This window comes from Streptomyces sp. NPDC055506, assembly GCF_053643595.1.
The window spans coordinates 1-43,927 of sequence record NZ_JBSHKH010000067.1; the positions used below are offsets into that span (position 1 = coordinate 1).

The following is a 43,927-nucleotide window of genomic DNA, read 5'->3' on the forward strand; positions in this document are numbered from 1 at the left end:
ACCCCGTCAGGCCGTACGCATCGCACTCACCCACCCCCCGGCCGCACCCGGCCGCTTCTCTTACTCCAACACCAACTACGTCCTGCTCGGCCTGGTCATCCAGCAGGTCACCGGCGACTCGTACGCCACCGAGGCCGAGCGCCGCATCATCGCTCCCCTGCGTCTGACGGGCACCTCCTTTCCGGGCTCCCGCTCCTCGCTGCCCTCTCCGCACGGCCGCGCCTACGCCGCCGACGGAACCGACGTCACCGATCTCGACCCGCGGGTGGCCGGCGCCGCGGGCGAGCTGGTGACCACGCTCGCCGATCTGGACCGCTTCTACGCGGCCCTGCTCGACGGCCGGCTGCTGCCCCCGCACTGGCTGCGCGAGATGCGTGACACCCGTGCCGCACATGGCGCGTACGGCATGGGGCTGTTCCCCGAGAAGCTTCCGTGCGGCATCACGGTGTGGGGACACAACGGGCACATCTCCGGCAGCTACGTGCGCACCGCGGCCACCGGCGACGGCCGGCGTGTCCTCACCTTCCGCGTGAACACGGACGAGATCGCCGATCCCGACCTCGAACCCGCGGTGCTCGCGGCCGAGTTCTGCCCCCGCACCTCGTAGAACGAGCGGGCCCCGAACGGATATCCCGGCTCACGACACTCGTTCGAGTGATGGCGGGGCCGGGTTCCCGGGCACGGCATACGCCTACCGGGGCACGATGTCCGGCGCCCCCAACCGCGCCGCGTCCGCCGTGAGGTCGTCGGGCTGCCGCTGTGACTCCCGCTCGGCCTCCACCCGCTTCTGGTAGTGCTCGATCTCGCGCTCGATCTGGTCCTTGTCCCAGCCGAGCACGGGCGCCATCAGCCCGGCGGCGTCGCGTGCGCTGCGACTGCCCCGGTCGAAGGTCTCGATCGAGATGCGCGTCCGCCGGGTCAGCACGTCGTCCAGATGCCGCGCCCCCTCGTGCGAGGCCGCGTACACGATCTCGGCGCGCAGATAGTCGTCGGCCGCCGCCAGGGGCTCGCCCAGCGACGGGTCCTCGGCGATCAGCTCCAGGAGCTCCTCGGTCATCGCCCCGTACCGGTTCAGCAGGTGCTCCACCCGCACCACGTGCAGTCCGGTCCGGGCGGCGATCCGCGCCCGCGCGTTCCACAGCGCCCGGTAGCCCTCGGCGCCCAGCAACGGCACGTCCTCGGTGACGCACTCGGCGACGCGCATGTCGAGCCCGTGCACCGCCGCGTCCACCGCGTCCTTGGCCATGACCCGGTACGTCGTGTACTTGCCGCCCGCCACGACGACGAGCCCGGGCACCGGGTGCGCCACGGTGTGCTCGCGCGACAGCTTGCTGGTGGCGTCCGACTCGCCCGCGAGCAGCGGCCGCAGGCCCGCGTACACGCCCTGGACGTCGTCCCTGGTGAGCGGCACCGCGAGCACCGAGTTCACATGCTCCAGCAGGTAGTCGATGTCCGCGCTGGAAGCGGCCGGGTGGGCCTTGTCGAGGTCCCAGTCGGTGTCCGTGGTCCCGACGATCCAGTGCCGGCCCCAGGGGATGACGAACAGCACGGACTTCTCCGTGCGCAGGATCAGCCCGGTCGTGGAGTGGATCCGGTCGCGCGGCACGACCAGGTGGATGCCCTTGGACGCCCGGACGTGGAACTGGCCGCGCTCCCCGACCATCGCCTGGGTGTCGTCCGTCCACACGCCGGTCGCGTTGACGACCTGCTTGGCGCGGATCTCGTACTCCCCGCCCCCCTCGACGTCCTGCACCCGCGCTCCGACGACCCGCTCGCCCTCGCGCAGGAAGCCCGTCACCCGCGCGCGGTTGGCGGCCTTGGCGCCGTACGCCACCGCCGTGCGCACCAGGTTGGTCACATAGCGGGCGTCGTCCATCTGGGCGTCGTAGTACTGGAGCGCCCCGACCAGGGCGTCCTTCTTCAAGCAGGGCGCCACACGCAGGGCGTGAGAGCGGGTCAGATGGCGGTGCACGGGCAGGCCCCGGCCATGGCCGCGCGCCATGGACATGGCGTCGTACATCGCGACGCCCGCCCCGGCGTACAGCCGCTCCCAGCCCTTGTGCCGCAGCGGGTACAGGAACGGCACGGGCTTCACCAGGTGCGGGGCGAGCCGCTCCAGCAGCAGGCCGCGCTCCTTCAGCGCCTCCCGGACGAGCGCGAAGTCGAGCATCTCCAGATAGCGCAGACCGCCGTGGATCAGTTTGCTGGACCTGCTGGAGGTGCCCGAGGCCCAGTCGCGGGCCTCGACCAGGCCGGTGGCGAGCCCCCGGGTCACGGCGTCGAGGGCGGTGCCCGCACCGACCACGCCCGCGCCCACGACCAGCACGTCCAGCTCTCGCTCGGCCATGGATGCAAGTGACTCGGCTCGCTGCGCCGGCCCGAGTGTCGCTGTCCTCACGCTGCCTCCCGCTCATCGGTCGCGCCGGCCGCACCCGTCGGGTGAGGCCCCGTCCGTATCCCCCATGCCCAAATTCTGACCGGGTTGCCCGACTTCAGCCACCACGGGCCCTGAGCCTGTGGACAACCAGCACGGAACACTCACCGAAACTCGGCCAGGCAATCCCACATAACGGTCATATTTACTCCTAGTCTGACATTGCACTCGCCCGTCCTGTCCACAGGGCTTGCGCACCTGTCCCACTTCGGCTATCGGGAAGGACGGCCACGCCGTGCCCGCAGATCTCGCCGTCATCGGACTCGGCCCTTACGGCCTGCCCCTGGCTCAGGCCGCCGTCGCCGCCGGCGTCCCCACCATCGGCTACCGGACCGGACCCGAGACCGGTCCCCTCAGCCCCGCAGAACTGCGCCGGATGCTCTCGGGGGGCTTCCGGCAGACCACGAACGCCGCCGAACTCGGCAGGGTGCGCACCGCGGTCATCTGCGCACCGACCCCGCCGGGTGCGGACGGCCGGCTCGACCTGAGCCAGGTGGAGACGGCCGCCCGCACCCTGGCCGCCCACCTGCGCCCGCACACCACGGTGATCCTGGAGTCACCTGTGTACCCCGGGGCGACAGAGGAATTCCTGCGTCCGCTCCTCGAAGAGGGATCGGGCCTGCGGGCGGGCCGGGACTTCCACCTCGCCCACTCCCCCAGCCGCGTCGACCCCGGCAACCGCGACCTCACCCCCGCCGGCACCCCGAAGGTCATCGGCGGCCTCACCCCGGCCTGCACCGAGTCGGCCGCCGCCTTCTACGCACGGCTCACGGACAAGGTGGTACGCGCGCGTGGACTGCGCGAGGCGGAAACCGTGCAGCTGCTGGAGACCAACTACCGGCACGTCAACATCGCCCTCGTCAACGAGATGGCCGCGCTCTGCCACGACCTGGGCGTCGACCTGTGGGACGTGATCCGCTGCGCGGAGACCAGGCCGTTCGGCTTCCAGGCCTTCCGCCCAGGCCCGGGCGTCGGCGGCCACACCCTCCCGCAGGACCTGACCGCCCACGGCGGCCGCAGCCTGCGCATGGTGGAACTGGCCCAGCAGGTCAACAGCCGGATGCCCCGCTACGTCGTCCAGCGCGGCGCCCAGCTCCTCAACGAGCACGGCAAGTCGGCGCGCGGCGCACGCGTGCTGCTCCTGGGCGTCACCTACAAGCCCGACCTCGCCGATCTCCAGGGCACCCCCGCCCGGGAGATCGCCCGGCGTCTGATGGACCTGGGCGCGTCGGTCAGCTACCACGACCCGTACATCCCCGACTGGAGCGTCCTCGACCGCCCCGTCCCCCGGGCGGACTCCCTCTACGAGGCGGCCGCCGACGCGGATCTGACCATCCTGCTCCAGCAGCACCGCACGTACGACCTCCAGGGCCTGTCGGTGAAGGCGCAGCTGCTCCTGGACACACGAGGGGCGACACCCGCGGGTGCCGCCCACCGTCTGTGACGCGTCGTCCTCGGGGCCTACCGCCGGTGCTGCGAGTCCGCCACCGTCACCTCGACGCGCTGGAACTCCTTCAGCTCGCTGTAGCCGGTGGTGGCCATGGCGCGGCGCAGGGCACCGAAGAGGTTCATCGAGCCGTCGGGGGTGTGGGACGGGCCGGTGAGGATCTCCTCGATGGTCCCGACCGTGCCGAGGTCGACCTTCTTGCCGCGCGGCAGCTCCTCGTTCACGGCCTCCATGCCCCAGTGGTGGCCCTTGCCCGGACCGTCGGTCGCGCGCGCGAGCGGGGAGCCCATCATCACCGCGTCGGCACCGCAGGCGATCGCCTTGGGCAGGTCGCCGGACCAGCCGACACCGCCGTCCGCGATCACGTGCACGTAGCGGCCGCCGGACTCGTCCATGTAGTCACGGCGCGCGGCGGCCACGTCGGCGACCGCCGTCGCCATGGGGACCTGGATGCCGAGCACATTGCGCGTGGTGTGCGCGGCGCCGCCGCCGAAGCCGACCAGCACACCGGCCGCGCCGGTGCGCATCAGGTGCAGGGCCGCGGTGTACGTGGCGCAGCCGCCGACGATCACCGGGACGTCCAGCTCGTAGATGAACTGCTTCAGGTTCAGCGGCTCGGACGCACCGGAGACGTGCTCCGCCGAGACCGTCGTACCGCGGATGACGAAGATGTCCACGCCCGCGTCGACGACGGCCTTGGAGAACTGGGCCGTGCGCTGCGGGGAGAGCGCGGCGGCCGTGACCACGCCGGAGTCGCGCACCTCCTTGATGCGGGCGCCGATCAGCTCCTCCTTGATCGGCGCGGCGTAGATCTCCTGGAGGCGCCGGGTCGCCGCCTCGGCGGGCAGCTCGGCGATCTCGTCGAGCAGCGGCTGCGGGTCCTCGTGGCGCGTCCACAGGCCCTCGAGGTTCAGCACGCCGAGGCCGCCGAGCTCCCCGATGCGGATCGCGGTGGCCGGGGAGACGACCGAGTCCATGGGGGCGGCCAGGAAGGGCAGCTCGAAGCGGTAGGCGTCGATCTGCCAGGCGATCGAGACCTCCTTCGGGTCCCGCGTACGGCGGCTGGGGACGACGGCGATGTCGTCGAAGGCGTACGCCCGGCGGCCGCGCTTGCCGCGCCCGATCTCGATCTCAGTCACGTCTGTGGCCTTTCCCTGATGCGTTGCAGCGTCTTCCAGTATCGCCGACGGGCATGACGAGGGCGGCCCCGGATGCTTCCAGGGCCGCCCCATCAGGCCTGATGCCTACTGACGGCTGTAGTTCGGCGCCTCGACCGTCATCTGGATGTCGTGCGGGTGGCTCTCCTTCAGGCCCGCCGAGGTGATGCGGACGAAGCGGCCCTTGGACTCCATCTCCTCGATGGTGGCCGCGCCCACGTAGCCCATGGTCTGGCGCAGACCGCCGACGAGCTGGTGGAGCACGTTGGCCAGAGGGCCGCGGTAGGGCACCTGGCCCTCGACGCCCTCGGGCACGAGCTTGTCGTCGGAGGCGACCTCGGCCTGGAAGTAGCGGTCCTTCGAGAACGACTTCCCCTGGCCGCGGGACTGCATGGCACCGAGCGAGCCCATGCCGCGGTAGGACTTGAACTGCTTGCCGTTGATGAAGAGCAGCTCGCCGGGCGACTCCTCACAGCCCGCGAGCAGGCTGCCCAGCATGACCGTGTCGGCACCGGCGGCGAGCGCCTTGCCGATGTCGCCGGAGTACTGCAGACCGCCGTCGCCGATCAGCGGGATGCCCGCGGGGCGGGCGGCGAGGGAGGCCTCGTAGATGGCGGTGACCTGCGGGACGCCGATGCCGGCGACCACACGCGTGGTGCAGATCGAGCCGGGGCCCACACCCACCTTGATGCCGTCGACACCGGCGTCGATCAGGGCCTGGGCGCCGTCGCGGGTGGCGACGTTGCCGCCGATCACGTCGACGGAGACGCTCGACTTGATCTTCGACATCCAGCTGAGGGCGTTGCTGTTGTGGCCGTGCGAGGTGTCGACGACCAGGAAGTCCACGCCGGCCTCGGCGAGCGCCTGGGCGCGCTCCAGGGCCTCGGGGCTGGCGCCCACCGCGGCACCGACCAGCAGCCGGCCCTCGGCGTCCTTGGCGGCGTTCGGGTACTTCTCGGCCTTGACGAAGTCCTTGACCGTGATCAGGCCCTTGAGGATGCCCCGGTCGTCGACCAGCGGCAGCTTCTCGATCTTGTGGCGGCGCAGCAGCTCCATCGCGTCGACGCCGGAGATGCCCACCTTGCCGGTGACCAGCGGCATCGGCGTCATGACGTCACGCACCTGACGGCTGCGGTCGGTCTCGAAGGCCATGTCGCGGTTGGTGACGATGCCGAGCAGCTTGCCGGCCGGGTCGGTGACCGGGACGCCGCTGATGCGGAACTTGGCGCACAGGGCGTCCGCCTCGGCGAGCGTCGCGTCCGGGTGCACCGTGATGGGGTCGGTGACCATGCCGGACTCGGACCGCTTGACCAGGTCGACCTGGTTGACCTGGTCCTCGACCGACAGGTTGCGGTGCAGCACGCCGACGCCGCCGAGGCGGGCCATGGCGATCGCCAGCCGGGACTCGGTCACCTTGTCCATCGCCGCGGAGAGCAGCGGGATGTTGACCCGGACGTTGCGGGAGATGCGGGACGAGGTGTCGACCGCGTTGGGGAGCACCTCGGATGCGCCCGGCAGCAGCAGCACGTCGTCGTAGGTCAGCCCGAGTGTCGCGAATTTTCCGGGCACTCCGTCGACGTTTGCAGTCATGACACCTTCCCCAAATGGCCTTGATCGGTGCGGATGTCCATGCTAACGGGAAGCGCGGCTGTCTCATTCCACGGTTCCGGCTCGCTCCGGGCTTCGTATGTTCGTACGGAGGCCGCGCACCGCCTGTTCAACCAAGGGCCCCTGTAAGCCCTACTGCTCCGCGAGCGCCCTCAGCCGGCTCAGCGCCCGGTGCTGCGCCACCCGGACGGCACCGGGTGACATTCCCAACATCTGGCCCGTCTCCTCGGCCGTGAGCCCCACCGCGATGCGCAGCAGCAACAGCTCCCGCTGGTTCTCGGGCAGGTTGGCCAGGAGCTTCTTGGCCCATTCCGCGTCACTGCTCAGCAGTGCGCGCTCTTCCGGTCCCAGGGAGTCGTCAGGGCGCTCGGGCATCTCGTCCGAGGGGATGGCCGTCGAGCCGGGGTGGCGCATCGCCGCGCGCTGCAGGTCGGCGACCTTGTGGGCGGCGATGGCGAAGACGAACGCCTCGAAGGGACGCCCGGTGTCCCGGTAGCGGGGCAGCGCGAGGAGCACCGCCACGCACACCTCCTGGGCGAGGTCCTCGACGAAGTGCCGGGCGTCGCCCGGGAGACGGGACAGACGGGTGCGGCAGTAGCGCAGCGCCAGCGGGTGGACATGGGCGAGCAGATCGTGCGTGGCCTGCTCGTCCCCGTCGACGGCGCGGTGGACGAGCGCTCCGATCGCCCCTTGGGCATTGACCGCCTCGTCGTCGCGCATCGGTCCATGGTGCCTTGCGGCCACCGGGTCCGCGGCACCGCGCCCGTTGTTGTGCACCGAAGCGTTATGAGCAGGTGCGCCGGCACTCATCCCCTGCGCCCTCCCCTTCCGCTCGACCGACTCGTCCCCGAGGAACTCCACACCCTCAAGGATGCGGCATCCGCGGCGAAACAAGCAGCGGGCACCCGGCGGACACCCGGTCCGGCCCCGCCCACCTGGCTCTTCGTGCCCCCACTGCGACCACCGCCACACGTGCGGCCGCCCTCAGGACCTGCCGTTCGGATCGTCCCGGGGCCGGGCGGCCCTGCAGGCACCCCGCCGGACTCTCGCACGCGTGCGCCCGGCTCGCGCGGGGGCATCCACATGCCCCCGCTCTCCGACCCGCGCCGGAGGCCGCGCCTCGAGGCCGGCCCGATCCGAACGACAGGCCCTAGCGCACCAGGCCCCACCGGAAGCCGAGCGCCACGGCGTGGGCCCGGTCCGAGGCGCCGAGCTTCTTGAACAGGCGCCGGGCGTGCGTCTTGACGGTGTCCTCGGAGAGGAACAGCTCGCGGCCGATCTCCGCGTTCGAGCGGCCGTGGCTCATGCCTTCGAGGACCTGGATCTCACGCGCCGTGAGCGTGGGCGCGGCGCCCATCTCGGCCGAGCGCAGCCGGCGCGGGGCGAGCCGCCAGGTCGGGTCGGCCAGGGCCTGCGTCACCGTCGCGCGCAGCTCGGCGCGGGAGGCGTCCTTGTGCAGATAGCCGCGGGCACCGGCGGCGACGGCGAGCGCCACACCGTCCAGGTCCTCGGCGACGGTGAGCATGATGATGCGCGCACCGGGGTCGGCGGACAGCAGCCGCCGGACCGTCTCGACGCCGCCCAGACCGGGCATGCGTACGTCCATCAGAATCAGGTCCGAGCGGTCGGCCCCCCAGCGGCGGAGGACTTCCTCGCCGTTGGCCGCCGTCGTCACGCGCTCTACGCCGGGCACGGTCGCGACCGCGCGACGGAGCGCCTCTCGGGCAAGCGGGGAGTCGTCGCAGACGAGGACGGAAGTCATGACCGCCCTCCGCAGCTGATGCGCGTCACCTTGAGCCTCCAGGCTGGTACGGAATCGTCACCTGTGCGGTCGACCGCCTCGGACGCCTGTCCGAGCGCTTGTTCCTTCAACCGCCTCGCACTCTCAACGACGGTCACTCGAAAGAGTTACGGGGTCGGCTGTCCTCTTCGGCACTCTACGTGAGGGGGCGGACACGGTGCAGACATGCGCAGCAGACCCACGAACTTTCATCACAACCTATGCCCCATTCAGACCCATTTCTTCCGCTTTGCCAGTGTCTGGAGCTAGATTCGCAATGAGTCATATTTTCATCTCCTTAGATCGTAGTTGTACGGTCGTAGACACCGGATCCGCCCAGAACGGCAACAAGGGGTCACGTAATGGCAGATTTCTCCCGCCTTCCCGGACCGAACGCGGACCTGTGGGACTGGCAGCTGCTGGCTGCCTGTCGCGGGGTGGACAGCTCGCTCTTCTTCCATCCGGAGGGCGAGCGCGGTGCGGCTCGGAGTGCTCGCGAGAACTCGGCCAAAGAGGTCTGCATGAGGTGCCCGGTACGCGCCGAGTGCGCTGCCCACGCGCTGGCGGTGCGCGAGCCGTACGGCGTGTGGGGCGGGCTGACCGAGGACGAGCGCGAAGAGCTCATGGGGCGGGCGCGCAACCGGCTGGTGTCGGCTTCGGCACCGGGCGGGCACACCGCCTCGCACCATTGAAATAACGTTTCTGCAGAAGGCACGCGCACGCGTGCCCATGGTTCTTACTAGCGGACGGCCGCCCGTGCCAGCTGGTCGAGCGTCGCCGACACCGCCGGGACCTGTGCGAGGTCGGGCAGGGTGAGCGCGACGATCTCCCGGCGCACCGCCGGTTCCAGCGTCACGGTGCGTACGCCCCGGGGCCGCACCGACTCGACAGCCAGCTGCGGCAGGACCGCCACGCCCAGCCCCGCGCCGACCAGGCCGACCACCGCCGGATAGTCGTCGGTGGCGAAATCGATGCGAGGCGTGAAGCCGGCCGCCGCGCACACCTCGACCAACTGGCCCCGACAGCGCGGGCAGCCCGCGATCCACGACTCCCGCGCGAGCTCCCCGATGGCGACGGACCCCGCACCCGCGAGCCGGTGCCGCTCCGGCACAAGGGCGACGAGCCGGTCCGACAGCAGCGGCCGTACGACGAGGTCGTCCCACTCCTCCGCGCCCGCCGCGCCCTCGTAGCGGAAGGCGAGCGCCACGTCGCAGTCGCCCTCGCGCAGCAGGCCCACGGACGCGGGCGGTTCCGCCTCCTCCAGGGAGACGCGGGTGCCCGGGTGCGCCGCGCGCAGTGCGGCGAGGGCCGTCGGCACCAGGGTGGAGCTGCCGCTGGGGAAGGAGACGAGCCGGACCCGTCCCGCGCGCAGCCCGGCGATGGCGGCGACCTCCTCCTCCGCGGCCGTGAGCCCGGCGAGGATCCCGGCGGCGTGCCGCACCAGCGCCTCACCGGCCTGGGTCAGGCGCATCTCGCGCCCGGTGCGGATGAGCAGGGGAGTGCCGACGGAGGTCTCCAGGGCCTTCATCTGCTGGCTGACGGCGGGCTGCGTGCAGCCCAGTTCACGCCCCGCGGCGGAGAAGGAACCGGTGGCGGCGACGGCGCGCAGGACACGGAGATGACGAGCTTCGATCACCCTTCGAGAATAAGCGACCCTTTGATACCGATGCGAATAATGCGTCGACGCTTTGAGCGCTGGTCGCTTACCGTGCGGGTATGAAGCTTCTGTCTGTGAATCTGGGCCGTGCCGAGGCTGTGCCGTACACGGACAACCCGGCGGGTGTGACCGGGATCGACAAGCGTCCGGTGGACGGGGCCGTGCGGGTGTCGGCGCCCGGGCCCAAGGGCATCGGCGGGAGCGGGCTGGCCGGGGACGCGGTGTGCAAGCTGGAGCACCACGGCGGCGACGACCAGGCGGTGTACGCGATGGCGCGCGAGGACCTGGACGAGTGGGAGCGCGAGCTGGGCCGGACGCTGGCCGACGGGGCGTTCGGCGAGAACCTCACGACCCAGGGGCTCGACGTGTCCGGCGCGCTGATCGGCGAGCGCTGGCGCATCGGCCCCGAGGTGGTGCTGGAGATCACCTCCGGGCGGATCCCGTGCCGCACGTTCCAGGGCCATCTGGACGAGAAGGGCTGGGTGAAGCGGTTCACCCGGCGAGGCGCGCCGGGGGCGTATCTGCGGGTGATCGAGCCCGGGGCGATCCGCGCGGGCGACGCCGTCGAGATCCTGCACCGGCCGGACCACGATGTGACGGTGGCCCTGCAGTTCCGCGCGGTGACCACCGAGCGGACACTGCTGCCGCGGCTGCTGGCGGCGGGCGAGGCCCTGCACCCGGAGGTGCTGCGCCAGGCGCGGGAGTACAAGGAGAAGTACGGGGCCTGACGGCGCCTCACCGCGACTGTCTCCACGGACCCTTCACCGGCGAAGGTCCTGTTCGGAACCGGACCCACCCAGTCCGGGTCACTAACCTTCTGCCATGACAACGGCTCTGATTACGGGATCGACGGCAGGCATCGGGGCCGCGTTCGCGCGGCGACTGGCGGCCGACGGGCACAACCTGGTGCTGGTGGCCCGCGACACCAAGCGGCTCAGGGAACAGGCGACCGAACTGCACGACGGGCACGGCATCGAGGCCGAGGTGCTGACGGCCGACCTGGCGGAGGACAAGGGCATCGAGAGGGTGGCCGCCCGGCTGGGCGACCGCAAGAACCCCGTCGACCTCCTGGTCAACAACGCCGGCTTCGGCAACAAGGGCCGCTATCTCGATGTCTCCATGGCCGATGAGCTGCGGATGCTCAAGGTGCACTGCGAGGCGGTGCTGCGGCTGACGTCGGCGGCGGCCGAGGGCATGCGGGAGCGCGGCCGGGGCGGTGTCGTCAATGTCGCGTCGGTCGCCGCGTTCGTCCCGCGCGGCACCTACGGCGCGTCCAAGGCCTGGGTCGTGCAGTTCACACAGGGCGCGGCGCGCGACCTGGCCGGCAGCGGCGTACGGCTGATGGCGCTCTGCCCCGGTTTCGTGCGCACGGAGTTCCACGACCGGGCCGGCATGGGCACGGACAACATCCCGAGCTGGATGTGGCTCGACGCGGACAAGCTGGTGGCGGCGGCGCTGCACGATCTGGCCCGGGGCAAGACGCTGTCGATCCCCGACCCGCGCTACAAGGCGCTGATGGGGGCGGCGAAGCTGGTGCCCAGAGGGATGCTCGGGGCGGTCTCGTCCAGGACGGGGCGGAAGTACGGGCCGCAGTAGCGGGTTCGGCCGCCGAGGCTCCGGGAGGCACCCGGGCGGCCCGCTTGGGAGAATGGAGCTGTCCAGCCGGACCCAGCGAGCCCGGAGGCGAGGCCATGACCTTCGTACAGCTCATCGAATGCAGGACCAGTCGGCTCGACGAGATGAACCGGCTGATGGACAGGTGGGTCGAGCAGACCAAAGGAAAGCGGACCGCGTCGCACAGTGTGGTGGCGAAGGACCGGGCCGACGCGTCGCACGTCGTCGAGATCGTGGAGTTCCCCTCGTACGAGGAGGCGATGCGGAACTCCGGGCTTCCGGAGACGGACCGGATCTTCCAGGACATGGTGGCGCTCTGCGACGAGGCACCGACGTTCACCGATCTGGACGTGGTGCGCGACGAGCAGTTGTACGCGGCCACCGCGCGCAGGTTCTTCGAGCAGGCGCCCGGGCAGGGCGCGGCGCCCCCGTTCAACGACGTGTTCATCGAGGACTACCACGATCACGATCCCGGCAATGCGCAGGACGTCATCGGGCTGGACGCGATGCGGCGCAATGTGGAGGTGTGGCGGGGCGGGTTCGACTTCTCGTTCACGATCGACGACCAGGTCGCCCAGGGTGACCGGGTGTGCACCCGGTGGACCTGGAAGGGGCACCACAAGGGCGACTTCCTCGGGATTCCGCCGACCGGAAAGGACGTCACCATGACGGGGACGACCTTCCACCGGTGCACGCCCGACGGGAAGATCGCCGAGGGCTGGTGGGAGTACGACCGGCTCGGGCTGATGCAGCAGCTCGGGGCGCTCGACCCGCTGGAGCTGTGACCCGCAGGACCCAAGCCCGCAGGACCCAAGGGAGAAGCCCCCGCTCCGCACGAGGCGGAACGGGGGCTTCGCTACGAGGTCGGTGCCTCAGTGGGCGTGGCCGTGGCCGTGGCCCGCGGCGGCCGGCTCCTCCTCTTCCTTCTTCTCGACGACCAGGGTCTCGGTCGTGAGGAGGAGGGAGGCGATGGAGGCGGCGTTCTCCAGGGCGGAGCGGGTGACCTTGACCGGGTCGATGACGCCGGCCTTGACCAGGTCGCCGTACTCGCCGGTGGCGGCGTTGAAGCCCTGGCCCTTGTCCAGCTCGGCGACCTTGGAGGTGATGACGTAGCCCTCCAGGCCGGCGTTCTCGGCGATCCAGCGCAGCGGCTCGACGGCGGCGCGGCGGACGACCGCGACACCCGTGGCCTCGTCGCCGGTCTTGCCGAGGTTGCCCTCGAGGACCTTCACGGCGTGGACCAGAGCGGAGCCACCACCGGAGACGATGCCCTCCTCGACCGCGGCGCGGGTCGCGGAGATGGCGTCCTCCAGACGGTGCTTGCGCTCCTTGAGCTCGACCTCGGTGGCGGCACCCACACGGATGACGCACACGCCGCCGGCCAGCTTCGCGAGGCGCTCCTGGAGCTTCTCGCGGTCCCAGTCGGAGTCGGTGGACTCGATCTCGGCCTTGATCTGGGCGACGCGGCCCTGCACGTCGTCCTTGTTGCCGGCGCCGTCGACGACCGTGGTGTCGTCCTTGGTGACGGTGATGCGGCGGGCGGAGCCGAGGACGTCCAGGCCGACCTGGTCGAGCTTGAGGCCGACCTCCTCGGAGACGACCGTGGCGCCGGTGAGGACCGCGAGGTCCTGCAGCATCGCCTTGCGGCGGTCGCCGAAGCCGGGGGCCTTCACCGCGACGGCGTTGAAGGTGCCGCGGATCTTGTTCACGACGAGGGTCGACAGCGCCTCGCCGTCGACGTCCTCGGCGATGATCAGCAGCGGCTTGGAGGCGTTGGCCTGGATGACCTTCTCCAGCAGCGGCAGCAGGTCCGCGATGGCGGAGATCTTGCCCTGCGTGATGAGGATGTACGGGTCGTCCAGGACGGCTTCCATGCGCTCCTGGTCCGTCACGAAGTACGGAGACAGGTAGCCCTTGTCGAAGGCCATGCCCTCGGTGAAGTCCAGCTCCAGACCGAAGGTGTTGGACTCCTCGACGGTGATGACACCGTCCTTGCCGACCTTGTCCATCGCCTCGGCGATGAGCTCGCCGACCTGCTGGTCCTGGGCGGACAGCGCGGCGACCGCGGCGATGTCGGACTTCTCGTCGATCGGGCGGGCCGTGGCGAGGAGGTCCTCGGAGACGGCGGCGACGGCGGCGTCGATGCCCTTCTTCAGGGCGGCCGGGGAGGCACCGGCGGCGACGTTCTTCAGGCCCTCGCGCACGAGCGCCTGGGCGAGCACGGTCGCGGTGGTCGTACCGTCACCCGCGATGTCGTTGGTCTTGGTCGCCACCTCCTTGACCAGCTGGGCACCGAGGTTCTCGTACGGGTCCTCGACCTCTACCTCACGGGCGATGGTCACACCGTCGTTGGTGATGGTGGGGGCACCGAACTTCTTGTCGATGACGACGTTGCGGCCCTTGGGGCCGATCGTCACCTTGACCGTGTCAGCGAGCTTGTTGACGCCGCGCTCGAGGGCGCGACGGGCGTCCTCGTCGAACTTCAGGATCTTCGCCATGGGAGCGGTTCAGCCCTCTCGGAAAATAGGGGTGAAACGAACCGCGCCCCCGACGCCCGGCTTCATAAGATCGCGGGGGCCAGGGGCGCAGTTCACTGCAATGCTGGTGATGCGGGGTGAATTACTTCTCGACGATCGCGAGCACGTCGCGAGCCGAGAGGACGAGGTACTCCTCGCCGTTGTACTTCACCTCGGTGCCGCCGTACTTGCTGTAGAGCACGACATCGCCGACGGAGACGTCGAGCGGAAGACGGTTACCGTCCTCGAAGCGGCCCGGGCCCACGGCCAGGACGACGCCCTCCTGGGGCTTCTCCTTGGCGGTGTCCGGGATGACCAGGCCAGAGGCGGTGGTCTGCTCGGCGTCGAGCGGCTGGACCACAATGCGGTCCTCGAGCGGCTTGATGGCAACCTTGGAGCTGGTGGTCGTCACGATCCGACCTCCCCCTTCGGAGATCTCACGGGGTTAACTGTCTGAGGTGGCGACCAGGTGGATCCGTCGTCGCGGGTGCCGGACCTGCCCGTCGCTGTGTTGGCACTCTCCAGGGGGGAGTGCCAGAGCCGAGACTATGACCGTGATTAGCACTCGGTCAAGCGGACTGCTAATTACCCGCGGCGCGTCGGCCGGGGACTTCGTGTCGGAGGTGGTCCTCCAGCCGTCCCACCCGCAGGCCTCTCCCCTCGATCTCCCTCAGCAGCCGCACGGTTCGTTCCGTCGTCGTCAGGGGGTTCGTCCCGGCCGACGGCACGGAGACGATGTCGCCGGGGCGAAGGCGGGGCTCGCCGTGGGTGTACGTCAGTTCGCCGTCGGCGGACAGGGAGGCCCGCCAGAGGACGATCGCCGTGATGCCGCAGTCGGCGGCGGCGCGCAGGGTCGTCGGGTCGTACGTGCCGTAGGGCGGGCGGAAGAGGTGGGGGCGGATGCCGAAGCGGGTGCGGAGTTTGTGCTGCTGGCCGCAGATCTCGGCGCGCTGCCCGGCGTAGGGCAGGCCGCGCAGGGACGGGTGGTCGAGGGTGTGGTTCTGCAGGGTCGCGCCGACCGCGCGCAGCCGGGCCAGTTGGCCGTAGCCGGGGCCCGCGACGCTGTCCGTGAGGAACAGGCTGACCGGGAGCCGCCGTTCGCGGACGAGGCCGGCGAAGGCGGGGTCGCGTTCGGCGCCGTCGTCGTAGGTCAGGAAGACGACCGGGTCGCGGGTGCGGACCCGGTCCACGACGGGCGGCAGGTGTGCCGGACGCGCGTGGAGGCCGGCCGCGTGGGTCGGGTCCTGGCCCCTGCCGTCCGCTCCCGTCCGCTCCCCCGCCGTCCCGGCGCAGCCGGCCAGCAGGAGCATGCCCGCACACAGCGCGGCGGCGGCAGGCAGCGGCCTCACAGGTAATCCTCCAGCCGCCCCACCGCGTATCCCTCGGCCGTGGCCTTGTTCAGGAAGCGGCGGATCATGTCGGGCATCGTGCCCTTCCACTGCTCGCGGCCGCGGAAGTGGGTGAGGACGATGTCGCCCGGGCGCAGTTTCCGGTCCGCCTCGCGGTACTCCCAGTGATCGGCGAAGACCTCCGCGTTCCAGAGGGGGACGTACTCGATGCCGCAGGCCTCGGCGGCGCGCAGGGTCGCCCTGTCGTAGCTGCCGAAGGGCGGGCGGAAGAGGGTGGGGCGGGTGCCGTAGCGCCTCTCGATGAAGCGCTGCATGCCGCAGATCTCGCGCCGCTGCGCGCGGTACGACAGGCCCGGCATGTAGCGGTGCCAGAGGGTGTGGTTGTTCAGGACCACTCCCCTGGCCTGCATCTGCCGGAAGTAGCGGTCGTCGTCCTTCACCAGGTAGCCGCTGAGGAAGGCGGTGTACGGCACGTCCAGGTCACTCATCATCCGCAGGAACGCCGGGTCCTTCTCGGCGCCGTCGTCGATGGTGAGGAAGACGACCTTGTCCCGGGTGGGGATGGTGGTGAAGACGGGCGGGAGGCCCAGCTCCCGGTGGCCGGCCACCTCGAAGCCCTTGCGGGTCCTGATCCTGGGCTTCTTCCCGGGAGCCGGCGGCGCCACCAGCGGGACCCTGCGCAGCCCCCAGCGGTGCGCCGCGGCGATGCGGGCGGCGTGCGCGGCGCGCAGCTCGGTGGCGTAGGAGTCGAGCGCGCGGGCCGGGGGCGCGTCGAGCGGCTGCTGGCCGCCGGCCGGGGCGACCTGGCCGCCGTCCGCCTGCGCGCAGCCCGAGGCGATGGCAGCGAGGGCGAGCACGACAAGGCCGATGCGGACGCCGCCCATTGCCCGCCTTTTGTCATTTTGTACGACTGCTCGCATGATGCCGGATCCTCGCAGCCGGCCGGTGCGAACCCTCCCCGACACCGCGGCCGACGGCCCACCGTCCACCGACTGGCCCACATCCGCCCCGGCCCGCCGCCCCCGCCGCTCCGTGGCCGACAATGATCCGGTGAACGACCTCGCCCCCCTCCTCACCCCCGAAGGCCGCGCCCTCCTCGACGAGGTCCGCGACACCGACCCGGCGAAGGAGCTGGCCGTGGCGACGCGGCTGCGCCGGGAGCACCCCGCCGAGCTGGTGTCGGCGGCGCTGGGCCAGGCGCGGCTGCGGCAGCGGGCGGCGGTGAAGTTCGGGGCCGAGGACGCGGGGCGGATGTTCTTCACGCCGAACGGGGTGGAGCAGTCGACCCGGGCGAGTGTGGCGGCGTACCGCGCCCGGCGGATGAAGGACCTGGGGATCACCTCCGTCGCCGACCTGTGCTCCGGCATCGGCGGGGACGCGATCGCGCTGGCCCGCGCCGGTATCCGGGTGCTGGCCGTGGACAGGGACCCCATGACGGCCGCGGCGGCACGGGCGAACGCCGACGCACTGGGTCTCGCCGGCCTGATCGAGGTGCGGGAGGCCGATGTCACGGAGGTGGACACAGCCGGTTACGACGCCGTCTTCGTCGACCCGGCCCGGCGCGGCGGCCGGGGCCGGATCTTCGACCCCGAGGCCTACTCACCGCCCCTGTCCTGGGCGGTCTCGGCCGCCCGCCGGGCCCCTCGGGCCGCCGCGCTGAAGATCGCCCCCGGCATCCCGCACGAGGCGGTGCCCGAGGACGCCGAGGCCGAGTGGATCTCCGACGGCGGGGACGTGAAGGAGGCGGTGCTGTGGTTCGGCACCGAGCCGGGGGCGGTCCGGGCCACCCTGCTGCCGGGCCCCCGCACCCTGCTCTCGCGCGGCCTGCCCGACCCGGAGGTCCGCCCGCCCGGCCGCTACCTGTACGAGCCCGACGGCGCCGTCATCCGGGCCCACCTGGTCTCCGAGGTGGCCGACCAGGTCGACGGCGGCCTGCTCGACGCGACCATCGCGTACGTGACGGCCGACACCCTGCGCCCGACCCCGTACGCCACCGCCTACGAGATCACCGACCATCTCCCCTTCAACGTCAAGAAGCTGAAGGCCCTGCTGAGGGAACGCCGGGTCGGCACCCTCACCGTCAAGAAGCGGGGCTCGGCGGTCGAGCCGGAGGAACTCCGCAAGAAGGTCAAGCCGCAGGGCCCGCACGCGGCCACGGTGTTCCTGACCCGGGTGGCGGGGGCACCGGCGATGCTCATCGGCCATCCCGCGTAGCCGACAGCGATCGACAGTCCGTCAGGACTGCTCCGCCGCGCGCCGCAGCAGCAGTTCCCGTTCCCGCTCGTTCCGCGTCAGCGACGCCGCCCGTTCGAACTCGGCCCGGGCCTCCGCCGTTCGGCCCAGACGGGAGAGCAGGTCGGCCCGGACGCTGGGGAGCAGGTGGTAGTCGCGCAGCGCGGGGTCACCGCTCAGGGCGTCGACGATGGGCAGGGCCTCGGACGGGCCCTCGGCCATCGAGACGGCCACCGCGCGGTTCAGTTCCACGACCGGGGAGGGTGAACGGGCGGCCAGGAGGCCGTACAGGACGGCGATGCGGGCCCAGTCGGTCTCCTCGTAGGTGTAGGCGTGCGCGTGGCAGGCGGCGATGGCGCCTTGCAGGAGGTACGGGCCCGGGGCGCCCGAGGAGGCGGCCTCGGCTCTGCCCAGCGCGGCGACGCCGCGGGCGATGAGCATGCGGTTCCACCGGGCGCGGTTCTGTTCCTTGAGGAGTACGGGTTCGCCCGAGGGTCCGGTCCGGGCCGCCGTGCGGGACGCCTGGAACTCCAGGAGCGCGGTCAGGCCGTGGACCTCGGGTTCCTTCGGCATGAGGGACGAGAGCACCCGGGCCAGGCGCAGGGCGTCCTCGCACAGGGACGGCCGGAGCCAGTCGTCGCCGGCCGTGGCGGCGTAGCCCTCGTTGAAGATGAGGTAGATGACATCGAGGACCGAGCCGAGACGGGCCTCGCGGTCGGGGCCGTAGGGCACCTCGAAGGCGATGTTCCCTGTGGCCAGCGTGCGTTTGGCGCGGACGATGCGCTGCGCGACGGTCGGTTCCGGGACCAGGAAGGCACGGGCGATCTCGGCCGTGGTGAGGCCGCCGAGGAGGCGCAGGGTGAGAGCGGTGCGGGCCTCGGTGGACAGCACCGGGTGGCAGGCGGTGAAGACCAGGCGCAGCAGGTCGTCGTCGATGTCGTCAGGGTCATGGAGGACCGCGGGCTCCTCCGGGGGAGACGCGGCCGACAGGTCGCGGCCGATCTCCGCGAGCTTGCGGGCGTAGTTCTCCCGGCGGCGGACCAGGTCGACGGCGCGGTTGCGGGCGGTGGCCATGAGCCAGGCGCCCGGGTTGTCGGGCACGCCGTCCCGCGGCCACTGCTCCAGCGCGGCGACCAGGGCGTCCTGCGCGAGTTCCTCGGCGATGCCGACGTCCCGGACGATCCGGGTGACGCCGGCGATGATGCGGGGCGACTCGATGCGGAAGACCGTTTCGATGGCCGTGCCGGTGCCGCTCGGGTCCGGGGTGGGCTGCGCTGTCACAGCCCACCATCAGACACCCTCGGCGGCACCCGGCCAAGCAGCGCCGGTCAGTCCTCGGCGATCTGCCGGACCTCGGCGGTGATCGTCCAGTAGTCCTCGTGCGTGGACAGGAACCGCTTGGTCCACTCGATCGCCTCGGCCTTGTCCTTGCACTGGCTGATCGAGTAGCCGCCGATGACCTCCTTGGACTCGGTGAACGGCCCGTCGGTGACGGAGAGCCGCCCGCCCTCCCAGGTCACCCGGCTGCCGTCCGAGGTCGGGGTGAGCCCGGCCGTGTCGAGCATGACCCCGGCCTTGGTGATCTCCTCCAGGAGGGCGCCCATCCGCTCCATGAGCTCGGGGCTCGGGCCCTCGGCGGGGGCGTTCTTCTCGTCGACGCGGATCAGGGTGAGAAAGCGCGGCATGGTGACTCCTCGGGGTCCCCGGAGCGGGATCTCTTCCCGCTCTCACCCCTGCGTCGATCGGGAGGTCCCGGGATCGACACGGTCGCCGCGTTTTCTTCGAGATTCTTTTTCCGGTTCTTCGAGATTCTTTCCGGATCCCTTCCCGGGGCGCGTTCACGCAGGTCAGCGCAGCGACTCCCACAGCTTCTCCGCCTTCGGCTCCTCGGCCACCACCCGGTTGGGGTCCGACGGTGCCCGCACCACCGGCATCGTCACCGTCCGCACCTCGCTCGCCGACAGGCCCCGCAGGCTCTGTCCGAGCCGGGTCAGATCGGTCAGGGAGTCCAGGCCGGTGTCGGTGGTGAGGCCGGCGGTCACCGCGTCGGCGACCCGGTACAGCTTCGCCGGGTCGGTGAGCAGGTTCTGTGCGGCGATCTGTTCCAGCAGCGCCTTCACCAGCGTCTGCTGGAGGCCGATACGGCCGAGGTCGCTGCCGTCGCCGATGCCGTGCCGCGTGCGGGCCAGGGCGAGGGCCCGGGCGCCGTCCAGATGGTGGGTGCCCGCCTTCAGACGCAGATGACTGTGGTCGTCGGCGATGTCCTCCTCGGTGGTGACGGTGACACCGCCGAGCGCGTCCACCAGCTCCTCGAAGCCGGAGAAGTCGACCTCGATGTAGTGGTCCATGCGGACGCCGGTGAGCGACTCGACGGTCTTCACGGCACAGACCGGACCGCCCACCGCGTACGCGCTGTTGAACATGGAGTTGTAGGCCACCGTCGTCGAACCTCCGGACGAGCGGGGGCAGGACGGGCGGGTGACCAGGGTGTCGCGCGGGATGCTCACCACCGTCGCGCTGGTCCGCCCGGCGTCGAGGTGGACGACCATCGCCGTGTCGGAGCGGGCGCCCGTGCTGTCGCCGCCGCCGATCCTCTGGTTCTGCTCGCCGCTGCGCGAGTCGGAGCCCAGGACCAGGATGTTGAGCGCGCCGCTGGGCAGGGCGGACGCCGAGGGCGACGGTGCGGTCACCGGCCTCGGCGGGCGGTTGTCGCCCAGCGCGTTGTCGATGTCGACGCTCTTGATGTTGCTGTCGAGATGCCAGTAGGCCCAGCCCGCCGCCGCGGCGGCCAGCATCAGCAGGGCCGTCAGGGTCAGGCCGGCTGTCCGCAGCGCGCTCGACCGCCGGCCCGTGCCGCTGCTCTCGTCCCCGTTCGCCTCGTGTCCCGTCACGGCAGGAACGTAAGTCCGAATTATTACGGGCAGGGTCCCCGACGCGCCTTTTCTTCGGAAATTCTCAGACTTCGAGGGCCAGTTCGCCTTCCGTTGCGACTGCCCGGCTCGGCTCGACGATGGCCGCCGAAAGTTTCGGTGGTGTAACCGATTGGCTTCGGAGGGGTGCGGAGACGCCCGTGCCGCCCGTCAATACGTCAACTTCCGGCCAGGGGTGCCGCCGTGCTGCTGCGCACCACCAGGCTCGTCGCCAGCTCGACCCGGGTCGCCGCCGGGGTGCCCTCCTCGCGGCCGAGGTCCAGGACCAGCTTGGCCGCCGCCTCGGCCATCTCCGTCAGCGGCTGCCGTACGGTCGTCAGCGGCGGCCCGACCAGGGGCGCCACCGGCAGGTCGTCGAACCCGACCACGCTCAGGTCCTCGGGGATGCGCAGCCCCAGTTCGCGCGCGGCCTCGTACAGCCCGAGTGCCTGGAGGTCGTTCCCGGCGAAGACGGCGGTCGGCCGGTCCGGGCGGCGCAGCAGCTCCAGGCCCCGCCGGTAGCCGGCCTCGTGATGGAAGTCGCCGTCCGCGATCAGCCCGGGGTCCACCGGCAGCCCGGCCGTCTCCAGGGCGGCCCGGTAGCCGTCGACCCGGGCGCGGCTGCACATCATCTGCGAGGGCCCGGTGATCGCGCCGATCCTGCGGTGCCCCAGCTCGACCAGGTGCCGGGTGGCCGCGAGACCGCCCTGCCAGTTGGTCGCGCCGATCGACGGCACGTCGGCGCCCGGGTCGCCCGCCGGGTCCATCACCACGAACGGGATGGAGCGGCTGGTCAGCAGCGCCCGCTGGGACGCGTCGAGCCCGGACAGCACCAGGACGACGCCGTGCGGGCGGCGCGCGGCGACCTGGTCGGCCCAGGTCCGCCCGGGGGTGAGCCGCCCGGCGCTCTCCGACAGCACCACGCTCAGCCCGGCGTCCCGGGCCACGTTCTCCACACCCCGGATGACCTCCATCGCCCAGGCGCTCTCCAACTCGTGGAAGACCAGGTCGATCAGGGGCGATCGGGTCGCCTCGGCGCGGCGGCGCCGGTAGCCGTGGGCGCGCAGCAGGTCCTCGACCCGGGCCCGGGTGGCGGGGGCGACATCGGCCCGGCCGTTCAGGACCTTCGAAACAGTCGGCGCCGACACACCGGCCTCGCGGGCGATCTCGGCGAGCGTCGCGGTCTGCGCGGTGCGCCCCTGCGTCCGGGTTTGCGTCCGGCTTTCAACGGGCTCCGGGGAAGTCATGGCGGCGATCGTAACCCTGCGGGCCCCCTTGACGAAGTCCTCTCGGCGCCATAGGTTCCCGGAACATTCGGAGTGCATAGCGAAACATTCGTGAATACGCTCGTGAGAAACGCTCCAGCACCGTTCGTGAGAGGGCCGTCCGTCCACCCGACAGGAGCTTCATGACCACCGCGCCCTGGCGTGACCCCGCGCTGCCCGCCGCCGTCCGCGTCGACGACCTGCTCTCCCGGATGACCCTGGAGGAGAAGACCGCCCAGCTGTACGGCGTGTGGGTGGGCGCCTCGACGGACGGCGACGGAGTCGCGCCCCATCAGCACGACATGACCGTCGACTACTCCGACGAGGCATGGGACGAGCTGATCACGCGCGGCCTGGGCCAGCTCACGCGCTCCTTCGGCACCGCCCCGGTGGACCCGGCGCTCGGCGTGCGTGCCCTGGCCCGCGCCCAGCGCCGTATCACCGAGGCCGGCCGCTTCGGCATCCCGGCGATCGCGCACGAGGAGTGCCTGGCCGGCTTCACCGCCTGGCAGGCCACGGCCTACCCGGTTCCGCTGGCCTGGGGCGCGACCTGGGATCCCCCGGTGGTCGAGGAGATGGCCCGCCGGATCGGCGACGACCTGCGCTCGGCCGGCGTCCACCAGGGCCTCGCGCCCGTACTGGACGTCGTACGCGATCCGCGCTGGGGCCGGGTGGAGGAGACCATCGGCGAGGACCCGTACCTGGTCGGCACGGTCGGCTCGGCCTATGTGCGGGGCCTGGAGTCGGCCGGGGTGGTCGCCACGCTCAAGCACTTCGCCGGGTACGCCTCCTCGGCGGGCGCCCGCAATCTGGCACCGGTGCGGGCCGGTGTCCGCGAGTTCGCGGACGTCACGCTCCCGCCCTTCGAGATGGCGCTGCGCGAGGGCGGGGCGCGCTCGGTGATGGCCGCCTACACCGAGCGGGACGGCGTCCCGGCCTCGGCGGACCCCGACCTGCTGACGGGGCTCCTGCGCGAGGAGTGGGGCTTCACCGGCACGGTCGTCGCCGACTACTTCGGCATCGGATTCCTGCAGACCCTGCACCGCGTCGCCGGCACCCCGGGCGAGGCGGCCCACGCGGCCCTGGAGGCCGGCATCGATGTCGAACTGCCCACCCTCAAGTGCTACGGCGATCCGCTGCCGGCCGCCGTCCGCGCGGGCCGGGTGCCCGAGGAACTCGTGGACCGCGCGGCCCGCCGCGTCCTGCTCCAGAAGTGCGAACTGGGCCTGCTGGAAGAGGACTGGACCCCGGAGCCGGCCACCGAGGTGAACCTGGACTCCACGGGCAACCGGATCCTGGCCCGTCGCCTGGCCGAGGAGTCGGTGGTGCTGCTCGACAACCCCGACGGCCTGCTCCCGCTGGCCCCCGACACCCGGATCGCGGTGGTCGGCCCCCGGGCCGCCGACGCCCTGGCCATGCTGGGCTGCTACTCCTTCCCGTCCCACGTCCTCACCCACCACCCCGAGGTGCCGACCGGCATCGAGATCCCGACCGTCCTCGACGCCCTGCGCACCGAACTCCCCGACGCCAAGGTGACGTTCGCGCAAGGGTGCGAGGTGACCGGCCCGGACACCTCGGGCTTCGAGGAGGCCGTCGCCCGCACCGCCGAGGCGGACGTGTGCGTGGCGGTCCTCGGCGACCGGGCGGGCCTGTTCGGCCGGGGCACCTCGGGCGAGGGCTGTGACGCGGCGGACCTCGGCCTGCCCGGCGCCCAGGGCGAGTTGCTGGACGCGCTGATCGCCACCGGGGTACCCGTGGTCCTGGTGCTGCTGACCGGCCGGCCGTACGCCCTCGGCCGCTGGCACGGACGCCTGGGAGCCGCCGTCCAGGCCTTCTTCCCGGGGGAGGAGGGCGGCCCGGCGGTCGCGGGCGTGCTGTCGGGCCGCGTGAACCCGTCGGGCCGGCTCCCCGTGAGCGTCCCGCAGGTACCGGGCGGCCAGCCCTGGACGTATCTCCAGCCGCCCCTCGGCCTCGCGGGCGAGGTCAGCAACCTCGACCCGACCCCGCTGTACGCCTTCGGCCACGGCCGCTCGTACACGACGTTCGCCTGGGAGGACGGCACGGGCGGGGAGGAGCCGGCCGAGATCGGCACGGACGGCTCGTACGACGTGTCGGTGACCGTCCGCAACACCGGCGAGCGCGAGGGCGCGGAGGTGGTGCAGCTGTATCTGCACGACCCGGTGGCGTCCGTGACCCGCCCGGACATGCGGCTGGTCGGCTACCAGCGGGTGACGGCGGCCCCGGGCGAGGCGGTCCGGGTGACGTTCCGCTTCCACGCGGACCTGTCGTCCTTCACCGACCGCGCGGGCCGCCGGGTGGTCGAGCCGGGCGCCCTGGAACTGCGGCTGGCGGCATCGAGCGCGGACGTACGGCACACCGCGCGCATCGCTCTCACGGGCCCGGTCCGGGTGCTCGGCACCGACCGGCGGCTGCGCTGCGACACGGAGGTCGGCGGCGTGGAGTGACCGGCCCGGTCAGTCCACGCCCAGCGACTCGAACCGCCACCGGTGCACCGCCCGGGTCACCAGCTCCCCGTCCGGCTCCGGCAGTTCCGGCAGCTCGGCATCGTAGGGGGCGTCCCACCAGGTGAGGACGAGGACCCGGTCCTGGGGAGCGCGCAGGGTCTCCCGGCGCAGCGGCTCGCGGGACAGCTCCTGGGCGCGTGCCCAGGCCAGCAGGTCCTCGCCGCGCCCGGCCACGGCCCGCGCCTCCCACATCAGGGCGACCGTCACGGGTAGAGGTTCTCCTTGCTGACCTCGTGCACATGGTCGTGGCCATGGTGGTGGTCGCCGGCGTGGTTGCCCGGCACATGAGGCTCCGTCACCGGCAGTGAGGAGTCGGCCGGCAGGTCCCAGCTCGACGCGGCCCGGTTCCGGGCGACCATCTCGGCGCCGAGGGCTGCGACCATCGCCCCGTTGTCCGTGCACAGCTTGGGCCGCGGTACCCGCAGCCGGATCCCGGCGGCCTCGCAGCGCTCCTGGGCGAGGGCGCGCAGCCGGGAGTTGGCGGCCACACCGCCGCCGATCATCAGATGGTCGACGCCCTCGTCCTTGCAGGCCCGGACGGCCTTGCGGGTCAGCACGTCCACGACCGCCTCCTGGAAGGAGGCCGACACGTCACGCACCGGGACCTCCTCCCCGACCGCCCGCTTGGCCTCGATCCAGCGGGCCACGGCCGTCTTCAGGCCCGAGAAGGAGAAGTCGTAGGCCGGATCGCGGGGGCCGGTCAAACCGCGCGGGAACGCGATGGCGTTCGGGTCGCCCTCCCGCGCGTACCGGTCGATGACCGGCCCGCCCGGGAAGCCCAGGTTCAGCACGCGTGCGATCTTGTCGAAGGCCTCGCCGGCCGCGTCGTCGATGGTCGCGCCCATCGGGCGGACGTCGGAGGTGATGTCCGAGGAGAGCAGCAGCGAGGAGTGGCCGCCGGAGACCAGCAGCGCCATGGTCGGCTCGGGCAGCGGGCCGTGCTCCAGCTGGTCCACGCAGATGTGCGAGGCGAGGTGGTTGACGCCGTACAGGGGCTTGCCGAGCGCGTACGCGTAGGCCTTCGCCGCCGAGACGCCGACCAGCAGGGCACCGGCGAGGCCGGGACCGGCCGTGACGGCGATGCCGTCGAGGTCGCGGGCGCTGACCCCCGCCTCCTTCAGCGCGCGGTCGATGGTGGGGACCATCGCCTCCAAGTGGGCGCGGCTCGCGACCTCCGGGACGACCCCGCCGAAGCGGGCGTGCTCGTCGACGCTGGAGGCGATGGCGTCGGCCAGCAGGGTGGTGCCGCGGACGATGCCGACGCCGGTCTCGTCGCAGGATGTCTCGATGCCCAGGACGAGCGGTTCGTCAGCCATTGATCTCGGTTCCTTGTACGGAAGTTGAAGGGTCGGTGAGTCGCATCACCAGGGCGTCCACGTTCCCGGGCTGGTAGTAGCCGCGGCGGAAGCCGATGGGCTCGAAGCCGAAGCGCTCGTAGAGCTTCTGCGCGCGGACGTTGTCGACGCGGCACTCCAGCATCACCTCGGCGCACTCGAAGGCCGTCGCCGCGCGCAGCAGCTCCGCCAGCAGCAGCCCGCCGAGGCCGGTGCCCCACAGGTCCCGGGCGACGGCGATGGTCTGGACGTCGCCCTGCTCACCAGTGGCGACCAGTCCGGCGTACCCGGTGATCCGCCCGCCGGCCTCGGCGACCACATACCGCCGGGTCGCCTCCGGCCCGCGCGAGTGGGCCAGTTCGGACCAGAACATGCCACGCGACCAGGCGTCCTCGGGGAACAGGTCCCGTTCCAGTTCCAGCACGGGGTCGATGTCCCACCAGCGCATCTCACGCAGCGCACACATCACGGGTTCGGTCACTTGGGGGTGACCACCTTGTAGTTCTTGGGGACCTGGGCATCCGGGCGGCGCAGATACAGCGGCCGGGGCGCGGGGAACTCCTCGCCCGCCGCCAGCTTCTCGGCGGCCAGCCGGGCGAGGGCGGCGGCGGACACGTGCTCCGGCTCGTGCGCCTTGGGGAAGGTGTCCGGGTAGAGCAGCGCGCCGGCGCCGACCGCGGGCAGGCCCTTGACCTGCTCGGCGATGTCGGCGGGCCGGTCGACGGCCGGGTCGGTGAGGCGGGTGCGGGAGTCGGCGTAGCGCGCCCAGTACACCTCCTTGCGGCGGGCGTCGGTGGCCACGACGAACGGGCCCCCGAGGTCGGCGGCGAAGGCGAGGCCGTCCAGCGTGCACAGACCGTGGACGGGGACGCCGAGCGCCAGCCCGAAGGTCTCGGCGGTCATCAGCCCGACCCGCAGCCCGGTGTACGGGCCCGGACCGATGCCGGCGACGATCCCGGTGACGGCGTCCAGCTTCAGACCGGCCTCGGCGAGCACCCGGTCGATCGCCGGCAGCAACAGTTCCCCGTGCCGCCGCGCGTCCACCTGGCTGGACGAGGCGATGACGTCGCGGCCGTCGTGCAGCGCGACGGTGACGGCGGGTGTGGCGGTATCCAGAGCGAGCAAGAGCACGCAAACAGCCTACGGCTCCTCGGGGCCCTAGTCGGACGTACCGCCGTCCGCCCGTCCTTCGCGAGCCGGGCACCGTCCGACACGGCCCCCGGCCCCGGCACGGCCGCACCTGCCGGGCCGTCACCTGCTGCTACCGTCACCTACCGTCACGGCAGGGACGTACGACGCGGAGGTGGCCGCCGGTGGCAGTCAGCAGCTCGGGAATCGTGGCCGGGCTCACCGCCGCGGCGCTCGCGACGGTCGGCTACCTGGCCTACCAGGCGTCGGCGACCGCCCCGGCCGGTCCCGGCAGGCCCCAGGCGGGCGCCTCGCCGAAGGCCGGCGCCTCGAAGGCACCCAGGGCGAAGAAGGACCCCTCCGCACTGCCCGCGGGCTCCGGCCAGGGCGCCCGGGTCGTGTACTCCCTGGGCGGCGACCGGGTCTGGCTGGTCGGCACGGACGAGGTGGTCACACGCACGTTCGAGGTCGACCCGAGCGCGGTGGATCCGGCCCCGGGCAGCTACTCGGTGACCTCCCGCTCGAACGCGATCACCGGCTCCGACGGCATCCCCGTCGAGCACGTCGTGCGCTTCACCAGCGTGGACGGCGTGGTCATCGGCTTCAGCGCGGCCGTGCCCGGCTCGACCGCCACCCCCGACCCGAAGGTCCGCACGGGCGGCATCCGCGAGTCACGCGTGAACGGCGACGCGATGTGGACGTTCGCGACGATCGGCCGCAAGGTCGTCGTGGTCCGCTAGGCCGCTTCGCGGTGTTGCGGGGCTCGCTCCGAGAACTCCGGCTCGGGAGCGCGCGGGGGTGTGGAGACCAGGGCCGCCGCCTCGCCGGCCATCAGCAGGTCGCGCATGGACACCCCGGCGACCGCGAACGGCTGCGGCTGCCCCTTGCTCTCTGTAGCCGACATGGACGCCTCCCGAAGGGCCGGGGCAACGAAGTTAGGTTCACCTAACTACGGACTGGATACCATGTGACCACGCACAAGACGCCGAACGCAACATCTTGCCGACGTCTTGTCGGAACGTTCATCAAAAGACCGCACACCACGACGTACCCGGATCAGGACGTACCCGGCTCACGAACTCACGCGGCGAGCACGCTCAGGTCCGCCGATGCCCAGCGTTCGCCCACTCCGGTGATCGTCATCTGCCGGACCTCGTCGGTCGTGTCGCCCACCGCGCGGTGGATGACGACCTGGAGCCGGTCCTCGGTCAGCTCCTCGACCTTGCCCTCGCCCCACTCCACGACCATCACGGACTCGGGCAGCGAGACATCGAGGTCGAGGTCCTCCATCTCGTCGAGACCGCCGGAGAGCCGGTAGGCGTCGACATGGACCAGCGGCGGCCCGTCGCCCAGCGAGGGATGCACGCGGGCGATCACGAAGGTCGGCGAGGTGACGGCCCCGCGCACACCGAGCCCCTCCCCCAGCCCACGGGTCAGTGTCGTCTTGCCCGCGCCGAGCTCTCCGCTGAGCATCACCAGGTCACCCGCGCGCAGCAGTTTCGCGAGCCGGCGGCCCAGCTCCCGCATCTGCTCGGGGGACGTGACGGTGATCTGGACGGATCCGGGCTCAGCCGGGCTGTGCGGTGCTGGTGCTTCCATAGCCCTTCACGGTAGCCCCTGCGGGCACGGCACCCGTGCGGGTGAGCAGGTCGGCGAGGCGGTCGGTGACCACTTCCGGGTGCTCCAGCATGACCAGATGCCCGGCGTCCGGCACCAGCACCAGCTCGGCGTCCGGCAGCAGATCGGCGATCGCCTCGCTGTGCTCACTCGGCGTGACCAGGTCCTGCACTCCGGCCAGGACGAGCACCGGCATGTCGGCGAAGCACCCGAGCGCCTCGGTCTTGTCGTGGTCGTTGAACGCCGGGTAGTACTCGGCGACCACGTCGATCGGTGTGCTCTCGATCATCCGCTCGGCGAACCGGGCGACGGCCGGATCGACGTCCCGGGACGCGAAGGAGTACCGCTTGATGATCCCGGCGAACAGGTCCGCGGTGGCCCGGCGCCCCTTCTCCACCAGGTCGGCCCGCTGCCCCAGTGCCTTCAGCACACCGGGCAGCACCCGCCGCACCGCGTTGACCCCGGCGACCGGAAGCCCGTAGTTGACCTCGCCGAGCCGCCCCGACGACGTCCCCACGAAGGCGACCCCGACGACCCGCTCGCTGATCAGCTCGGGGTACTGGTCGGCCAGCGCCATCATCGTCATGCCGCCCATCGAGTGGCCGACCAGCACGATCGGCCCCTCGGGGGCGGCCGCGTCGATGACGGCCTTGAGGTCGCGGCCCAGCTGCTCGATGGTGACCGGCTCGTCGTCCCGCCCCTGCGCCACGCCCCGCGCGGACCGGCCGTGGCTGCGCTGGTCCCAGTGCACGGTCCGGACGACGCCGCGCAGCGCGGCCCGCTGGAAGTGCCAGGAGTCCTGGCTCAGGCAGTAGCCGTGGCTGAAGACGACGGTGACGGGAGCGGGTGCCTTGCGGCCGAAGAGCCGTCGGCGGCGCGGGCCGATCGCGGCGGGCGCTGCCTCCGGGTCGATGTCGTCGACCTCGTAGTACAGCTCCGTGCCGTCGTCGGCGAACGCCTTGCCGGGCATGCCGCGCAGCGAGCCGTAGGGTCCCGCCGAGTCCAGGGCGAGCCGGGCCTTCTGGCGCATGCCCCGGCCGACCGTCATCCGTTCCAGGGCGACACCGGCGGCCGCGCCCGCGGCCACCACGCCTATCGCGACGCCCGCGATGCCGGTCGCCCGGCGCCAGCCTCCCGCCGCCCCCGCGGCGGAGGCCGCGACGGCCGCGGAGGCTGCGTTCGCGACGGCCTCCGCACTGCTCTCGCTCACGTACCGCTCCTCTTCGCCGGGTTGCTGATCAGGTGACTTGCTGGGTCGGATGGTGCTGGTGTTGCCAGAGTGCCCGTTGTTTCTCGCGTGACGGCCACCCTGTGCGAGTTACCCGTCCTGTTCCTCATTCACATAGACGCGAGGAACGCGCGTTCCGATCCGCGTCACGATCTCGTATGCGATGGTTCCGGCCGCCTGGGCCCAGTCCTCGGCGGTGGGCTCGCCGCGGTCCCCGGGTCCGAAGAGCACCGCCTCGGCGCCCGCCGCGGGCGTGTCGCCGCCCAGATCCACCACGAACTGGTCCATGGCGACCCGTCCCGCGATCGTGCGCCACTTGCCCTCGACCAGGACCGGTCCGGCGGAGGAGGCGTGCCGAGGGATGCCGTCCGCGTAGCCCAGCGGGACGAGGCCGAGGGTGGTCTCGCCGGGGGTCACGTACCGGTGGCCGTAGCTGACCCCGTGCCCGCCCGGTACGTGCTTGACCAGGGCGAGCGAGGCGGACAGCGTCATCACCGGGCGCAGCCCGAAGTCGGCCGGGGTGCCGAGCTCGGGGCTGGGCGAGATGCCGTAGGTGGCGATGCCGGTGCGGACCAGGTCGAAGTGGCTCTCGGGGAGGGTGAGCGTGGCCGGCGAGTTGGCGATGTGCCGGACCTCGGGCCGGGCGCCCCGCTCCTCGGCGTACGCGACCATCTCCCGGAACAGGGCGAGCTGGGCGGCGATGGAGGGATGGCCGGGCTCGTCGGCGCAGGCGAGGTGCGACCACAGTCCCGTGATGCGCAGGAGTCCCTCGGCCTCGGCGCGCAGGGCCGCCTGGACGAGTCCGGCCCAGTCGTCACCGGGCTGGCAGCCGTTGCGCCCGAGGCCGGTGTCGGCCTTGAGCTGCACCCGCGCGGGCCGACCGGCGAGCCGGGCCGCAGCGGTGACCTCGTCCAGGGCCCACATCGCGCTGACGGACACGTCGAGGTCGGCCTCGATCGCCTCGCGCCAGGGCCCGCCGGGCGTCCACAGCCAGCACATGACGCGGCCGGGCAGCCCAGCGGCCCGCAGGGCGAGGGCCTCCTCGGGCGTGGCGGTGCCCAGCCAGTCCGCCCCGGCGGCGACGGCGGCACGCGCGCACGGCACAGCCCCGTGGCCGTACGCCTCGGACTTCACCACGGCCATCAGGGCCGCGCCCGGCGCGTGGGCACGCAGGGCCCGCACATTGGCCCGCAGGGCGGCCAGGTCGATCTCGGCGCGGGCCCGCGAGGGCGCGGTCCGCGGGGCTGTTCTCTCGCTCATCGCGAACAGTGTCTCAGAGCGGCCTGACACTCCAGGGGCAGCGGCTCCCTCGGTAGGTCGCCTCCGCACCCGACATCACCGCTCAGCCCCATCCCAGCCGGTCCGGCGCTTGAGGACGAGGCCGTTCAGGCCGAAAGCGGGGGCCTGGGGGCGGCAGCCCCCAGATACGGGACGGGAAGGGGCGGAGGGGGCGACCCACCACCACAGCAGCCCTCACCCGCCCGCACACAGACCACTCCCTCAGCCGATGACATTCCGCCACGCCACCGGAACCGCGTCCGCCACATCATGCGCCCCCACCGGCGCCCCATCCGCCGCCAGCCTCCCGGCGAGCCCATGCACATACGCCCCGACACTCCCCGCGTCCACCGCACAGAGCCCCGCCGCCAGCAACGACCCCGCCAGCCCCGACAACACGTCCCCGCTCCCCGCCGTGGCCAGCCAGGACGTCCCCGTCGGATTCACCCGCACCGCCCCGCCCCCCGAGTCGGCGACCAGCGTCGTGGACCCCTTCAGCAGCACGGTCGCCCCGTACCGCCCCGCCAGCTCCCGCACCGCCGCCAGCCGGGCCCCCTCGACCTCACCCCGCTCCACGCCGAGCAGCGCCGCGGCCTCCCCCGCATGCGGCGTCATCAGCGTCGGCGCCCGCCGCGCTCGTACGGCCGTCGCGTCGGCCAGTCGCAGCCCGTCCGCGTCGATCAGCACCGGCACGTCCGCCGCCAGCACCTCCCCCACCGTCGCCGCGTCGTCCCCGGCCCCCGGCCCCACGACCCACGCCTGCACCCGCCCGGCGTGCTTCGGCCCCTGGTCCGACACGAGCGTCTCGGGAAACCGCGCGATGACGGCGTCCCCGGCCGGCCCGACGTAGCGCACCGCACCGGCCCCGCCGCGCAGCGCTCCCGAGACGGCGAGTACGGCGGCGCCCGGGTAGCGCGCGGACCCGGCGGCGATCCCGACGACACCCCTCCGGTACTTGTCGCTCTCGGCCCGGGGCACCGGCAGCAGCCGCGCCACGTCCGCGTGCTGCAACGCCTCCAGCTCCGGCTCGACCGGCAGCTCGAGGCCGATGTCGACCAGCCGCACCGAACCGGCGTACTCCCGCGCCGGATCGATCAGCAGGCCCGGCTTGTGCGTCCCGAACGTCACCGTCAGATCGGCCCGGACCGCGACGCCGCGCACCTGCCCGGTGTCGACATCGACCCCGCTCGGCAGATCGACGGCGACCACGGCGCCCCGCGCCCGCCCGGCGGCGGCGGCCAGCGGCACGGCGTCCGGCCGCAGCCCGCCCTTCCCGCCGATCCCGACGATGCCGTCGAGGACCAGATCCGCCCGCTCGATCAACTCCTCGACGGAAGCGCCGCCCACGGCCCCACCGGCTTCCACGACCCGCCCACCGGCCCGCCGCAACGCCGCGAGCCCCGCCGCGTGCGCTCGCTCCGGCGCGAGCAGCACGGCGGTGACCCCGGCGCCGCGCCGGGCCAGCCGGGCCCCGGCGAACAGCGCGTCACCGCCGTTGTCACCGCTCCCGACCAGCAGCACGACCCGGCTGCCGTACACCCGCCCGAGCAGATCGGCGCAGGCGGCGGCGAGCCCGGCGGCGGCGCGTTGCATCAGCGCCCCCTCCGGCAGCCGCGCCATCAGCTCCCGTTCGGCGGTCCTGACCGTCTCCACGCTGTACGCACTCCGCATGCGGTCGAGTTTCCCGTACGACCGCCCGGCCACTCCCGCACAAGTCGCGCGACCACGAACCGTGTCGCCACCCGCGCGCCTCCGCACCGTCCAACTCCCCGCCACGTCACACCCATTGACGCTTTGCCGCCCCTTTGCCAGACTCACCGGCCGTGCCGCGCAGAAAGCGCTTGCACACCCCCCACGTCCGACGAAACCGAGGCCCCCATGGGACGCAGATCCGCCTTCCTGGCCGCCGCCGGCGCCACCGCCCTCCTCACTGCGGCCGGCACCCTGACCGCCCCCGCCACGGCCGCCCCCACGCGAGCACTGGCCTGCGGAGACGGCTCCTACCAGGCCGAGGCCGTGCAGAACGGCGGCAACTGGACCGCCCGGCGCGGCAGCAGCACGGTCTACACCGGCACCGACATGCGCGCGGCGGTCCAGGCGGCCGTCAACAGCCTCACCGCGGGCCGCACTTCCAAGGAGCGGGTCGTGGTCCGCGGCTCGGGTTCGATATCGGCGGGCTCGCGCATTTCCCTCCCGAGCTACACCGTCCTCGACGTCTGCGGCACCATCGACGTCACCGGCAGCGGCTCGGGCGACCAGGCACCGGTCTACTCCCGCGGCACCCGCGACATCGAGGTGCAGAACCTCAAGCTCACCGGCGCCCCGCTCTACGGCATCTTCCTGCGCAACGTCCAGAACGCGGTGCTCGGCCAGATCGACATGCGTCTCTCCCGCGGCCTGGGCGTCCGTATCGACAACCGCGGCGACACCAGCCAGTGGACGCGCAACGTCCGCATCGACAACGTCTACGTCTCCGGCGCGTCCAGCCACGCCGTCGAGACCTACGGCGTCGACGGCCTCACCATCGGCACGGTCACCGCCCGCAACGTGGGAGAGTCCGGCCTGCTGCTCAACCAGACCATCAACGCCAACGTCACCAAGGTCGACGCGGAGAACGCCGGCACCGGCACCGGCTACGCCGCCTTCCGCATGGCCAACCGCAACGGCCGGGTCGGCAGCGGCTACCCGACCAACATCCGCGTCGGCGAGGTCATCGCACGCGGCGGCGGACGTGGCGTGTTCTGCGTCTCGGAGAGCGGCGGGGCGACGATCAACAAGGTGACGCTCTCCGGCACCGGCAACAACTCGGTCCTGATCGAGAACTGCTACAACGTCAATCTGGCGGCCCAGAGCGGCACGATCACGGGCGGCGGCGAACTGCGCCTGGCCGCCCGCTCGGAGTTCCCGAACAACAAGGACATCACCGTCCAGAACCTGACGGTCACCAACTCGGCCATCAGGGAAAGCCCGTGCGGCGAGAACACGACGTTCCGCAACATCACACGGGTGAACACCAGCCAGTCGATCTGCTGAAGCCCGCCGGCTGAGCCCTCGCCCTCACCCGGCGGGGGCTTCGTCACTCAGGCGGCTCAGCGCCCGCATGGCATCGCGTTCGACGCGCGCGATGCCGAAGAGGATGCCGCCCGCCCGGACGAGGCACTCCTCATCGCCCGACTCGCCGGCTTCGCTGATCAGAGCGGCGACATCGGACCACAGGCCGGCCGCCTCGGCGTAGAGCCGGTGCCCGGTCCACAGAGGGCCACTGTCGAGCAACTCGGCGCACTCGGCCAGGAAGTCGCGGTAGAGGTTGCGGAACAGGGCTCCGCCGGTGCCGGCCCGTTCCATCAGGAGGGCGGCCTGCGGCAGGTCGCGCCGCGGTTCGTCGGTGCGTCCGAGCCAGGTGGGTACGAGCTTCCCGGCCTTCTCGATGCCCCGGTGGCCGAGGTTGGCGATGGGCGGGGCGAGGAAGGCGTCCGCGCAGGCACGGATGGCGGGGACGATCCGGTCCCGCAGAACAGGCGGCTTCTTGGGAACGGTGAGGGTGAAGGACCGGTGCCGGGCGGTCATCGGCCCGCGTGCGGCCCTGGCCCGGGCGAGACCATCGAGACCGGTGGACACGGCGCCGCCCTGCTGCACGGTGTCCACCAGGTGGGCATCCCGCTCGTCGTAGCCGTACAGGGCGACGACATGGCCGCCGAAGTGCACCTTCGAGGTGAAGTAGTCCAGGTGGTAGCTGTCGAGTTGCAGCCCGACGGGACGCCCGGTGTCGATGGCCGCCGCCACGTTCTCCCACCCCTTGCGGGCGGACCCGGTCTCCCGCACCACGAGCTCCAGATCGAGCCTGTCGGCCAGGTTCCTGGTGAGCTCGAAGGGCTTGACCCGCCCGCCGAGGAACGGGAAGTCCATGTTCTTGCTGTCCCAGTAGACGAAGGACAGACCTGCGCCGAGACCGAAGAGCATGGGCTCGGAGAGATCGAGTCCCTGGTGCCGCAGCAGCACTCCGAGAGCTGTGGTCTCGCAGTGCTGTCCGCCGCGGGTGTCGACGCCTTTCACCGTGGACATGCCGTGCCCTCCTGGAAGTTCGCTATGATCGACGTACGATTTGAACTCGTTCAAAAAGGGGAGGCCAGACCATGGCCGGATCCACCGCCTCCACGGCGACCGACTCACCCGCCACCGCCCTCGGCCCCACGGCACTCGTCCTCGGCACCTTCTCAGCCGTGGGCGCGTGGGCCTTCCTGATTCCCTGGTCGATGCTGGCCGGGGCGCTGGCTGTCACCTTCGGCGCGATGGGCATGCACTACGCCCGCAAGGGCACGGGCCGCCTGTGGACCGCGGCGGCGGGCACGGCGCTGGGCGCGGCGGGCTTCATCGGCACGGTCACGCTTGTGTGGGCCATGTCCTGACCGTTCCCGCCCTCGGGTCACCCCTCCGCGATCACCACCGCCGAGGCCACCCCCGCGTCGTGACTGAGCGACACATGCCAGGACCGCACCCCGAGTTCGGCGGCCCGCGCGGCCACGCTCCCGCTCACCCGGAGGCGGGGCCGCCCACTGTCCTCCACATAGACCTCCGCGTCGGTCCAGAGCAGCCCGGCCGGAGCCCCGAGCGCCTTGGCCAACGCCTCCTTGGCGGCGAACCGCGCGGCCAGCGAGGCGACCCCACGCCGTTCCCCACTGGGCAGCAGCAACTCCCCCTCCACGAACAGCCGCCCGGCCATCGCGGGCGTCCGCTCCAGCGACGCCGCGAACCGGTCGATCTCCGCCACGTCGATCCCCACACCGATGATGCTCATGCCGAGCACCCTACGGTCAGCGCCCGCCCACTTCGGCCGGTCCGCTCCCGGCGATTCCATGCGGCGGCACACGGCATTTCGGCTCGCAAATCTCCACCGCATCACCGCAGACCACACACATGACCCATCCTTCATTTTCGTTCGCAGAAATGAAGGTCGAGGGCACGGCAAGTCTGGTACGGTCCGGTTCCGGATCAGGGACGTGCGACCACACGACCCGAACTCCGCCACAGCACGGCGAGTTGGGCCGACTTCGTAGCACCTCTGCCGCCTCCGGCAAGTGGATCTAGGGCGACAAGGTCTCCATCCACCGGTACGTCCACACCGACAAGGCGACCATCAAGCTCATCGAGCAGGACGGTCCCGACCCCGACGACGTCATCGGCACACACACCGTGAGCAGCGGCAGCGGCACGCTGAAGTTCACCAACGGCGCCGACTACACGCTGAAGTACAGGTGGGGCCACTCCTGACCGGCTGACCACTGACCGGCCGGTGAAGGGGCGAACGGCACTCAGCCGTTCGCCCCTCTCCTCACCGCGCCGTCCTCACTCCACCGTCACCGATTTCGCCAGGTTCCGGGGCTGGTCCACGTCGTTGCCCCGGGCCGTCGCCAGCTCGCAGGCGAACACCTGCAGCGGCACGGTCGCCACCATCGGCTGAAGCAGCGTCGGGGTGACCGGGATCCGGATCAGGTGATCCGCATACGGCACCACGGCCTCGTCCCCCTCCTCCGCGATGACGATCGTCCGAGCCCCTCGCGCCCGGATCTCCTGGATGTTGGACACGATCTTGTCGTACAGCACGGACCGCCCCCGCGGCGACGGCACAACGACGACCACGGGCAGGTCCTCCTCGATCAGGGCGATCGGACCGTGCTTCAGCTCCCCCGCCGCGAACCCCTCGGCGTGCATGTACGCCAGTTCCTTGAGCTTCAGCGCGCCCTCCAGCGCCACCGGATACCCCACGTGCCGCCCGAGGAACAGCACCGTGTTCTTCGAGGCGAGCGTGCGCGCGAGCTCCCGAACCGGCTCCATCGTCCCGAGGACCTTCTCCACCGCGCCGGCGATCGAGGACAGGTCCCGGATCACCGCCCGGATCTCGTCGCCCCACTTGGTGCCCCGCACCTGCCCCAGGTACAGGGCGACCAGGTAGCACGCCACGAGCTGTGTCAGGAACGCCTTCGTCGAGGCCACGGCGACCTCCGGACCGGCGTGCGTGTACAGCACCGCGTCGGACTCGCGCGGGATCGTCGAGCCGTTGGTGTTGCAGATGGCCAGGACCTTGGCGCCCTGCTCACGGGCGTGCCGCAGCGCCATCAGCGTGTCCATGGTCTCGCCGGACTGCGAGATGGCGATGACCAGGGTCTGCGCGTCCAGGATCGGATCCCGGTACCGGAACTCGCTGGCCAGCTCCACCTCGCACGGAATGCGCGTCCAGTGCTCGATGGCGTACTTGGCGATCATCCCGGCGTGGAAGGCCGTGCCGCACGCGACGATGACGACCTTGTCGATCTCCCGCAGCACCCCCTGGGGGATCCGCACCTCGTCCAGGGTCAGCGACCCGGAGCCGTCGATCCGTCCCAGCAGCGTGTCGGCGACCGCCTTGGGCTGCTCGGCGATCTCCTTGAGCATGAAGTAGTCGTAGCCGCCCTTCTCCGCGGCCGACGCGTCCCAGTCGACGTGGTACGACCGGACCTCGGCCGGGCTGCCGTCGAAGCCGGTCACCGTCACTCCGTCCCGGCGCAGCTCCACCACCTGGTCCTGCCCCAGCTCGATCGCCGACCGCGTATGGGCGATGAACGCGGCGACGTCCGAGGCGAGAAAGGCCTCGCCCTCTCCGACACCCACCACGAGCGGCGAGTTCCGCCGTGCGCCCACGACCACGTCCGGCTCGTCGGCGTGCACCGCGACCAGCGTGAACGCGCCCTCCAGCCGTCGGCACACCAGCCGCATCGCCTCGGCGAGATCCGCGCAGGACGAGAACTCCTCGGCGAGCAGATGCGCTACGACCTCGGTGTCCGTCTCGGAGCCCAGTTCGTGGCCCCGCTCCTCCAACTCGGCCCGCAGCAGGGCGAAGTTCTCGATGATGCCGTTGTGCACGACGGCGACCCGGCCCGCGTTGTCGAGGTGCGGGTGGGCGTTGGAGTCCGTCGGGCCGCCGTGCGTGGCCCACCGGGTGTGCCCGATGCCCGTCGTGCCGGTCGGCAGCGGCCGGCCGTCCAGTTCCTTCTCCAGATTGAGGAGCTTCCCGGCCTTCTTCGCCGCCGCCAGCCCGCCATCGGCCAGCACGGCGACACCCGCCGAGTCGTACCCCCGGTACTCCAGCCGCTTCAGCCCGGCCATCACGACCTCGAGCGCGGACTGCGGCCCCACGTATCCCACGATTCCACACATGGGCGGCAGCTTAGGGTCGATTCCGATGCCGAACAGGCCGTTGCGTGCCCGAATTCGGAAATTCCCACCGGGGTACGAAGGCCCGGATCAGACCTTCGCCCGATAGGCCCTCATGGCCAGCGGATAGAACACGAGGGCGATCCCCGCCGCCCAGACCAGGGACCACAGCACCGGCTCCGCCACCGCCCCGCCGAGCAGCAGCCCGCGGAAGGCGTCGGACAGATGCGTGACCGGATTGACGTCGCTCCACGCCTGCAGCCAGCCGGGCATGGTGTCGACGACGACGAACGCGCTGCTGGTGAAGGTGATCGGGAAGATGAGCGTGAAGGCGAACGCCTGCACCTTCTCCGCGTCGCCCGCCAGCATCCCGATCAGCACCGCGCTCCAGGACACGGCCGCGGCGAACACCACCACCAGCAGCGTCCCGAGCAGGAACCCGCCGAATCCGCCGGTGATCCGGAAGCCGAGCGCCAGACCGAGGCCGATCATCAGCACCAGCGCCCAGACGTGCTTGGCGAGGTCCGCGGTGATCCGCCCGATCAGCGGCGCGGAACGCGCGATCGGCAGACTGCGCAGCCGGTCGAAGACGCCCTTGGTGAGGTCGGTGTTGAGCGCCATCGCCGTGTACATCGTCATGAACAGGGTGTTCTGCACGATGATCCCGGGCAGCGCGTACTTCAGATACGCCTCGGGCGACCCGGCCATCTGCCCGCCCAGCACGTAGGTGAAGAGGAACACGAACATGATCGGCGTGATGCTGTAGTCGACCAGTTCGAGCGGGTTGTGCTTGACGGCGACCAGACTCCGCCAGGCCATCGTGAAGGTCTGCCGCATCCCGGCGAGCGGCGGCACCCGGCCCGACGTGGTGACCGGCGCGGTCAGTGTGGTGGCGGTCATGACCGGCTCACCGCCTTCTCCAGCCCGTCTTCGTCACGGGCGGTCTCTCCGTCCTCATGGACGGCGGCCCCGCCGTCCTCCTCGGGTTCGCCCGGCTCGGCGCGGTGTCCGGTCAGGGCGAGGAAGACCTCGTCGAGCGAGGAGCGGCGCAGGGCCAGCTCCCCCACCGCGATCCCCTCCCGGTCCAGCGCGCGCACCACGGCCGGCATCAGCTCGGGGTCCTTCACCGGGGCGGTGACCATCTCGCCCTCGATCCGGGCCTGCGGCCCGGCGGCCCCGGCCACCAGCGCGTGCGCCCGCGCGAGGTCCTGCCCGACGATCGGCCGCAGCTCCAGCACCTGCCCGCCGACCTGCGCCTTCAGCCGGTCCGGGGTGCCCTCGGCGATCACCCGGCCCTTGTCGATCACCACGATGTCGTCGGCGAGCACATCGGCCTCGTTCAGATACTGCGTGGTCAGCAGCGCGGTGGCCCCGTCCGCGACCAGGCCGCGCAGCAGATCCCACAGCTCACCCCGGCTGTGTGGATCGAGCCCCGTGGTCGGCTCGTCCAGGAAGAGGATGCTGGGCCGCCCGACCAGACTGGCCGCGAGGTCCAGGCGCCGGCGCATGCCACCCGAGAAGGTCTTCGCGGCCCGCCCGGCCGCGTGCGTCAGCTGGAACCGCTCCAGCAGCTCACCCGCCCGCGCCTTCGCCTCCCGCCGCGGCAGACCCAGCAGTCGGCCGATGAGCAGCAGGTTCTCCGTGCCGGTCAGATTCTCGTCCACCGCCGCGTACTGCCCGGTCAGCCCGACCAGGGAGCGGACCACCCCGGCCTCCCGGACCACGTCATGGCCGGCCACCCGGGCCCTGCCCCCGTCCGGGCGCAGCAGTGTCGCGAAGATCCGCACCGCGGTCGTCTTCCCGGCACCGTTGGGCCCCAGCAGCCCGAGCACCGTGCCCTTGCGGGCCGCCAGGTCGACACCGGCCAGCGCCTCGGTCTCCTTGAACCGTTTGACCAGGCCTTCCGCCTCTATCGCATACGTCATGGGTACCCCCAGGCGTTCGCGGACCCCGGACCGGGCCCACTCCTCCCACAACTGTGACGCACGCCACTGACATTCCGCCTGTGTCAGTTTTTCTCCGCGCAAAGGAGGGCGAACAGCGGCGAATACCCCGCGTGACGGATCCCACCTCACCGTCCGTTCGTACGCCCGTAACAATGGACTGTGATCTCTCCGGTCTCCTCGATGCCCCGGAGCGCCCACCGGCAGCGGCCGGAGGCGACTCCCTACGTCGACCTCACCCGAACCGAGTGGAGCGCGCTGCGTGACAAGACGCCGCTGCCGCTCACGGCCGAGGAGGTCGAGAAGCTGCGCGGTCTCGGCGATGTCATCGACCTCGACGAGGTGCGGGACATCTACCTCCCGCTGTCCAGACTCCTCAACCTCTACGTCGGCGCCACCGACGGCCTCAGAGGCGCCCTGAACACCTTCCTGGGCGAACAGGGCTCCCAGTCCGGCACCCCGTTCGTCATAGGAGTCGCCGGCTCGGTCGCGGTCGGCAAGTCCACGGTCGCCCGCCTCCTCCAGGCCCTGCTCTCCCGCTGGCCGGAACACCCGCGCGTCGAGCTGGTCACCACCGACGGCTTCCTGCTGCCCACCAAGGAGCTCCAGGCCCGCGGCCTGATGTCACGGAAGGGCTTCCCGGAGTCCTACGACCGCCGCGCCCTGACCCGCTTCGTCGCCGACATCAAGGCCGGCAAGGACGAGGTCACGGCCCCGGTCTACTCCCACCTCATCTACGACATCGTCCCGGACCAGAAGCTCACGGTCCGCCGCCCCGACATCCTGATCGTCGAGGGCCTGAACGTCCTCCAGCCCGCCCTGCCCGGCAAGGACGGTCGCACCCGGGTCGGTCTCGCCGACTACTTCGACTTCAGCGTGTACGTCGACGCCCGCGTCGAGGACGTCGAGAGCTGGTACCTCAACCGCTTCCGCAAGCTGCGCGCGACCGCCTTCCAGAACCCGTCCTCGTACTTCCGCAAGTACACCCAGGTCTCGGAGGAGGAGGCCCTCGACTACGCGCAGACGATGTGGCGCACGATCAACCGGCCCAACCTGGTCGAGAACATCGCCCCCACCCGGGGCCGGGCCACCCTCGTCGTGCGCAAGGGCCCCGACCACAAAGTGCAGCGGCTCAGCCTGCGCAAGCTGTGACGCCCGTGGAAAAGGCCGGTTAGATGGTCGCCATGCTCCATCTGCGCCTGATCACACCGTCCGAGAAGACCGACGAAGTGGTGCTGCTGATCGAGAAGACGGTCGGCACCACCCACCTCGTGGTGCTGCCGGACACCGCACGCAACCCCGCCGGGGACGTCGTCATGTGCGACGTGGCCCGCGAGGCGGGCGACGAACTCCTCACCGGCCTGCGGGAACTGGGCATCGACACCACCGGCTCCATCGCCGTCGAGACGATCGACCTGTCCCTGTCGGAGCGGGCCGAGAAGGCCGAGGCCGACGCTCCGGGCGAGGGCGCGGACGCGGTCCTGTGGGAGCACCTGAGCGACGCCACGCACGAGGAGTCGACGCTCTCGGTCACCTACCTGGCCTTCATCACGCTGGCCACGATGATCGCGGCCTGCGGAGTGGTCCTGGACAACGCGATCCTGATCGTGGGCGCGATGGCCGTGGGCCCGGAGTTCGGCCCGCTCGCCGGCCTCTGCACGGCGATCGTCCGGCGCAGATCGCGCCTGGCCCTGCGCTCGCTGACCGCGCTGCTGGTGGGCTTCGCGGTGGCGATGGCGGTGACGGTGGCCTTCAGCCTCTTCATGGAAGCGGTCGGCCTGTTCAGCGAGGAACAACTGTCGGCCGACCGCCCGAACACCGGCTTCATCTACGCCCCCGACTGGTTCTCCTTCGTCGTGGCGGTCCTGGCCGGCATCGCCGGCACCCTCTCCCTGACCTCGGCGAAGTCCGGCGCCCTGGTGGGCGTAGCCATCTCGGTGACCACGATCCCGGCCGCGGCGAACGCGGCGGTAGCCCTCAGCTACGGCGACACCACCCAGACCTGGGGCTCCACCCAGCAACTCCTGCTGAACCTCTTGGGCATCATCGTCGCCGGCACGGCAACGCTACTGACCCAGAAATGGCTCTGGTCCAAACAACGTAAGCAGGTAGACGTCCTGTAGGGGCAGCGTCCCTAGGGGCGCGGGGAACTGCGCGACAAGCCACAACGAACCGAAAGCCCGCGAACAAGAGCAGCCCCCACCCCGAACCGCAAACGCCAACTACCCGAGCGCGGACTTCACCGCATCAGCCAGCCGCCCCGCCACAGCCCGAGCCTGCTCGATATCAGCCGCCTCCACCATCACCCGAACCAACGGCTCGGTCCCGGACGGCCGAAGCAGAACCCGCCCCGTAGCCCCAAGCTCCGCCTCCGCGTCAGCAACCGCCACCGACAACTCCGCGGACGACCCCACCCGGGTCCGGTCGACATCCGGCACATTGATCAGCACCTGCGGCAACCGCTCCATGACAGACGCCAGCTCCCGCAACGACCGCCCGCTCCCGGCGACCCGCGCCGCCAGCAGCAGCCCCGTCAGCGTCCCGTCGCCCGTCGTCGCATGGTCGAGGATGATCACATGCCCGGACTGCTCGCCCCCGAGGGCGAACCCGTGCTCCTTCATCTCCTCCAGCACATACCGGTCACCGACAGCGGTCTGCACCAGCCGGATGCCCTCACGCTCCATGGCCAGCTTGAACCCGAGGTTGGACATCACCGTCGCGACCACCGTCTCGGACCGCAGAACGGAGCGCTCCCGCATCGCCAGCGCGAGCACGGCCAGGATCTGGTCGCCGTCCACCTCCGCACCGGTGTGGTCGACGGCGAGGCACCGGTCGGCGTCACCGTCGTGCGCGATGCCCAGGTCCGCCCCGTGCTCGACGACGGCGGCCTTGATCTTGTCCAGGTGCGTGGAGCCGCACCCGTCGTTGATGTTGAGCCCATCCGGCTCGGCCCCGATGGTGACGACCTCGGCACCGGCCCGCTGGAACGCCTCGGGCGAGACCCGGGCGGCGGCGCCGTGCGCCTCGTCGAGGACGACCTTCAGCCCGTCGATCCGGTTGGGCAGGGCGCCCAGCAGATGCTCGACGTACCGGTCGAAGCCCTCCCCGTACTCCCGGACGCGGCCCACCCCGGCCCCGGTCGGCCGCTCCCACGGGGCGCCTGTGCGGTGCTCCTCGTAGACGGACTCGATCCGGTCCTCCAGCTCGTCGGCGAGCTTGTGCCCGCCGCGGGCGAAGAACTTGATGCCGTTGTCGGGCATGGCGTTGTGGCTCGCGGAGAGCATCACACCGAGGTCGGCGCCGAGCTCCCCGGTCAGGTACGCCACCGCCGGGGTCGGCAGCACGCCGACCCGCAGGACGTCCACACCGGCGCTGGCGAGGCCCGCGACCACGGCGGCTTCCAGGAACTCCCCGGACGCGCGCGGGTCGCGCCCGACGACCGCGGTCGGGCGGTGCCCCTCGAAGGTGCCCGCCTCGGCCAGTACGTGCGCCGCGGCCACGGAGAGGCCCAGGGCCATCTCCGCGGTCAGATCCGCGTTGGCGACACCGCGCACGCCGTCAGTGCCGAAGAGTCGTCCCACTGTGGTGTCCTCCGTATTGCTGTGAGAGTGCGGCTCACATCCCCGAGCGCTTCCCTGGAAAAGCCCTGACGTACATCCCTGAGACTGTCCGGGTGCGGTAGGGGTTGTGTAAACGAACCGCCCCGGCGGCACCATTC

42 protein-coding genes are annotated in these 43,927 nt (G+C 71.6%); 13 read left to right on the forward strand and 29 right to left on the reverse strand.

What is annotated here, in order from left to right; all coding sequences use genetic code 11:
• The coding region (locus tag ACWIF2_RS24100; protein ID WP_454362700.1) for a serine hydrolase domain-containing protein at positions 1-607 on the forward strand (607 nt) is incomplete at its 5' end.
• An 84-nt stretch (positions 608-691) separates the two neighbouring features.
• Here the strand turns inward: ACWIF2_RS24100 and ACWIF2_RS24105 are convergent.
• The gene (locus ACWIF2_RS24105; protein ID WP_454362701.1) at positions 692-2,398 is read right to left on the reverse strand and encodes a glycerol-3-phosphate dehydrogenase/oxidase; all 1,707 of its coding nucleotides are present in this window, start codon (positions 2,396-2,398) and stop codon (positions 692-694) included.
• 271 nt (positions 2,399-2,669) lie between these two features.
• Between ACWIF2_RS24105 and ACWIF2_RS24110 the strand changes: the two genes are divergently transcribed.
• Entirely contained in the window at positions 2,670-3,878 is a 1,209-nt protein-coding gene (locus tag ACWIF2_RS24110) for a nucleotide sugar dehydrogenase (protein ID WP_454362702.1), read from the forward strand.
• Between the two features lie 17 nt (positions 3,879-3,895).
• Here ACWIF2_RS24110 and ACWIF2_RS24115 read toward each other — a convergent pair whose 3' ends face one another.
• The 4 genes from ACWIF2_RS24115 to ACWIF2_RS24130 form a co-directional block, all read right to left on the reverse strand.
• Positions 3,896-5,020, reverse strand: coding sequence for a GuaB3 family IMP dehydrogenase-related protein (locus ACWIF2_RS24115; RefSeq protein ID WP_184591345.1), 1,125 nt, complete (start codon positions 5,018-5,020; stop codon positions 3,896-3,898).
• 105 nt (positions 5,021-5,125) lie between these two features.
• Positions 5,126-6,628: an IMP dehydrogenase gene (gene guaB / locus ACWIF2_RS24120; protein WP_193481566.1), complete on the reverse strand. Its 1,503-nt coding sequence runs from the start codon at positions 6,626-6,628 to the stop codon at positions 5,126-5,128.
• 150 nt (positions 6,629-6,778) lie between these two features.
• The gene (locus ACWIF2_RS24125; RefSeq protein WP_184591349.1) at positions 6,779-7,366 is read right to left on the reverse strand and encodes a sigma-70 family RNA polymerase sigma factor; all 588 of its coding nucleotides are present in this window, start codon (positions 7,364-7,366) and stop codon (positions 6,779-6,781) included.
• A gap of 430 nt (positions 7,367-7,796) precedes the next feature.
• Entirely contained in the window at positions 7,797-8,408 is a 612-nt protein-coding gene (locus ACWIF2_RS24130; RefSeq protein ID WP_003948568.1) for a response regulator transcription factor, read from the reverse strand.
• Between the two features lie 380 nt (positions 8,409-8,788).
• Here ACWIF2_RS24130 and ACWIF2_RS24135 point away from each other — a divergent pair, with 380 nt between their 5' ends.
• Positions 8,789-9,118, forward strand: a complete 330-nt coding sequence (locus tag ACWIF2_RS24135; protein WP_184591351.1) for a WhiB family transcriptional regulator — start codon at positions 8,789-8,791, stop codon at positions 9,116-9,118.
• Between the two features lie 47 nt (positions 9,119-9,165).
• Here the strand turns inward: ACWIF2_RS24135 and ACWIF2_RS24140 are convergent, their stop codons facing one another.
• A complete protein-coding gene (locus ACWIF2_RS24140; protein WP_382489445.1) occupies positions 9,166-10,062 on the reverse strand; it encodes a LysR family transcriptional regulator in 897 nt (298 codons plus the stop codon).
• A gap of 80 nt (positions 10,063-10,142) precedes the next feature.
• Here ACWIF2_RS24140 and ACWIF2_RS24145 point away from each other — a divergent pair, with 80 nt between their 5' ends.
• The 3 genes from ACWIF2_RS24145 (at position 10,143) to ACWIF2_RS24155 (ending at position 12,482) form a co-directional block, all read left to right on the forward strand.
• Positions 10,143-10,811, forward strand: a complete 669-nt coding sequence (locus ACWIF2_RS24145) for an MOSC domain-containing protein (protein ID WP_454362703.1) — start codon at positions 10,143-10,145, stop codon at positions 10,809-10,811.
• 94 nt (positions 10,812-10,905) lie between these two features.
• Positions 10,906-11,679, forward strand: coding sequence for an SDR family NAD(P)-dependent oxidoreductase (locus ACWIF2_RS24150; RefSeq protein ID WP_454362704.1), 774 nt, complete (start codon positions 10,906-10,908; stop codon positions 11,677-11,679).
• A 95-nt stretch (positions 11,680-11,774) separates the two neighbouring features.
• A complete protein-coding gene (locus tag ACWIF2_RS24155) occupies positions 11,775-12,482 on the forward strand; it encodes an ester cyclase (protein WP_454362705.1) in 708 nt (235 codons plus the stop codon).
• A gap of 87 nt (positions 12,483-12,569) precedes the next feature.
• Here the strand turns inward: ACWIF2_RS24155 and groL are convergent, their stop codons facing one another.
• The 4 genes from groL to ACWIF2_RS24175 form a co-directional block, all read right to left on the reverse strand.
• Complete coding sequence (groL, locus tag ACWIF2_RS24160; protein WP_454362706.1) at positions 12,570-14,195, reverse strand: chaperonin GroEL; 1,626 nt, start codon at positions 14,193-14,195, stop codon at positions 12,570-12,572.
• Positions 14,196-14,316: 121 nt separating this feature from the next.
• Complete coding sequence (gene groES, locus ACWIF2_RS24165; RefSeq protein WP_003974211.1) at positions 14,317-14,625, reverse strand: co-chaperone GroES; 309 nt, start codon at positions 14,623-14,625, stop codon at positions 14,317-14,319.
• 169 nt (positions 14,626-14,794) lie between these two features.
• The gene (locus ACWIF2_RS24170; protein ID WP_454362729.1) at positions 14,795-15,523 is read right to left on the reverse strand and encodes a polysaccharide deacetylase family protein; all 729 of its coding nucleotides are present in this window, start codon (positions 15,521-15,523) and stop codon (positions 14,795-14,797) included.
• Positions 15,524-15,558: 35 nt separating this feature from the next.
• Entirely contained in the window at positions 15,559-16,446 is an 888-nt protein-coding gene (locus ACWIF2_RS24175; protein ID WP_454362707.1) for a polysaccharide deacetylase family protein, read from the reverse strand.
• Positions 16,447-16,612: 166 nt separating this feature from the next.
• Between ACWIF2_RS24175 and ACWIF2_RS24180 the strand changes: the two genes are divergently transcribed.
• Entirely contained in the window at positions 16,613-17,776 is a 1,164-nt protein-coding gene (locus tag ACWIF2_RS24180; protein ID WP_454362708.1) for a THUMP-like domain-containing protein, read from the forward strand.
• Between the two features lie 21 nt (positions 17,777-17,797).
• Here ACWIF2_RS24180 and ACWIF2_RS24185 read toward each other — a convergent pair whose 3' ends face one another.
• The 4 genes from ACWIF2_RS24185 to ACWIF2_RS24200 form a co-directional block, all read right to left on the reverse strand.
• The gene (locus ACWIF2_RS24185) at positions 17,798-19,075 is read right to left on the reverse strand and encodes an RNA polymerase sigma factor (protein ID WP_454362709.1); all 1,278 of its coding nucleotides are present in this window, start codon (positions 19,073-19,075) and stop codon (positions 17,798-17,800) included.
• A gap of 47 nt (positions 19,076-19,122) precedes the next feature.
• Positions 19,123-19,479, reverse strand: a complete 357-nt coding sequence (locus ACWIF2_RS24190; RefSeq protein ID WP_454362710.1) for a YciI family protein — start codon at positions 19,477-19,479, stop codon at positions 19,123-19,125.
• 162 nt (positions 19,480-19,641) lie between these two features.
• Positions 19,642-20,685: an LCP family protein gene (locus tag ACWIF2_RS24195; protein ID WP_454362711.1), complete on the reverse strand. Its 1,044-nt coding sequence runs from the start codon at positions 20,683-20,685 to the stop codon at positions 19,642-19,644.
• Between the two features lie 197 nt (positions 20,686-20,882).
• The gene (locus ACWIF2_RS24200) at positions 20,883-21,950 is read right to left on the reverse strand and encodes a LacI family DNA-binding transcriptional regulator (protein WP_454362712.1); all 1,068 of its coding nucleotides are present in this window, start codon (positions 21,948-21,950) and stop codon (positions 20,883-20,885) included.
• 161 nt (positions 21,951-22,111) lie between these two features.
• Between ACWIF2_RS24200 and ACWIF2_RS24205 the strand changes: the two genes are divergently transcribed.
• Positions 22,112-24,433, forward strand: coding sequence for a beta-xylosidase/alpha-l-arabinosidase (locus ACWIF2_RS24205; protein ID WP_454362713.1), 2,322 nt, complete (start codon positions 22,112-22,114; stop codon positions 24,431-24,433).
• 9 nt (positions 24,434-24,442) lie between these two features.
• On the opposite strand, the gene ACWIF2_RS24210 is transcribed toward ACWIF2_RS24205, so the two are convergent.
• Genes ACWIF2_RS24210 through tsaB form a run of 4 tightly spaced genes read right to left on the reverse strand, consistent with a single transcriptional unit; the run spans position 24,443 to position 26,958 of the window.
• The gene (locus ACWIF2_RS24210) at positions 24,443-24,700 is read right to left on the reverse strand and encodes a hypothetical protein (RefSeq protein WP_391098961.1); all 258 of its coding nucleotides are present in this window, start codon (positions 24,698-24,700) and stop codon (positions 24,443-24,445) included.
• Positions 24,697-25,809 carry a tRNA (adenosine(37)-N6)-threonylcarbamoyltransferase complex transferase subunit TsaD gene (gene tsaD, locus ACWIF2_RS24215; RefSeq protein WP_454362714.1) on the reverse strand — a complete coding sequence of 371 codons (1,113 nt, stop codon included), beginning with the start codon at positions 25,807-25,809 and terminating at the stop codon, positions 24,697-24,699. Before tsaD ends, ACWIF2_RS24210 begins: the two co-directional genes overlap by 4 nt.
• Entirely contained in the window at positions 25,802-26,308 is a 507-nt protein-coding gene (gene rimI / locus ACWIF2_RS24220) for a ribosomal protein S18-alanine N-acetyltransferase (RefSeq protein ID WP_454362715.1), read from the reverse strand. Before rimI ends, tsaD begins: the two co-directional genes overlap by 8 nt.
• Complete coding sequence (gene tsaB, locus ACWIF2_RS24225; RefSeq protein WP_382489416.1) at positions 26,305-26,958, reverse strand: tRNA (adenosine(37)-N6)-threonylcarbamoyltransferase complex dimerization subunit type 1 TsaB; 654 nt, start codon at positions 26,956-26,958, stop codon at positions 26,305-26,307. Before tsaB ends, rimI begins: the two co-directional genes overlap by 4 nt.
• A 182-nt stretch (positions 26,959-27,140) precedes the next feature.
• Between tsaB and ACWIF2_RS24230 the strand changes: the two genes are divergently transcribed.
• The gene (locus tag ACWIF2_RS24230) at positions 27,141-27,695 is read left to right on the forward strand and encodes a hypothetical protein (RefSeq protein ID WP_454362716.1); all 555 of its coding nucleotides are present in this window, start codon (positions 27,141-27,143) and stop codon (positions 27,693-27,695) included.
• On the opposite strand, the gene ACWIF2_RS24235 is transcribed toward ACWIF2_RS24230, so the two are convergent.
• The 5 genes from ACWIF2_RS24235 to ACWIF2_RS24255 form a co-directional block, all read right to left on the reverse strand.
• Entirely contained in the window at positions 27,692-27,859 is a 168-nt protein-coding gene (locus ACWIF2_RS24235; protein ID WP_454362717.1) for a hypothetical protein, read from the reverse strand. The genes ACWIF2_RS24230 and ACWIF2_RS24235 overlap by 4 nt on opposite strands.
• A 176-nt stretch (positions 27,860-28,035) precedes the next feature.
• Positions 28,036-28,554 (reverse strand): tRNA (adenosine(37)-N6)-threonylcarbamoyltransferase complex ATPase subunit type 1 TsaE, encoded by a 519-nt coding sequence (gene tsaE, locus ACWIF2_RS24240; protein ID WP_391098934.1) that lies wholly within the window; start codon positions 28,552-28,554, stop codon positions 28,036-28,038.
• Positions 28,523-29,782 (reverse strand): alpha/beta fold hydrolase, encoded by a 1,260-nt coding sequence (locus ACWIF2_RS24245; protein ID WP_454362718.1) that lies wholly within the window; start codon positions 29,780-29,782, stop codon positions 28,523-28,525. Before ACWIF2_RS24245 ends, tsaE begins: the two co-directional genes overlap by 32 nt.
• A 108-nt stretch (positions 29,783-29,890) precedes the next feature.
• Positions 29,891-31,060 carry an alanine racemase gene (gene alr, locus ACWIF2_RS24250; RefSeq protein ID WP_454362719.1) on the reverse strand — a complete coding sequence of 390 codons (1,170 nt, stop codon included), beginning with the start codon at positions 31,058-31,060 and terminating at the stop codon, positions 29,891-29,893.
• A gap of 240 nt (positions 31,061-31,300) precedes the next feature.
• Positions 31,301-32,749, reverse strand: coding sequence for an NAD(P)H-hydrate dehydratase (locus ACWIF2_RS24255; RefSeq protein ID WP_454362720.1), 1,449 nt, complete (start codon positions 32,747-32,749; stop codon positions 31,301-31,303).
• Positions 32,750-32,956: 207 nt separating this feature from the next.
• Between ACWIF2_RS24255 and ACWIF2_RS24260 the strand changes: the two genes are divergently transcribed.
• On the forward strand, positions 32,957-34,111 hold the full coding sequence (locus tag ACWIF2_RS24260; protein ID WP_454362721.1) for a hypothetical protein: 1,155 nt from the start codon (positions 32,957-32,959) through the stop codon (positions 34,109-34,111).
• 24 nt (positions 34,112-34,135) lie between these two features.
• On the opposite strand, the gene ACWIF2_RS24265 is transcribed toward ACWIF2_RS24260, so the two are convergent.
• On the reverse strand, positions 34,136-35,140 hold the full coding sequence (locus ACWIF2_RS24265) for a BtrH N-terminal domain-containing protein (protein ID WP_454362722.1): 1,005 nt from the start codon (positions 35,138-35,140) through the stop codon (positions 34,136-34,138).
• A 71-nt stretch (positions 35,141-35,211) separates the two neighbouring features.
• Between ACWIF2_RS24265 and ACWIF2_RS24270 the strand changes: the two genes are divergently transcribed.
• The gene (locus ACWIF2_RS24270) at positions 35,212-35,484 is read left to right on the forward strand and encodes a hypothetical protein (protein WP_454362723.1); all 273 of its coding nucleotides are present in this window, start codon (positions 35,212-35,214) and stop codon (positions 35,482-35,484) included.
• Between the two features lie 17 nt (positions 35,485-35,501).
• Here the strand turns inward: ACWIF2_RS24270 and ACWIF2_RS24275 are convergent, their stop codons facing one another.
• The 4 genes from ACWIF2_RS24275 to ACWIF2_RS24290 all read right to left on the reverse strand — a co-directional run bounded on the left by ACWIF2_RS24275 (position 35,502) and on the right by ACWIF2_RS24290 (position 40,191).
• Entirely contained in the window at positions 35,502-35,873 is a 372-nt protein-coding gene (locus tag ACWIF2_RS24275; RefSeq protein WP_382489395.1) for a holo-ACP synthase, read from the reverse strand.
• Between the two features lie 548 nt (positions 35,874-36,421).
• The gene (gene glmS / locus ACWIF2_RS24280) at positions 36,422-38,269 is read right to left on the reverse strand and encodes a glutamine--fructose-6-phosphate transaminase (isomerizing) (RefSeq protein ID WP_454362724.1); all 1,848 of its coding nucleotides are present in this window, start codon (positions 38,267-38,269) and stop codon (positions 36,422-36,424) included.
• 87 nt (positions 38,270-38,356) lie between these two features.
• Positions 38,357-39,166 (reverse strand): ABC transporter permease, encoded by an 810-nt coding sequence (locus ACWIF2_RS24285; protein ID WP_454362725.1) that lies wholly within the window; start codon positions 39,164-39,166, stop codon positions 38,357-38,359.
• Positions 39,163-40,191 (reverse strand): ATP-binding cassette domain-containing protein, encoded by a 1,029-nt coding sequence (locus ACWIF2_RS24290; RefSeq protein WP_454362726.1) that lies wholly within the window; start codon positions 40,189-40,191, stop codon positions 39,163-39,165. The genes ACWIF2_RS24285 and ACWIF2_RS24290 overlap by 4 nt, the downstream gene beginning before the upstream one ends.
• A 201-nt stretch (positions 40,192-40,392) precedes the next feature.
• Here ACWIF2_RS24290 and coaA point away from each other — a divergent pair, with 201 nt between their 5' ends.
• Entirely contained in the window at positions 40,393-41,361 is a 969-nt protein-coding gene (gene coaA, locus ACWIF2_RS24295; protein WP_454362730.1) for a type I pantothenate kinase, read from the forward strand.
• Between the two features lie 32 nt (positions 41,362-41,393).
• Positions 41,394-42,332, forward strand: a complete 939-nt coding sequence (locus ACWIF2_RS24300) for a DUF389 domain-containing protein (RefSeq protein WP_454362727.1) — start codon at positions 41,394-41,396, stop codon at positions 42,330-42,332.
• A 99-nt stretch (positions 42,333-42,431) separates the two neighbouring features.
• On the opposite strand, the gene glmM is transcribed toward ACWIF2_RS24300, so the two are convergent.
• Complete coding sequence (glmM, locus tag ACWIF2_RS24305; RefSeq protein ID WP_454362728.1) at positions 42,432-43,790, reverse strand: phosphoglucosamine mutase; 1,359 nt, start codon at positions 43,788-43,790, stop codon at positions 42,432-42,434.
• Between the last annotated feature and the right edge of the window lie 137 nt (positions 43,791-43,927).

What these genes read in the sequence shown, in the direction of transcription:
- ACWIF2_RS24200 (WP_454362712.1), bottom strand. Translation starts at nt 21,950, where the DNA reads ATGACTTCCCCGGAGCCCGTTGAAAGCCGGACGCAAACCCGGACGCAG.
- ACWIF2_RS24155 (WP_454362705.1), top strand. Translation starts at nt 11,775, where the DNA reads ATGACCTTCGTACAGCTCATCGAATGCAGGACCAGTCGGCTCGACGAG.
- ACWIF2_RS24125 (WP_184591349.1), bottom strand. Translation starts at nt 7,366, where the DNA reads ATGCGCGACGACGAGGCGGTCAATGCCCAAGGGGCGATCGGAGCGCTC.
- ACWIF2_RS24255 (WP_454362720.1), bottom strand. Translation starts at nt 32,749, where the DNA reads ATGCGGAGTGCGTACAGCGTGGAGACGGTCAGGACCGCCGAACGGGAG.
- ACWIF2_RS24170 (WP_454362729.1), bottom strand. Translation starts at nt 15,523, where the DNA reads ATGCTCCTGCTGGCCGGCTGCGCCGGGACGGCGGGGGAGCGGACGGGA.
- tsaD (WP_454362714.1), bottom strand. Translation starts at nt 25,809, where the DNA reads ATGGCTGACGAACCGCTCGTCCTGGGCATCGAGACATCCTGCGACGAG.
- alr (WP_454362719.1), bottom strand. Translation starts at nt 31,060, where the DNA reads ATGAGCGAGAGAACAGCCCCGCGGACCGCGCCCTCGCGGGCCCGCGCC.
- glmS (WP_454362724.1), bottom strand. Translation starts at nt 38,269, where the DNA reads ATGTGTGGAATCGTGGGATACGTGGGGCCGCAGTCCGCGCTCGAGGTC.
- ACWIF2_RS24275 (WP_382489395.1), bottom strand. Translation starts at nt 35,873, where the DNA reads ATGAGCATCATCGGTGTGGGGATCGACGTGGCGGAGATCGACCGGTTC.
- coaA (WP_454362730.1), top strand. Translation starts at nt 40,393, where the DNA reads ATGCCCCGGAGCGCCCACCGGCAGCGGCCGGAGGCGACTCCCTACGTC.
- ACWIF2_RS24260 (WP_454362721.1), top strand. Translation starts at nt 32,957, where the DNA reads ATGGGACGCAGATCCGCCTTCCTGGCCGCCGCCGGCGCCACCGCCCTC.
- ACWIF2_RS24150 (WP_454362704.1), top strand. Translation starts at nt 10,906, where the DNA reads ATGACAACGGCTCTGATTACGGGATCGACGGCAGGCATCGGGGCCGCG.
- ACWIF2_RS24145 (WP_454362703.1), top strand. Translation starts at nt 10,143, where the DNA reads ATGAAGCTTCTGTCTGTGAATCTGGGCCGTGCCGAGGCTGTGCCGTAC.
- guaB (WP_193481566.1), bottom strand. Translation starts at nt 6,628, where the DNA reads ATGACTGCAAACGTCGACGGAGTGCCCGGAAAATTCGCGACACTCGGG.
- groL (WP_454362706.1), bottom strand. Translation starts at nt 14,195, where the DNA reads ATGGCGAAGATCCTGAAGTTCGACGAGGACGCCCGTCGCGCCCTCGAG.
- ACWIF2_RS24175 (WP_454362707.1), bottom strand. Translation starts at nt 16,446, where the DNA reads ATGGGCGGCGTCCGCATCGGCCTTGTCGTGCTCGCCCTCGCTGCCATC.
- ACWIF2_RS24130 (WP_003948568.1), bottom strand. Translation starts at nt 8,408, where the DNA reads ATGACTTCCGTCCTCGTCTGCGACGACTCCCCGCTTGCCCGAGAGGCG.
- ACWIF2_RS24270 (WP_454362723.1), top strand. Translation starts at nt 35,212, where the DNA reads ATGGCCGGATCCACCGCCTCCACGGCGACCGACTCACCCGCCACCGCC.
- ACWIF2_RS24290 (WP_454362726.1), bottom strand. Translation starts at nt 40,191, where the DNA reads ATGACGTATGCGATAGAGGCGGAAGGCCTGGTCAAACGGTTCAAGGAG.
- ACWIF2_RS24190 (WP_454362710.1), bottom strand. Translation starts at nt 19,479, where the DNA reads ATGCCGCGCTTTCTCACCCTGATCCGCGTCGACGAGAAGAACGCCCCC.
- ACWIF2_RS24135 (WP_184591351.1), top strand. Translation starts at nt 8,789, where the DNA reads ATGGCAGATTTCTCCCGCCTTCCCGGACCGAACGCGGACCTGTGGGAC.
- ACWIF2_RS24285 (WP_454362725.1), bottom strand. Translation starts at nt 39,166, where the DNA reads ATGACCGCCACCACACTGACCGCGCCGGTCACCACGTCGGGCCGGGTG.
- tsaE (WP_391098934.1), bottom strand. Translation starts at nt 28,554, where the DNA reads ATGGAAGCACCAGCACCGCACAGCCCGGCTGAGCCCGGATCCGTCCAG.
- ACWIF2_RS24265 (WP_454362722.1), bottom strand. Translation starts at nt 35,140, where the DNA reads ATGTCCACGGTGAAAGGCGTCGACACCCGCGGCGGACAGCACTGCGAG.
- ACWIF2_RS24235 (WP_454362717.1), bottom strand. Translation starts at nt 27,859, where the DNA reads ATGTCGGCTACAGAGAGCAAGGGGCAGCCGCAGCCGTTCGCGGTCGCC.
- ACWIF2_RS24205 (WP_454362713.1), top strand. Translation starts at nt 22,112, where the DNA reads ATGACCACCGCGCCCTGGCGTGACCCCGCGCTGCCCGCCGCCGTCCGC.
- ACWIF2_RS24300 (WP_454362727.1), top strand. Translation starts at nt 41,394, where the DNA reads ATGCTCCATCTGCGCCTGATCACACCGTCCGAGAAGACCGACGAAGTG.